A 48,180-nucleotide genomic window follows, 5' to 3' on the forward strand; every position below is an offset into this window, starting at 1 on the left:
GCGTCGATGTCGGCGCCCGTGCGGAGATCTATGCGTTGATTCGCAACCTGGCCGCGGACGGCCACGCGATCGTCGTGATCTCCAGCGAGATCGAGGAAGTCCTCGGTCTCGCCGACACCGTGCTCGTCGTCGGCGACGGACGCGTACTCACTTCTCTTCCCGCTTCCGAGATCGACGAGCACGGTGTGCTCGATCTCGTCATGAAAGGAACCGCCGCGTGAGCGAGCTGACCCAGAATCCCGCCGTCGACCAGAAATCGGCCTCGCCGCTGAAGTCGCTGTTCTCCGGCGCCGCAGGGCGCAATATCGGTCTTGTGCTGGCGCTGCTGGCCATCGTCGTCGTCGGCATGGTCACAGCATTCGACAGCTTCACCAACTTCGGCAACGCCCTGGTGATCCTGCGACAGGCCTCGATCATCGGCGTGATCAGCGTCGGCATGACCTTCGTCATCATCGGCGGTGGCATCGACCTCTCCGTCGGCGCGGTGCTCGCACTGGCATCCGTCGTCGGCTCGCTCGCCGCCATCCAGGACATCGCCAAATCGTCGCACTGGATAGTCACGATCATCGTCGCGCTGCTCGTGGGAACGGGAGCGGGCCTCATCAACGGTGTCGTCATCGCCTACGGCAAGGTCGCGGCTTTCATGGCGACCCTCGCCATGCTGGTCGGAGCGCGTGGGCTCGCAGAGGTACTCGCCAATAACCGCACGCTTGTCGTCTCGGACCGCGACTTCCTCAAGGCGATGAACATCGACCTGCTCGGCATCGACATTCTGATCTGGATCTTCGCCATCGTCGCCGTCGCCGGCTGGCTACTGCTGAACCGCACGACGTTCGGGCGTCGTACGGTTGCGATCGGCGGCAACCGCGAGGCCGCGAGGCTCGCCGGCATCAAGGTCAAGCAGCACACTATGCTGCTGTACGCGCTCGCAGGTTTGACCGCCGGCATCGCCGCGATCATGATCCTCGGACGCACCACCGCCGGAACCTCCACCCACGGAAACCTCTACGAGTTGGATGCCATCGCCGCAGTCGTCGTAGGCGGAACCTTGCTGATCGGTGGGCGGGGAACCATCACCGGCACTGTCTTCGGCGTGCTGATCTTCGCGACGCTGCAGAACGTCTTCGTACAGAACAACATGTCCTCGTCGCTGCAGGCGATCGCGAAGGGCGTGATCATCGTCGTCGCCGTGCTGCTGCAGCAGCGCTTCGCCGGTGGGAGCACCTCGAAGAAGACGCCGAAGGCGCTCAAGCCGATCAAGTCGCCGACGCCGCGCGCGTAGACTTTCATACCGGAGACATGCGCGGACTCTCCACTAAACGGCGCAGCTTTCAGACGCTGATCACGACATCTACAGGGGCACCATGGCAAGCAATTTGAGCGGTCCCGGCGTCGGGGAACTCTTCCAGTTGCTCCGCGATGGCGAGCCGCGCACCCGGGCCGAGCTGGCGAAGACGTCTGGTCTCGCGCGCTCGACGGTGGCCGCACGCGTGGATGAGCTCATGCGAATGGGGCTCATCACCCCGGTCGCCGACGCAGTCTCGACGGGAGGGCGTCCGCCCTCGCAGTTCGCCCTGAACCCTGCCTCGAGGGTGGTCATCGGCGCTGATATCGGCGCCTCGCACACGACCGTCGCCGTCACAGATCTTGCGGGCACCATCTTGGCCGAGCGCACCGGCGACATCGCCGTAGCGACCGGACCCGAGGCCGTGCTGAACTGGCTGGTGGACGCGGTGACCGAGCTGATGATCGAGATCGATCTCGAACGCAGCCTCATCGCTGCCATCGGCGTCGGTGTTCCGGGGCCGGTGGAGCATTCCACCGGTCGCCCGGCTCGTCCGCCGATCATGCCCGGCTGGGACGGCTTCGACGTGCCCGGTTGGGTGCAGCAGCATCTGCATGTTCCGGTTCTCGTCGACAACGACGTGAACATCTCGGCTCTCGGCGAGAGGGCAGCTGCCTGGCCGACGACAGATCACCTGATCTTCGTGAAAGTGGCGACCGGAATCGGTGCGGGCATCATCTCCGGCGGTCAGCTGCTGCGCGGAGCCCAGGGAATCGGCGGTGATCTCGGACATGTGCGCGTCGCTCGCGGTGCGGACGTGCCGTGCCACTGCGGCAACACCGGATGCTTGGAAGCGCTCGCCTCCGGACCCGCGATCGCACGCAATCTCGCCGCGCAGGGGATCGAAGCTCGCAGCGGTCACGACGTTGTCGAACTCGTCAAGGGTGGCAGTCTCGACGCGGTTCAAGCAGTGCGGCAGGCAGGACGCGACCTCGGCGAGGTGCTCACGGCATCCGTCAGCCTGCTGAATCCCTCGGTCATCGTCATCGGCGGGGCAATGGCTCGCGTCGGAGAGCATCTCATCGCCGGGGTGCGCGAGGTCGTTTACACCCGTTCGATGCCGCTGGCCACCGAGCAGCTCGCGATCGTGCAGTCGGCGACAGCCGGGCAGGCTGCCGTCCGCGGGGCGAGCATGCTCGCCGTGGAATACGCGCTTTCACCCGAGATTCTGCCGCGTAGCTTCAGCCTCACCAGGTGAGGCGCTCGGCCGCTGGGTGCTCGGCAGCCGGTGCTCGGCCGCTGGTTACTCGCTGACGCGGGCGGCGATATCGCTGCGGAAGTGCGCGCCATCCAGGTTGATGCGGTTCATCGCCTCGTAGGCCTGTGCCCGCGCGGCGGCGAAGTCTGCTCCGACCGCGACGACGTTGAGCACCCGACCGCCGGTGGCGACGAGGTCTCCGCCCGGGGCATCCGGACCCGCAGTCGCCGCATGAACGATGCGCACGCCCTCTACGCCTGAGGCATCCGCGAGCCCGGAGATCTGGCGACCGGTCTGCGGGGCCTCTGGGTAGCCTTCGCTGGCGAGGACGACGGTGATCGCGACGTCGTCGCTGAAGACGGGCTGCGGCTGGTCTTCGAGGGTTCCGGATGCTGCCGCCAGCAGCAACTCGGACAGCGCCGTGACGAGCCGGGGCAGTACGACCTGCGTCTCAGGGTCGCCGAAGCGTGCGTTGAACTCGATGACCTTGATGCCCGCGTCGGTGAGGATGAGTCCGGCGTACAGCAGGCCGATGAACGGGGTGCCTTCGGCATCCAGCTGGCGGATGACGGGGAGGGCGACTTGCTCGGTGACCAGGTCGACGAAGGCTGCTTCGCTGCCGAACTGCTCATCCAGCCACGGCAGTGGTGAGTAGGCGCCCATGCCGCCGGTGTTGGGGCCCGCGTCGCCGTCGTAGGCGCGTTTGAAGTCCTGCGCGGGGCTGAGCGCGCGCACCGTGTCGCCGTCGGAGAGGAAGAACAGTGAGACCTCGGGGCCTGCGAGGAACTCCTCGATCAGCACCGGGCCGGTCGGCAGATAGTGCTCGGCGTGCGCGAGTGCCTCGGCGCGGTCGGAGGTGACGATGACTCCCTTGCCAGCGGCGAGGCCGTCGGCCTTCACCACGTAGGGTGCGCCGAGGTCATCGAATGCGGCTTCGACTTCGACGGCGGATGCTGCACGCACGGCACGTCCGGTCGGCACGGATGCAGCATCCATGATGCGCTTCGCGAAGGCCTTCGACCCCTCCAGTTGAGCGGCGGCCTTGCCCGGTCCGAACACCGGGATGCCGCGCTCGCGCAACGCATCGGCGACGCCGGCGACGAGCGGAGCCTCGGGGCCGATGATGACGAGGTCGACAGCATTCTCGTTGGCGAAGGCGGTCACCGCTCCGCCGTCGAGCTGGTCGACGGTGACGAGCGTCGCATCCTCGGCGATGCCGGCGTTGCCGGGCGAGCAGAGCAGTTCGTGCTCCGTCTGCTCGGCCTTCAGGGCGAGGATGATCGCGTGCTCACGGGCACCGGAACCGAGGACGAGGATCTTCACCCCTCCAGACTAGCGACGCTCGCGTGCCCGGGGTGGCGAGACGGGGTCTGCGCGCCGGGACGAACGGCCCGGATCGGTCAGATGGGCCGTTCGATCGTGGCATCCCAGGGCACCGTCCACCCGGCAGCATCGAAGATGCGGTCGAGCACGATGGCGGTGAAACCCCACACGATCGTGCCGTTGATGTCGAATGCCGGGCTGCGGAATCCGACGTTTTCGCGGCTGACCACCGAGGTGTAACGGTTGGCGGGGTCGAGCAGCTGTGCAACCGGAACCCGGAACACCTCGACGGTTTCGGCATGATCGACAGCGGCCACCTTCGACGGCTTCGTCCACCAGGCGAGCACCGGAGTGACGCGGTGGTTGCTGGCGGGCAGCGGCAGCTCAGGCAGGGTCGCGAGCACTTCGACTCCGGTTGGGTCGAGTCCGGTCTCCTCTTCAGCCTCGCGCAGCGCGGTTGCGGCAGGATCGGCATCGCCGGATTCGCGCCGACCGCCGGGGAACGAGACCTGCCCGGGGTGCGATGAGAGCGTGGGCGCGCGACGTTGCAGCAGGACGTCGAGGTCGCGGGCGACAGCGGCGTCCGCGGTCGGTGCGGGGATGCTGTCGAGCACCCCGAACAGGATGAGTACCGCCGCCCGGCGCGCGGCCGAGGCATTGGCGAGTTCCGGGAACGGACCCGCCCACCCGTGTGAGAGCGCCCCGAGCAGCTGAGCGCGTGCGTTTTCCGAATGCTGACTGTCACCCACAGTCCGACCATACGCGGTGCGCACGATCAGACAATATGGAGACATGGCCAAGAAGATCGACATCTCGGATGGGCGAGCGGCACTGGATGCTGTGCGCTCTGCGCTCGCCGCGGGGGAGAAGCCTGCGCGTCCGGCGTCGGCGACGGCCGTTCGCTACCTGCTGCAGCTGCTCGATGAGAAGGCCCCGGGCAACAGCGTCGAGGTGCGGGTGCCGCCGTTCGGCGCCGTGCAGGTCGTGCAGGGACCGCGGCACACGCGCGGCACCCCGCCGAATGTGATCGAGATGGATGCGGCGACCTGGATCGCTCTGGCGACCGGGGCGGAGGATTGGGCCGATGTGTACGCTGCGGGCCGGGTCCACGCATCCGGAACTCGCGCCGATCTGCACGACCTCTTGCCGTTGCGCCCGTAGCGCCCGGTATTCGGCGTGCACCGAGGTGAACAGTGGGACAATGGAGACATGTCTGCCCCTGACTCTCACCACACCGTCGAAGCGACCGTTCGGCGGGTGCCGCGCTATGGAGTGTTCCTGGGCATCGGCATCGTGGTCGGCATCATCGCCGCAGGCATCCTGACGATGGTGGGAAACTACGAGCCGTCTCCCGTGCTCGATGTGGTGTACCCGCCAAGCCAGGTCTTCGGTTTCGCGCTGCTGTGGACGGTTCCGATCGGTGTCGGCCTCGGGGGCATCGTCGGCATGGTGCTTGAGCGCATCGCGCGTCGCCACGACCGCGTCGTCCGCGTCGATCGCGAAACCATCGTCGAGTAATTCTCGTTGCGAGTGGCCGGTTGTGGCTCGCTTTTGCGTGATTTTCGAGCCACGCGCGCCCACTCGCAGGGGTGACGGGGTGATGTCGCGGGCTACGCTAGCTCGCCGATAACGGGGCGGATGGCCTCGTCGAACGCGACCACATCGCGCCGCAGGCCGTCGGTGACGGCGACAGTGAGAGCGCCGATCCACCAGATGCCGCGCTGAGTGAACGGCAGCACCTGCACATTCAGCTCGAACGAGTGCGCGCGGCGACCGATCTCTCGTTCGAACTCGGCGATCGCACTCGCGTAGGCCCGGTACGAGTCGCCGCCGGTGGAGGTGTTCATCGAGTCCACGTAGCGGTTGTGCGCGGTCTGGGCGTACTGCTGCGCAGGCGTGGCCAGCGGAGTGATCGCCTCGCGCAGCTGCTCGGCACCGCTCGCGGGCAGTGCGACGATCGTGTCGAATCCGTCGACGAGTTCCAGCGGGCCCTCGGCAGGATGTGCCCGCGGCTCCACGGTCATATTCCAGTAGTCGCGCCACTGCTTCTCCAGCGCGAGGGTGGCATCGGCAGCATCCGGAGTCCGCACCGGCAGGTCGCGCAGTGCCGGCAGGTCTTCGGGAACTCGGATGCCGAGGTGCTGGCGCAGCGCAAGGGCGACGAGCACCGGGACTCCGGCGTCTTCGCGGATCAACCACTGCGGCTTGTCGGCCATGGCACCATCCTAGGGAGACTGCGCACGCTTTGCCGGTGCGGGTCTGACTTACTGGATGGAACACGGCGGAATCCGGGGGCCCGCGGCGGCGGTAGTCTTGTCACGTGGCTGCCTCTCCCACTAATCCCTATTCCGAAGCCGGCGTCGATACCGCTGCGGGTGATCGCGCTGTCGAGCTGATGAAGTCGTCTGTGCGCGCAACGCACGGACCTGAAGTGCTCGGAGGCGTCGGCGGGTTCGCCGGGCTCTTCGATGCCACAGCTCTTCTCGGCTACACCAAGCCGTTGCTGGCAACCAGCACGGATGGTGTCGGCACGAAGGTCGCGATCGCGCAGGCCATCGACAAGCACGACACGATCGGGCAAGACCTGGTCGGCATGGTCGTGGACGACATCGTCGTGGTGGGGGCGAAGCCCCTGTTCATGACCGATTACATCGCCTGCGGCAAGGTCATCCCCGAGCGCATCGCCGACATCGTGCGCGGTATTGCGGATGCGTGCACCGCGACCGGCACGGCGCTCGTCGGTGGCGAGACCGCTGAGCACCCGGGCCTTCTCGGCGTGGACGACTACGACGTCGCTGGCGCCGCAACCGGAATCGTCGAGGCTGGTGCCGTCCTCGGTGCCGAGCGCGTGCAGGACGGCGATATCGTTCTGGCGCTGGCATCCAGCGGTCTGCACTCCAACGGCTACTCGCTCGTGCGTCACATCATCACCGGTGCCGGTATCGGCTACGGCGACACCGCAGCCGACTTCGGCGCGACGTGGGGCGAGACGCTGCTCGAGCCGACCCGCCTCTATACGCTTCCGCTGCTGCGCCTGATCGACACCCTCGCCGATGGCAGCATCCACTCCCTCAGCCACGTCACCGGCGGCGGCATCTCGGCGAACCTCGCCCGTGTGCTCCCCGTCGGCAGCTGGGCAGAGGTCGATCGCTCCACCTGGTCGCCCAGCCCGATCTTCCGCGTGCTCAGCGACATCGCCGGGACCACGCTCGAGTCGGCCGAGGGCACCTGGAACCTCGGAATCGGCTTCCTCGCGGTGATCGACGCTTCGCAGAAGGATGCCGCGATCGCAGCGCTCGCCGAAGAGGGCATCAACGCCTGGCAGGTCGCGACCGTCGGAACCGGCGCACGTCCGGCCGGCGAGTTCGAAGAGGGCGCCAAGGGCGTCGACGGTGGTGCAGTGCGTCTGATCGGCGCGTACGCGGACGGAGCGAAGTAACACCCCATGTGTGGAATCGTCGGAGTGGTCGCAGGCGGCCCGGTCAATCAGGACATCTACGACGCGCTCCTGCTGCTGCAGCACCGCGGTCAGGATGCCACCGGTATGGCCACTGCAGAGCCCAGCGGTGTCATGCACATCATCAAGGCCGAGGGCATGGTGCGCGAGGCCTTCCGCACCCGCGACATGCGCTCCTTGCTCGGAAACGTCGGCCTCGGCCATGTTCGCTACGCCACCAAGGGCACAGCATCCAGCGAAGAAGAAGCCCAGCCGTTCTACGTGAACTCGCCCTACGGCATCATCCTGATCCACAACGGCAACCTCACCAACACCCGCGAACTCACCGCCGACATGGCCAAGCGTGATCGCCGGCACCTGAACTCCTCCAGTGACACCGAGCTGCTGCTGAACGTGCTCGCCGGTGAGCTGCAGGCGACGACCTCCGATGTTGATCTCGACTCCGAGCGCATCTTCGAGGCGGTCAGCCGCACGCATCAGCGTATTGAGGGTGCCTATGCCGTGATCGCCGTGATCGCCGGTCACGGGCTCCTCGCATTCCGTGACCCGCATGGCATCCGCCCGCTGATCCTCGGCCGTCGCGACGGCGCTGGGGCGAACGGTGAGACGCAGGACGAGTGGATTGTGGCCAGCGAGTCGCTCGTGCTCGAGAACGGCGATTACGAGGTCGTCCGCGAGGTCGCACCGGGTGAAGCAGTCTTCATCACAGACAAGGGCGAGCTGTTCACACAGCAGTGCGCCGAGCAGCCGCAGCTGTTCCCCTGCGCGTTCGAGTACGTCTACCTCGCCCGTCCAGACTCGACCATGAACGGCATCGCGGTGTACGAGTCGCGACTGCGGATGGGGGAGCGCCTGGCCGACACGATCGCGAAGCACGTGCCGCGCGAGAAGATCGACGTCGTCATGCCGATCCCGGACTCGGCCCGCCCCTCCGCGATGGAGGTGGCCCGCAAACTCGGCATCGAGTACCGCGAAGGCTTCTACAAGAACCGCTACGTCGGGCGCACCTTCATCATGCCGGGGCAGGCAGTGCGCAAGAAGAGTGTGCGGCAGAAGCTCAACGCGATGTCGACGGAGTTCCGCGGCAAGAACGTGCTGCTCATCGATGATTCCATCGTGCGCGGTACGACGAGCAAGCAGATCATTCAGATGGCGCGGGATGCCGGTGCCCTCTCGGTCACCTTCGCCTCGGCCGCCCCACCCGTGCGGTACCCGCACGTCTACGGCATCAATATGCCGTCCAAGCATGAGCTGATCGCCTACGGCCGAACGATTCCGGAGGTTGCCGCCGAGCTCGGCGCCGACCACCTGGTCTACCAGGAGGTCGAGGATCTGAAAGCGGCGATCATCGAGGGGTCGGATATCACAGATCTGGACATGAGCTGCTTCGACGGCCGGTACGTGACCGGCACGGTCACCGACGAGTACCTCGAGTGGGTCGAGAGCTCGCAATCTTCGTGACCCGGCCCCTGTGGCGCGGGCGTGCCCTCGCGGTTCTCGGCATTCTGCTGTGTGCCTTCTCGCTGCGTTCTGCGGTGGCTTCGCTCTCACCGGTAATCGACTACATCGGCGCGGACTTCCCCCTGCCCACCGCGGTCGTCGGGTTGATCGGAACGGCGCCACCGGTGTGCTTCGCGATCTTCGGGCTCTGCGCACCTCTGCTCGAGCGGCGCTTGGGGTTGGAAGCGGTGACCGTCATCGCGCTCTCCGCGATTGCAACGGGGCTGGTGCTGCGCGGGCTGTCGTTCGGATCGGTTTCTCTGCTTGCGACGACGGCACTGATCTTCGCGGGCGTGGGCATGGGGAACATTCTGGTGCCGCCGCTGGTCAAGAAGTACTTCCCCGACCGGCTCGGCCTGATGCTCACGCTTTACACAACGGCGATGGCGCTGTCGACGTTCCTGCCGCCGCTGATCTCGGTTCCGGTGGCGGACGCTGCGGGCTGGCGCGTATCGCTGGGGCTGTGGGGTGTGTTTGCTCTGGCCGGGGTGCTGCCGTGGATGGCGATCCTGGTGAGCGGTCGGGCGGCACGTCGGCCGGCGATGGATGCTGCGCCCGCTGGCGCGACGAATGCCACGGCATCCGATCCTGCTGAACTGTCGACCGGGCCGATCGCCGTCGTGCCGACGAACTCGCGGGCATTCGCTCGGCTGGTGCGACTGCCGATGGCCTGGTCGATCGCCGTCGTGTTCAGCACCTCGTCGATCGCCGCCTACGTCTCGTTCGCCTGGCTGCCGGCCATCGTCACAGATGTCGCCGGAGTCTCGGCGAGCACGGCGGGGCTGCTGCTGTCGGTTTTTGCCGTCATGGGGCTTCCGGCTTCACTGCTCGTGCCGGTTCTGGTGGTGCGATTCCAGGCCACGCGCCCGCTGTATGCGGTGGGCTCTGCCAGTGCGCTGCTTGGTGTCGCAGGTCTCCTGTTCTGGTCGAACGCGGTCACCATCTGGTTGTGGGTGACGATCTTCGGCATCGTCGGCGTGATGTTCCCGTTGGCGCTGGTGCTCATCAGCATCCGCTCGCGTACGCCGGAAAGCGCTGTGGCACTGAGCAGTTTCGTGCAGAGCGCCGGTTATGTGATTGCTGCGGGCTTCCCGTTGCTGATCGGCGTGCTGCACGACATCAGCGGCAGTTGGACTGTTCCGCTGCTGGTGCTGGGCGCTGTATTCCTCGCCTCGATCCCCTTCGGAGTCATCGCCGGTCGGCGGCGGACGGTCGAAGAAGAGTGGGAACGACGCCACGGAACCTGGTGACAGGTCACCGAACCTGGTGACAGGTCACCGAACCTGTGACAGGGTACGACGAAGGCCCCGCTACCGAAGTCGCGGGGCCGCGCACGAAAAGCGGTCAGGCCTTTTCGAGCTCGTCTTCGTCTTCATCCGCGTACTCGTCCGCCCATTTATCGACGTAGGCGTTTTCGTCCGTCGGATGAGCCAGCTCGCGCTCCAGCGCAGAGTAGTTCACCGAAGGACTGTATGCCTTGAGTTCGCGGGCGATCTTTGTGTGTTTCGCCTTTTGACGGCCACGGCCCATGCGCGAGACCCCCTCACGAGTTAAGCTGTCGGACAAGCGAGTGCCCGAAGCGTTTCACGACACCGGCGCGCAGCCGGTAAGAGTAACATTTAGGATAGCACGAGGGCCAGGTCCTCTGGCCTTCGCCGGTTGGTGAAGGGAACGATTCTCATGGCAGATGCAACCTCCTCTCCGTCCGACGAAGCGGCTCAGGATGCCGCCCTGCAAAAGGCGGTGATCGTCGGGATGCAGCCGGATCAGGCGCCGCACGTCCTGCAGGAGGCAGCCCGGTTCGCGGCCCTGCTGAACGTTCCCATCGTGGTCGCTCACGTCGACGTCACGCGATTTGTCACCTATGAAGACCCGGACGGCTACGTGCACTCGGCGCCGATCGATCTGAACATAGAAGCGGGCGTCGCTGAGTTCGAAGAGGTCCAAGATCAGGCGCGGGCCCTTCTTGAGGGCAGTGCCCTTACCTGGGCCGCACGTCAGCTCGTCGGCGATCCTGCTCTTGCCATCAAGCAGCTCGCGAACAGGCTCGATGCGCAGCTCATCGTCGTCGGAACCCGCAAGCGCGGTCTCGGCGAATCGATCCGCGAATTCTTCACCGGCTCCGTGGCTGCTCGTCTCGCCCACCGGCAGCACCGTTCGGTGCTTGTGGTTCCGTTGGAGCAAGAAGTTCCGGACGACCAGGCCGAGATCTGGACCGAGTAGCCGCATGGCCGCGGCTCTCGGCCTAGCTGCTGGATGAGTGCAGCGCACCGGTCACGGCGTGAGCTGCGGCATCCATCGCACTTTCGAGATCTTTCACCGTCGCTTCACTCAGCGTTCCACCCCGCGCGACGTGGGTGCGAAGGTCTGTGCGCACGCGTGCGCGGAAGTCGTTGATCGCAGCGTCGGCGCGGTGCAGCTGCTCACGACTGGATGTGCGCTCACTGGTTGCCGGCTTCGATGTCGACGGGCGACTCTTCGCGGCAGCTCGCTCATCGTGCGCTGCTGATGCGAGGTCGGCACGAAGGCTCTTCATGGCGTCCTGCACGCTCTGTCGCACCTCGTTGGCGATCAGTCGAACGGAATCGGCGAGGCCCGACTCGATGCCGGCCAGGTCGTTCTCGCGGCTGGCGAGCTCAGCGCGACCGGCGTCGGTGATCGCATAGATCGTGGTGCGACCATCGATGGTCTTGCTGACCAGTCCCTCTTCCTCAAGCTTCGCAAGCCGAGGATAGATGGTGCCCGCGCTCGGAGTGTAAGTGCCCCCGGTGCGATCGGTCAGAGCCTGGATGATGCCGTAGCCGTGCTGCGGCGATTCGGCCAGTAGCGACAGTAGATAGAGGCGCAGGTCGCCGTGCGAGAAGACGGCGGGGCTCATGAGTCCCACTCCTCGTCGTCGGCTGCGGTGGTCAGCGGGCGACGCAGAACTGTCGTGTCCCCGGAGACCGAGTTCGTGCGGATGTCGACGAAGGAGCCAGCCAGCTCACCGGTGGAACCAGCGAAGCTGGTGGGTCCGGAGCTGGCGCGGTCGATGCCGTCGATCGTCACGGCGCCGCTCATCGAGCGCGCCACGTAGTTGGCAGGCAGCGTCTCTTCGAGTCGAATCGTGTTGTCGCCCGAGACGGTGTTCAGCGTGATCGAATTGACGGCGCCGCCAGCATCCACCCAGATCGCACCGGAGACGCTGTCGACAGTCGCCTTGCGGATCGAACCGGTGATGGCGACGTCGCCGGAGACGCTGTTCGCGTTCACGGAACCGGTGAGACCGCGCACCTGCACGTCGCCGGAGACGGAGTTGAGTGTCAGATCTCCGGTGTGCGTGTCGACGATGAGTTCGCCGGAGACCGTGTTCAAGCGCGCGTCGTTGGTGAGCCCGGAAACCAGGGCACCAGCGCTGACGACGCCGAGGTTCAGGGCGATGCTGCGGGGGACTGCCACGCTGACTTCGGCACGCGGCCCGCCAGAGCCGAAGTTGCGGAACACCTCGAGGAAGTTGTCCCACCCCAGCTGCGGGTGATCGATCTCGATCTGGGTGCCGTCAGATTCGATGCGCAGGTCTTTGACGCTGACTCCGTGCACCTCGATGCGGATGCCGGGTTCGTCGTGTGCGATGACATCGACCTGGCCGCGGACGAGGCCGACCTTGAGCCGGGTCGCCTGGGGGATGTCGATGACACGTTCTTCGCCGGGGGCGATGAGCCATTTCTCGGTCATGTTCTCTCCTGGGGTTGATCGTGCTTCGGTTGGTCGGTCTGGGGTTGATCGCGATATATCGCGTGTTTCGACAATAACACGATATATCTCGAGTTTGTCAAGCTTTCTTCGTTCGACAAGCACAAATGGCTCGATCCGTGGTCCCAATGCAGCCTGTCGAACGCAGCCGGAAGCGAACGGCATAGGGTCAAGACATGGACCGCCGTCGGCACCCCACGAACGCAGCGCCGCTGTTCGCCGCAGCAGCGCTGAGCTATACCGCGAACTGCGCGCTGGGGACAGCTGTCGCCGCAAAACTCATTGACTCCAGTGGCTTCCGCTGGTTGCATCATGCGCTGTACATCGTGACCTGCGCAGCCAGCGCGGCCGCCGTCTCTGCGGCATGGTGGGCAACGCCGCGGAGCGCGAGTCGTCGAGCGGCGCTCGCGCTGCTTCCCGCCGCAGTGCCGCTCGCTGCGATCGCATATGTGCGAACGCACAGCCGACAGCATCCACTCATCGCTCTCGCTGCTGCCCCGTTCATCGCCAGGGGCTTCGCATTGTCGCGTCGTCCCGCAGACCGGAAGTGATCGCATGGAACTTCTCGACGCCATTCGCCGCCGTAAGACGACCAACGGTGCCTTTCTTCCCGACGCCGTCTCCGAGGAGCATCAGCGCCTGCTTCTGGAAGCCGCCGGTCGGGCACCGTCACAACTGAACAGCCAGCCGTGGCGATTCGTCGTCATCGAGAACCGCGAGACGATCGACGAGATCGCCCGTGTCTCCGGCGAGAGCATGACAGAGGCGATGTCCAACGGCACGTTCTTCGAGCGCTACAAGCCATACTTCCGCTTCAGCCAGGCCGAGATGGACTCCAAACGCAGCGGAATGCTGTTCGACAAGCTCCCTGCGGCGCTTCGACCCTTCACAAGCCAGGTGTTCACGAAGCGTGGACAGACGCTGATGAACGCCTTCGGAGTGCCGAAGACACTCGGCGCGGAGAACCGGAAGCTCGTCGCCGGCTCCCCACTGCTGCTGGGAGTGATGCTCGATCGCAGTGAGTATCGCCCGGGACAGCTGTCATCGTTCTATTCGGTGTTCAGCATGGGCACGGCGATGGAGAATATCTGGCTGACGACGGTCGAGCTCGGCATGGGCATCCAATTCATCTCCTTCCCGATGGAAGTCCCTGGCCGCTGGGATGAGATCGTCGGGCTGCTGCGCGTTCCGGATGACCTTGAGCTGATGGCCGTCTACCGGCTCGGATATCTGCCACCAGAGCAGCGCCGACCGGCGATCGACTGGTCGAGCAGCCAGCGCAAGCTCGTCTCGCAGTACGTCTATCGCGAGAACTGCGAGACACCGCAGCAAGGCTGGGATGCTGCCAGACCCGGGGCTGCGTCAACTCGGCCCTGACCTCGGGAGATTCGGCAGGTCTCGCAGTGCCGGGCCTTCGATTCGCGTCCCGTCCGGCGCGAAGCGCGACGCGTGTAGGGGGCAGTCCCACGTGCACTCCGCATCGTTCCAGTCCAGGACGCCGCCGAGGTGGGTGCATACGGCACTGACAGCGCGGGTGACGCCGTCGACAGTCGAAACGCCGACCGGGCGGCCCGCACGATTGGCCACCACACCACTGCCCTCGGCTGGCCGCGGAACCGGTACTGGCCGAGACTGGGCTCCGGACCAGCCCGAGGCGAGGGCGGCTGCGACGCGGCCGGTCTCGGCGGCTCCTCTGCCGATGTCGGCGGGCACCGTCAGACGCGTCCCGATCGTCCTCATCCATTCCGGACGGTCACGCCGTCTGGTACCGACGATCTCGGCGGCCAGTCGCATGGCGGCGGCCGGAGCGTTCGACAGCCCCCATTTGGCGTATCCGGTTGCGAAGCGGATGCGGCCGAGTCCGCGCGGCATCGCGCCGACGAAGGGGATGAGGTTGTGCGATTGGTAGTCCTGAGCCGACCAGCGGTGCGTCTCCTCGGCATCGGGAAAATGCTGCCGGGTCCAGGAGATGAGGTCGTCGATGGCCGCGGTCTCTCCGTGAGATCGTCCAACCGGGTGCCCGTTGCCGCCGACGATGAGCTGTGCGACGCCGCCCGGCCCATCCTCGTCCGAGACGGGACGGAGGGAACGCGTCGGCCCGTCCACGGAGATGAACGTGCTGTCCGGTACCTTCCCCGGCACCCGGAATGAGACGCAATATGACCTCAGCCCCCGCACCTTCGCGAAGTAGAGGCCGCGGTCGATGACCGGCGTTCCGGTCGCGAGCACGATGTGTGTGCTGAACAGCGGTCCGGCCGCGGTCTCGACGCGCGGTTTCGGAAGTGCGTGCGCTCCGGTGACGCGGATGCCGGTGTGCAGTGTGCCTCCTGCAGCGAGCAACCCCCTCGCCATTGCGCGCGTGACGAGTATCGGGTCGATTGTCACCTGATCGTCGAGAGCGACAGCGCCGGTGATCGGGAACGATGCCGCCGGCATGTCTTCGGCCGCCAGCATCCGGGCGGGAAGTCCGGCTTCGCGAGCGGCGGCGTGCTGGGCGCGCAGCGCATCGACGCCGCTCGCCGTCTGCGCGTACGAGTGATCTGTCCGACGGGCGTAGGGCACGCCGGCAGTGTCGGCGAAGTCGGTCAGCCACTGCATCCCCGCGCGGTTCGCGTCGACATACGCGCGCACGAGAGCAGCCGGGTGGTGGCGACGGATATTCGCCAGTGTCAGGCCCTGGAGGAGCGACACTTTTCCGGTGTTCCCGCCCGAGGCGAGTTCGGCGACCTCGCCAGAGTCCACGACGGCCACATCCAAACCCTCCCGCGCCAGCATCACGGCGGTCGCAAGCCCGGTCAGGCCTGCGCCGACGACGATCACGTCGTGATGCACGCCGGGTTCGAACGGAGAGCGGGGAGGGGTCGTCGGGGAGACCTTCCAGAGCGGTGTCATGGCGTCAGTCAACGCCGTTATCTGCCTCGCTCACACCGCCTTGACATCGCCGTGGCGCACTGGCAAGGGAGGGGATCGGATGCCACGACTAGAGTTGCCGACGTGACCTTTCGCCGGCTGCTCCTCGTCATCGCCGGCGGCACTGTGGGAACTGCGGCTCGGCTCGGCATCGCCCTGCTGATCGCGGATGCTGGGGGCATACCGCTCGGAACGCTCGCGATCAACGTCACCGGAGCCCTGCTCATCGGTGTGCTGGCAGCCCGGATGCCACAAACATCTGACCTGCGAGTCTTCTTCGGCACCGGCATCCTGGGCGGCTTCACGACCTACAGCGCGTTCGCGGTCGGTGCTGTCGGGCTGTGGGCGGACGCGCCTCTCGTGGCAGCGGCATACGTCGTGCTGACGCTGGCGGGTGGGATCGGCGCTGTCATCCTCGGTCTGCGCCTCGGTCGGCGCCTCGGTCGGAAGCGGGCGATCGCGTGACGCCGCTTCTGTTCGCACTCGCATCCCTCGCCGGTGGCGTCGGCGCAGGCCTGCGCTACCTCGTCGATCTCGGCGTCATGTCGGTGACGAAGGGGCGCTTCCCATGGGGGATCGTCATCGTGAACGTCACCGGATCGTTCGCGCTCGGGGTGGTCACAGCATCCATCCCAGAGTCGGCATTCATCGTCGGCGCCGGTCTTCTCGGTGGGTATACGACCTTCAGCACCGCGATGCTCGACACGCTCGCGCTGTGGAAAGACGGGCGCCGGCCCGCCTCGGTCATGCACCTGGTGGGCACACCGGTCGCATCCGTGATCGCCGCAGTCGCCGGGCTCGGAGTGGGCGCACTGCTGTGACCGCGGAATCGCTCACAGCATCCTGAATATTTGCTGTGGAATACTGACCGCGCACCTTTGTCGAGCAAATTCCTCAATCGAGAGTCTCCTGCCTTGTCGAAACTCGCTTTCTTCAGCCTGCGCAATCGCGCGCTGATCGCCCTCATCACGATCGTCGCTGCCGTGTTCGGCGGTTTGGCGTTGACCAACCTCAAGCAGGAGCTCATCCCGACGCTCGAGCTGCCGGCGCTGATCGTTATGACGACCTACCCGGGGGCGTCGCCTGAAGTTGTGGAGAACGACGTCTCGACGCCGATCGAGACCGCGATCCAGGCCGTTCCGGGCCTGGAATCCACGAGTGCCACGAGCACGACGAATGCCTCGATCATCCAGGCGATGTTCACCTATGGCGAGAACCTCGCCACGGCAGAGCAGAAGATGCAGCAGGCGATCAATCGCATCTCCTCGCAGCTGCCGGCCGATGTCGAACCGCAGGTGATGACCGTCTCGCTCGATGATCTGCCGGTGATCCAGATTGCTGTCACCGGCTTCGGCGAAGCGGATGCTGCGCAGACCGAGCTCGAGAACGTCGTGGTGCCCGAGCTCGAAGATGTCGATGGTGTGAACACCGCCGCGATCATCGGCGGCACGGGGCAGCGCGTCACGATCACCCCGGACAACGCCAAGCTCGCGGCGGCAGGTGCGAGCACCCAGGCGATCAGCAGCGCTATGGAACAGAACGGCATGCTCTTCCCCGGCGGCGACATCACCGAGAACGGTGAGACGCTCACGGTGCAGACCGGATCGAAGATCACCTCCGTCGAAGAGATTGCAGCCCTTCCTCTCATCGGCGCGGGCGTCACGATCGCCGATGTCGCCACAGTCGCACTGGAGAACGACGCGATCTCCTCGATCTCCCGCGTCAACGGCGAGGATGCCCTCTCGATCTCGATCTCCAAGCTTCCTGCCGCGAACACGGTGGAGGTGTCGGACGGGGTCATCGCCGCGCTAGACGAGCTCTCCAAGACATTCCCGGATGCCGAATTCACGATCATCTTCGATCAGGCGCCGTTCATCGTGCAGTCCATCGAGACCCTCGCCGTCGAGGGGCTGCTGGGCCTGGTGTTCGCGGTTGTCATCATCCTGGTGTTCCTGATGTCGATCCGTTCGACCCTGGTGACGGCGATCTCGATTCCCACCAGCGTGCTGATCACATTCGTCGGGCTGCAGGCCTTCGGGTACTCCCTGAACATGCTCACCCTCGGTGCGCTGACGATCGCCATCGGACGCGTGGTGGATGACTCGATCGTTGTCATCGAGAACATCAAACGTCACTACGTCGGCAGCGCCGACAAGGGCAAGTCGATTCTGCTCGCCGTGCGCGAGGTCGCCGGGGCGATCACGGCATCGACTGTCACGACGGTTGCGGTGTTCCTGCCGATCGTCTTCGTCGGCGACATGGTCGGCGAGTTGTTCCGACCGTTCGCAATGACGGTCACAATCGCGATGGTGGCATCGCTTCTGGTGTCGTTGACGATCGTGCCGGTGCTGGCGTACTGGTTCCTGCGTCCGGGTAAGGAACTCGCGGATGCGAACGGCGTCGCGATCGACCCCGAGCACCCGGATGCTCCGCCCACACGCCTGCAGCGCTCCTACCGGCCCATCCTCACCTGGACGCTGAAGCACTCCGGCGTCACGCTGGTCATGGCGCTCGTCGTTCTGGGGGGAACCCTGGCTGCGGCGCCGCTGATGAAGATCAACTTCCTCGGCGACACCGGCCAGAACACCATGACTGTCACGCAGGATCTCGGTCCGACCGCGAGCCTGGAGACCAAGGACGCCGCCGCGGCTGTCGTGGAGGAGGCGCTGCAGGGCATCGACGGAATCGAAGCCGTGCAGGTCTCGGTCGGCTCGAGCGGTTCGCCGCTGGCAGATGTGTTCTCCGGCGGCGCAGGTGTGACGTATTCGATCATGACGGCATCCGGCGCGGATCAGGAGCAGATCCGTGCGGACGTCGCTGACGCGGTCGAGCCACTCGAAGACGTCGGCGATATCGATGTGAGCGCCGCAGCCGGATTCGGATCCACCGACATCGCCGTGAACATCTCCGCACCGAACGGAGAGACCCTCACCGAGGCGACGGAGGCGGTGACTGCAGAGCTCGACGGACGCGAGGGCATCGGCGCAGTCTCGAACAACCTCGCAGCATCCCTGCCCTACATCGCCGTGGTCGTGGACCGTCAGGCGGCAGCCGACGTCGGTCTGTCCGAGGTCGCCGTCGGCTCGATCGTGTCGAGCACGATGCGTCCGCAGCAGATCGGATCGATCGAGCTGGACGACTCCGCCCTGACGGTGTATCTCGCGGCCACCGAGCCGCCAGCGAGCCTCGAAGCCCTGCAGACGCTGGTGATCCCGAGCGCTCTCGGAATGATCGAGCTGCAGGACATCGCGGTCGTCGAGCAGCGAGAAGGCCCCACCTCGATCACCACCGAGCAGGGTCGTCGCACTTCGACGGTCACTATTCCTCCGGCGTCCGACAACCTCGCCGTCGCGACAGCTTCGGTCACTGCGGCGCTGGAAGCCGTCGACCTGCCTGATGGTGCCCGCGCCGACGTCGGCGGTGTCGCTTCGCAGCAGGCTGATTCGTTCTCGCAGCTCGGCTTGGCCATGCTCGCGGCTATCCTCATCGTCTACGTCGTGATGGTGGCGACATTCAAGTCGCTGCGTCAGCCGCTGCTTCTGCTGATCTCCGTGCCGTTCGCGGCTACCGGCGCGATCCTGCTGCAGATCATCACCGGCGTGCCGCTGGGGGTGGCCTCCCTCATCGGCGTGCTCATGCTGATCGGTGTGGTGGTGACGAATGCGATCGTGCTCGTTGACCTCGTGAACCAGTACCGCGAGAAGGGGCTCTCCGCGGTCGATGCCGTCATGGCCGGCAGCGAGAAGCGCCTGCGGCCGATTCTCATGACGGCGCTCGCGACGATCTTCGCGCTCATCCCGATGGCGCTGGGCATCACCGGGCACGGCGGGTTCATCTCGCAGCCGCTCGCCATCGTGGTGATCGGCGGTCTGATCTCCTCCACCGTGATGACCCTGATCGTGCTGCCGACGCTCTACAACCTCGTGGAGGGCGCCAAGGAGCGTCGTCGTGCGCGTAAGGGCGGACCGGATGCTGCCGCCGCTGACTCTGCCGATGGCGACGAGCCGACACCCGAGGCGCCCGCAGGGCAGCTGACCCGCCGCGAACTGCGCGAGCAGCAGTCAGTCTGAGGCGTTTCGGCTCGCCCCGCTCGCGACGGTCGGGGCGAGTCGAAACGCGGCTCTAGCTGAGTTCGACGCCCCAGGACACGCTCCAGCTCTCGCCGGTTGCGAGGCGGCGGATGCCGAGACCGCTGTTGAGCGCATCGGCTGGAGCCGTCATCGGCTCGATAGCGACGGCGAGCGACTGGCCGGGGTAGCTGCTGGTGGTGTACACCTGCACGAAGTCGAAGCCCTCGCCCTGCCAGAGGGAGACCCGGCGGCCATCCGGTGCGGTCAGACTGTGGCGCACACGTCCATCGGAGTCACGGTCCAGGTCGGTGAATCCGGTGTCGAGTGTGATGTCGCCCAAGCGCACACCCGCGCGCAGTTCCTCCGGCGCGGCGGATGTTCGCGTCGGCAGCATTCGCTCGTCGGTCTCGAACTGCGTTGCGGCGGGAATCGCGAGCATGAGATCGTGCGGATCAACGTCGCCGATCGTGACGAACGGGTGGGTTCCGAGGGCGACCGGAGCTGCGGCATCCGATTGGTTCGTTAGCGTGTGCGTCACTTCGATGCCGGCATCCGTCAGCGCGTACCTGACGGACGTTTCGACCTCATAGGGGTAGCCGGTCTGTGGGTGGATCGTCGCGCTGAGAGTAGCCGTGGCATCCGTCTGCTCGATCTCATAGGCGCTGAATCGGAGGAGTCCGTGACTGGCGTTATCGAGCTTCGGCTCGGTGAGCGCCAACTGCTGCCCGGTGCCATTGTCGTCCCAGCGTCCGTCGCGCACGCGATTGGGCCAGGGTACGAGCACGACCCCGGAGCAGGAGGGGGTAGGAATGTTCTCGGGATAGCGCGCGATGAGATCGACGCCGCCGACGGTGAGGCCGCGAAGGGATGCTCCGACCTGAGCGATCTGCGCCGTGACGGCGCCGTGCTGCAGGTGGATCTGGATGCCAGTGGGAGAGAGAGATGTCACCACGCAATCGTACGGGGGTCTTTCCCAGGTCGCTCGGATAAACTTGTGGGGTCGGCTTCGGGCAGCCGCGCTACTGCGCGGGTGTTTTTGTTCCAGTGTGAGCCCAGGGGCCGATGGTTCAACAACCATCACATGAATGGCCCCGGCCGACGAACGCCCGGGTATATCCGCCGTGCGCTGATCTCTGTGCGCCGGAGCGGACGCTGTTCTCGTGTCAGAGACAGTCAGGAAATACCATGCCCAAGAACGGCAAGCCCAAGGGCGGACGCCCCGCTCGCAACTTCGAGCCGCGTTACGCCAAGAAGACTCCCTTCCACGAGCGTCACGCTGGCGGACGTCCGGCACGCGACGAGCGGTCGGATGCCGGTGAGCAGCGCTCATCGTCGACGCGCGGTGGTTACGACCGCCGTCCGGGAAGCACAAGTCCCAATCACCGCGGCTTCCGCGCCGATGAGGGCGGTGCCCCCAAGCGCCGCTGGACCGATCAGGAGCGCGCCGGACGCGATGAGGCCCGGGGCATCCGTGGCCGCGCCGAGTCCGGACGCCGCGAGACCCCTCACCACCGTGATGAGCGCCCGCGCTATGACGAGCGTCCTCGCACTGAGGGCCGTCGCTCGAACGACGACCGTCCGCGTCGCGATGATCGCGGTGGCGCCGGTGAGCGTCCTCGGTACAACAGCGAGCGTCCGCGGTTTAACAACGATCGTGGTGGCGAGCGTCCTCGTTTCAACGACGATCGTGGTGGTGACCGTCCCCGTTTCAGCGACGATCGTGGTGGTGACCGTCCGCGTTACAACAACGATCGCGGCAACGACCGTCCTCGCTTCAACGACGACCGTGGTGGTGACCGTCCCCGTTACAACAACGACCGTGGTGGCGACCGTCCCCGTTACAACAACGACCGAGGCAGCGACCGTCCCCGTTACAACAGCGATGACCGTCCCCGTCAGAGCAACGACCGCGGCGACCGTCCCCGTTACAACAACGATCGTGGAACTGAGCGCCCCCGCTTCAGCGACCGCCCGCGTTTCAACAGCGATCGCACGAACGAGCGTCCCCGCTTCAACGATGACCGCGGCGGTGACCGCCCGCGTTACAACAACGACCGTGGTGGCGACCGTCCGCAGTTCAACCGCGACGAGCGTCCGGCACGTGACACCCGTCCGGCACGTGACACCCGTCCGGCACGCGACACCCGTCCGAACCGTGACGCGGGCGACGACCGCCCCCGGTACAACGCGCGTCCCCGTGTCGAGGGGCGTCGTTTCGAAGACGACCGTCCCCGCCGTGATGACCGCCCCCGCCGCGACGACCGCCGCGAGCAGCGCCCGAGTCGCGACGACTGGAACAAGACAGCTGCGAAGCCGTTCGAGCGGACTGAAGACGTCGTGCACGAGCGTCTTGAGGCTAAGACCATTGCCGCTCCGGAGGTCGAAGGCGCGTCATTTGCTGGCCTGGGACTCGGGGCCAATATCGTCGAGACGCTGAACACCCTGGGCGCGGCGGCGCCGTTCGCGATCCAGGCTGCGACGATCCCCGCGATCCTCGCCGGCCGCGACGTGCTCGGCCGTGGCCGCACCGGCTCTGGCAAGACCATTGCCTTCGGCGCGCCTCTTGTGGAGAACGTACTGAAGTCGCAGGCCGGCAAGCGTCGTGAGTACGGGCGCAAGCCTCGGGCGATCATTCTCGCTCCGACCCGCGAGCTTGCCCTGCAGCTGGATCGCACGATCCAGCCGATCGCCCGGAGCGTCGGCCTGTTCACCACGCAGATCTACGGCGGTGTCCCCCAGGGGCGTCAGGTCGGTGCGCTGATGAAGGGCGTCGACATCGTGATCGGCACCCCCGGTCGTATCGAAGACCTCATCAAGCAGCGCAAGCTCGACCTCTCGGAGTGCCGCATCGCAGTTCTCGATGAGGCCGACCACATGTGCGAGCTCGGCTTCGTCGAGCCGGTGCAGCGGATCCTCCGCCACACCGCAGACGGCAGCCAGAAGCTGCTGTTCTCGGCGACGCTGGACCGTGAAGTTGCAGCTCTTGTCGACGAGTTCCTTGTGGACCCGGCTGTGTATGAGGTTGCTGGCGAAGACCAGGACTCCAGCACGATCGAGCACCGTGTGCTGGTGATCGAGCACCGCGACAAGGCTGACATCCTGAGCTCTTTGGTCGACCGTGAAGGCAAGACGCTTGTCTTTGCCCGCACCCGTGCGTACGCCGAGATGCTCGCCGAGCAGTTCGATGATGCCGGCATCCCGGCGGTTTCGCTGCACGGTGATCTCAACCAGGCTAAGCGCACGCGCAACCTTGAGCGACTGACCTCTGGTCGCGTCAACGTTCTCGTTGCCACGGATGTCGCAGCCCGCGGCATCCACGTCGACGACATCGATCTGGTGATCCAGGCCGATGCCCCTGACGAGTACAAGACATACATGCACCGTTCTGGTCGTACCGGTCGCGCCGGCCGTTCAGGCCGTGTGGTCACGTTGATCACGCGTCAGCGGCAGCGTCGCATGACCGAGTTGCTGGATCGCGCCGAGATCGACGCCCCCTTCGAGCCCGCTCGTATGGGTGACGACATCATCGAGGAGATCACCGGGCGTCTGCTCACGAACTCCCAGCTGACCGCATAACCCCGCAAGCGTTCACAACTCCTGAGAATTTGGCAGGATCTGGGCCCCGGAAGCGATTCCGGGGCCCTTCTGCGTCGTTCTTCAGGAGTTATGAACCGCGCGGCGCAACGCGAACCGCAGAATCCACCAACGCACGGAACGATCTTCCATTTCCCAATGGCAAACGGAATGTTCGTTCCATAGCCCCAGCGCGACACCTGCCTGTAACCGTCGATTCTTAGCGTCGTAGACATGCACACGGCGATCGAGCGGGAACGGGCTTGGGCGCGTGCCGACCCTGCGCCGATCGGCGTGCTGGAGAGTCTGCGCGCAGCGCTCCCCTCGCTGTCCGCACGCAGTCGCCAAGCGGCCGGTTTCGTGCTCTCTCATCCCGACCGCATCGTCGGGATGTCAGCCGCCCGAATCGCTGGAGCAACGAACACCTCTGTCGGCACGGTCGTGCGGCTGTGCCACGCCGTCGGACTTCCCGGCATCCAGGAGCTCAAGCTCCGGTTGATCTCTGAACTCGGACTTGGCCGCATCGCCGACTCCGTGCCGACCGACAGCCAGGGCGCAGCAACCCTGGCGCGCATCATCGAAGACCTCTGCCGCACTGCCGCCGCGCTTGATCACGATCTCATCGAGCGACTTGCCGCCGCTCTCGGGGGAACGGATCGCGCGCTCCTGGTCTCCAGCGGCACATCTCAGCCGCTCGCGATTGAGTTCGGCAACTGGCTGAGCTCACAGGGCCGCGCGGTGTCCTACCCGACCGACAGTGGCACCCAAGCGGCAGTCTCCCGTCAGCTGGGACCCAGTGATGTCTGCTTCGCCATCAGTCACTCGGGCGTCACCGAAGCCACGCTCGCTCCGATGCGCACGGCCGCTGCCAACGGCGCACGCACCGTCGCCCTGACGAGCTACTCCGGCGCGCCCCTGGCCCACCTGGCGGATATCGCGATCGTCGCTGGCGCCGCCGCTGACGGCGCGCGCAGCGAGGAGATGGCAAGCCGCATGGTGCACCACGCCGTTCTTCAGGTGCTCAGAACACTTCTCTCCGTCTCCCACCGCACCCCTCTCCCCAAGGAGTAATCGATGTCCAAGCGCATTCTCACAACAGTGGCCGCCGGTGCCCTCGTGCTCGCCACCACTCTTCTCACTGGTTGTGGCCCCAGCGCCGCAGGCGATGAGGCCACTCCCGCCGAAGACGGGGCATGGCCCGAGAAGATCGTCATCTCGCAGATCCCGACCGAAGATCAGACGGAGCTCGACATCGAGAGCTCTCTGGCTTTCGAGATCCTCGAACGTGAACTCGGCATTCCGATCGAGTTCCACATGGCAACCAGCTATGCGGCGACCATTGAGGCGCAGCGCGCGGGCAAGGTCGATATCGCACGGTATGGTGCCTTCTCGTACGTGCTCGCCAAGGACAGCGGCGTGAACATCGATATCCTCGGCGCGCAGGCATCGACGGCCGACGGCGAACTCGGCTACTACTCGGTCGCCAGTGTTGCTGCCGGCAGCGACATCACCTCGCTCGAGGATGCTGCGGGTAAGACGGTCTGCTTCGTCGACCCGGCCTCCACCTCGGGCTACCTCTTTCCTTCCGCCGGCCTGATCGAGGCGGGCATCGACCCGGAGGTCGATATCACGCCAATCTTCGCGGGCGGACATGACGCCTCGGTCCTCGCTCTCGTGGACGGCCAGTGCGACATCGCCTTCAGCACGGAGGGGATGGCCACCAAGCAGCTCATCGAGAGCGGTCAGGTCACCGGGGGGCAGCTCACCCAGATCTGGGAGTCGGAGCTCATCACCCCGACGCTCGCGACGGTCAGCAGTGAGCTGCCCGCTGACCTGGTCGAGAAGATCAAGGCCATCTACCTCGAGCAGCTGAACGTGCCGGCGCTCACGGCGAGCGGCGAATGCGACACCAGCGATCCTGACGAGAAGTGCGGCATCGGCGTGTACAGCTATGAGCCGATCGAGGACGCGGACTACGACGGCGTGCGCAAGGTGTGCGAGGTCACGAAGTCCGAGGCGTGCGACATCACAAATCAGTAAGCAGATCATCCACCGGTAAATAACGGATCACTCCGCCGAGCAGTACCAGAGGAGAACAGACATGACGCACACGCCTGGCGAAATCGCCATTCGCCTCAGCAACGTCACGAAGCAGTTCAACGAGGACGTCCGCGGCCTCGATGATGTCTCCTTCGCTGTCCCCAAGGGGCAGCGACTGGTGCTGCTCGGAAAATCCGGATCCGGCAAGTCGACGATGCTGCGCACCATGAACCGGCTGCAGCAGCCGACTTCCGGAACCGTCGAGATCAACGGACGCGATATCAACGAAGTAGGGCGTCGCGACCTGCGCCGTACGCGTCGGGAGATCGGCTTCATCTTCCAGAACTTCCATCTCGTGGGCAGTATCACCGCCCTCGAGAACGTCTGCACCGGGTTCCTCGGTGGGCTTCTCGGGCCTCGCTCCGGACTCTGGATGTACCCGAAGTCGGATCGGCGCAGGGCCCTGGAACTTCTGGATCGCGTGGGACTCGCCGATCGCGCGTTCCAACGCACCGACACGCTCTCCGGCGGACAGCAGCAGCGCGTCGCGATCGCTCGAGCACTGGCGCAGAACCCGTCGATCCTGCTCGCGGATGAGCCGGTGGCATCCCTCGACCCTGACTCGAGCGCGGCGGTGCTCGAGCTGCTCACTCGCGTCAGCGACGAAGACCGGTTAACGGTCGTCTGCAGTCTTCACCAGGTGGAATATGCGCTCGGTTTCGGCGAGCGCATCATCGGTCTCAAGGATGGACGGGTCGTGCTCGACAAGACCACCGAGGGACTGAGCCGCGAAGAGGCCATGACGATCTATCGTGAGCCGATGAGCGCTGAGGGTCTGCCCACCACTGCGCAGATCACGCAGGCGACCCAGCCCAGCGCGGCAGCCGCGGTCTGACCATGAGCATCCTCCTTGAGCGTGCTGTCTCGTCGAGTGCGCAGCCTCCGATGCCCAAGAAACCACCGATGTCGTGGAGCAAGCGCGGCCTCATCGTCGTGATGCTGGGTGTGCTGGGGCTGGGCATCTGGTCGACTGTCGAGCTGCGCATCAACATCGCCACCTTCATCGACGGCTGGGACAATGCCGTCAACTTCCTCAGTCGCACGGTGCCGCTGAAGTTCCCCGAGCCGCTACGGCTCGTAGAGATGATCGGCCAGACGATCGCCATCGTCGTACTCGCCACCGTTCTCGGGCTCGTGCTCAGCCTGCCGATCGCCTTCCTTGCGGCGAAGAACACCACGGTCAACTCGACGGTGCGCGCCGTCGCCCGCTCGCTCATCGTGCTCGAACGCGCGGTTCCTGACTTCATCATCGCCATCTTCTTCGTGCGGGTGTTCGGTCTCGGCGCCCTCCCCGGCATCCTCGCCCTCGGCATCGGGTCGATCGGCTTCATGGCGAAGCTCTTTGCGGATGCCATCGAAGAGGTCGATCCCGGTCCTCGCGAGGCACTGCGCGCTGCCGGTGCCAGTACGTTCCAGCAGATCGTTGGCGGGGTCCTGCCGGGGCTGCGCCCCACCCTCGTGGCGACGACCCTGCACGCCTTCGACATCAACCTGCGTGGGTCAGTGATCCTCGGGTTCGTCGGCGTCGCCGGCATCGGTATGTACATCTCGGCTGCGCTGGACACGATGAACTATCAACTCGGCCTCGGGCTGACGCTGGTCCTGCTGATCCTGTGTCTGATCGCGGAGCTCGTCTCCGGCCTCGTACGCAAGGCCCAACTCGGGCACGAGTCTGCGTCTTCATCGAAGTCGCGACGCTGGCTCACCGTTCTGCTTCCGCATCTGCCGGAGAAGGGCTGGGCGAAGGGTAAGACGACTCCCGCCGAGCGTCGCGCCGCGGCCGCAGGCCGCGTCTCGCCGCCGTGGAATCGCCAGCGCATCAACCGGACCTGCTGGAGCGTCTTCACCGCGCTGCTCGTGCTCGGCTCGGCGATGGCATCCGGTGTCTCTCTCAGCCAGCTCGCCGGCGGTTTCGCCAAGGCGCTGGAGACCATCGGGCTGTACTTCCCGCCGTCGGACGGTGGCATTCCGGAGAAGCTGATTTTCTCCATGCTCGAGACCGTGCAGATGGGCCTGGCTGGTACTGTCATCGGTCTCATCGTCGCGATTCCGTTCGGGCTGCTCTCGGCCCGCACGATCGCGCCGAATGACACGGTGGCCGCGATCTTCCGTGGCATCGTCGTAACCATTCGAGCGGTGCCCGGAATCATCGTCGGTATCTTCTTCGTGGTGATCACCGGCCTCGGCGCGACGGCAGGAGCGCTCGCGCTCGCGGTTGGAGCCATCGGATTCTTCAGCAAGGTGATCGCTGATTCGCTGGAGGAGGTCGATGTGCGAGTCGCGCACGCCATTCGCTCCTCCGGGGCGAGTAGTACGCAGACCTTCTTCGCGGCCACGCTGCGCCAGGTCGCCCCCGCTCTCTCGGCACACACGCTGCATCAGCTCGACTCCAACCTGCGTGCTGCCACCGGCCTCGGCATCATCGGGGCCGGCGGCATCGGCTTCTACATGATGAACGCCTCTCGAGTGCTCGAGTACGGCGTCGTCACCAGCTGCCTCATCCTCGTCGTGATCACCGTGCTGCTCTCCGAAGCGCTCGCGGTGTGGGCGCGACGCGAAGTCCAATGACCCCGTCCACGGACGGGGCCGAAGAAAGAAGGGTCACCATGACCGATTCGCTCACCAGGGCGGAGATCACCTCCGAACTGAACATGGCGGATGCCGCAGCCGTGATCGCGCTCTCGCACGCGTGCCTGGCGGATGACGCAGATGTCGTCATCACCCGCTCACCTGTCGTCGGCACCGTTGTCACCCAGGTGCGGGAGCCGGTCGCAGAGGAGCGCTTCATCCTCGGCGATGTGCTCGTCACGCAGGCAGAGGTGCGCCGTCGCGGCGTCGACGGTTGGACGATGCGCATGGGCGCCGACCGCCTTGCCGCGCTCGCCGCGGCGATCTGCGCCACCGAATACCTCGCGGACGGACCCCGCAGTGGCGAGGTCGTCGCACTCTGCGAGAGCACCCGCACCGCACGCGAGACGGCGCGCGCGGCGGAATGGAAACGGCTGTCCGCATCCATCGTCGAATTCGAGGAGATCCCGTGACTTTCATCGACGTACCCCGGGTTGCACCCGCCTGGGATCAGCTGCGTGAGCTCACCCCGACCGTCTCGCAGCAGGTCTTCCGGGCGATCATGGATGCTTTCGCTCGCCCAGGAACCGTGCAGCGCGTCTCCACCGAGGGTCTTCCCGAAGGCGTGCCTGCCGCAGCGCTGCCGCTGCTGGCGCTGGCCGACATCATGACCCCGATCGGTGCCCTGCGTTCTGCGGATGATGCACACCTCGAAGCGGATGCCGTCACCGCTGCGATCGCGGCGATCGGACGTGTCGTCGCCGCGCGCGTCGTCGATGCCGCCGACGCCCGCTACGCCTTGGCTCTCGCCGAGTCCGCCGAGTTGGGACTGCTCTCTCCTGGCATCCACTGGGCGCCCGAGAAAGGGACGACGCTCGTGCAGCGCGTCGAGGCGATTCACGTCGGCGCGGCCGCTCCGCGGTGGCGACTCACCGGCCCGGGCATCCCGCCGCATGCTCCCGTCGAACTGAGCGTCGACGGGCTCGGCGATCGCTTCGTCGACGCCCGCGACCTGCTGGTCTCCGACTACCCGGCGGGCATCGACAGCATCCTCATGGCTGATGACGGCGAGCTCATCGCGCTGTCCCGGACCACCCGAATCGAGAAGATCTGATGTACGCAGGAACCAACAAGGGCGGCACGGAGGCGATCATCGCTGCCGAGCGCCTCGTGCTCGAGCGTCGTTCCAGCCTCGACCAGGCACTCACGGTCGAGGCCGTCATCCAGAGCTTTCCGATGGCGATCGACCGGATCATGGGTGAGGGCGGTCTCTGGGATCCGGCCACGGCCGCGGCGGCTTACCTTCAGGGCAGCGGAGACATCTCCGAGGCCGTGCACCTCATCCGTGCGCACCGCTCGACGCTGCCGCGGCTTACGCACAGCGAGCCGCTGAACCCGCGCGAGATGAAGCTGCTGCGTCGCGTCGTCTCCACCCAGCGTCAGCCCGACGGGCCCATCCTGCTCGGCGAGACGGTCGACTACACCGCCCGCATCCTTCATGACGGCCCTGACCTGCCGCTGCCGATCGTCGAGCCCGTCGATGAGACGCCGCTGGAGCACCCGGCTGATGAGCCGTTCCGCCGGTTCCGCGACTATCTCGCCGACAAGGGAGTGCTGGTCGATCGTGCGTTGGAGACCGACGAGGAGCCGTTCGACATCCAGATGGTCGCCGCTCAGTTGCCTGCCCAGCGCTCAGCTGTGCTTTCGGCATCGGCCCAGGCCGACACCGGTGCGCTGATCAACATCTGGTACCAGTCGATCCTCGGCCCTGACTCTTATGCCGCAGAAGCAGTCACTCTCGGCGAGGTGCGCCACGGCCGCCTGCCACTGCGCGTCGCCGATCCCCACACCGGCGAGTTGGTGCAGATCGGCGAGTTGCGCGCATCCGAATGCGAGGCGGTAGCCTCACTCGGCGGCATGCGGGGAGAGGATCCGACGACGTTTGACGTCGGCTACGCGATGGCGTTCGGACACAACGAGCGCAAGGTGATCGCGGCAGCCAGCCTCGATATGTCGATCGTGCGTTTCAAGGACACCGAGACCGGTCGGCGCCTGGAGCAGGTGATGCTCTTCACCACCGACGGGCTCTCCGCGAGCGGATTCCTCGAGCACCTGAAGCTGCCGCACTACGTGACGTTCGAATCCAAGCTGGATGCCTCATTGGCCGCTCGCGCCGAGCAGGATGCTGAACTCGAACGGCTTCTCGCCGATCACCACCAGGAAGGGGGCATCTGATGACCATGCTGGCCGATGCCGAGACGCCCGTCGATGAGGGCGTGGATCTGCTCGCCGAGATGCTGCCGGAGGACGCCCACGAGGGGCGTCCGGTGGTCATGGACGAGCAGGCCAAACGCGAAGCCCGTCGCGCCGTGATTGCCGGGATCTGCGTGCCCGGATACATCGTTCCGTTCGGATCCCGAGAGATGCCGGTGGCTCGCGGCTGGGGCTCCGGTGGCCTGCAGGTGACGCTGGCGATCGGCGGTACCGACGACCAGGTCAAGGTCATCGATCAGGGCGATGAGGAAGGTGTGAACGCGGTGAACCTCCGTCGCCTGATTATCGGCACGCTGGGAGCTGCTGCCACCGCCGACACCGAGGTCGCCACGATCGTGCAGTCGCGTCACCGCGTGCCGGAAGAAGCGATGAGCGTTCAGCACACCCTCGTACTGCAGGTTCCGCAGTCTGAGCCGTTGCGCGCGGTAGAGAAATCCGTCTACGAATGCAAGCGTCGGCATGCCGAAGCCGACTACGCCAAGATGTGGGTGCTGCTCTACGAGCGGCTCGCGTTGACGGGCGTGATGGGAACCGGCACCGGTCACCCGGTGATGGTGCACGACCGCTACCTCATGGCGCCGAGCCCGATCCCACGGTGGGACATCCCTCGTCTGCACCAGAGCGAACATCTGACGCTGCTCAGCCACGGTCGCGATAAGAAGATCTATGCGGTGCCGCCGTACACCGATGTCGAGCCGCTGAGCTTCGATGACGTGCCATTCGAGGTCGAGTACCTCGAGGGTGTGCGCTGCGCGAAGTGCGGCACCGAGGCGTCCTTCATGGTGGAGACGAAGACGAACGAGCACATCTGCTCGGATGTGCAGTTCTGCCTCAAGGTGCGCGCCGGTGAAGCCGATCTCGATGCGCATGACGTGCTCATCCCGCACCGGTACTTCCCCGATCCGAGAAAGCGCGTGCGCGCGCGGTCGTCGGTGGAAGTCGGCCTGCCGGTTCCGCCACCGGCGGGTGTCACCGCCCCGGGTGAAGACTGGTCGCTGAAGGTTGACGGCCTCGGCAAGATCTACCGCGGCAGTCGGGGGTCGAGCGAGGTCATCGCCGCAGCCGACGTTTCGTTCGATGTCGCGCCGGGGGAAGCGCTCGGTGTGATCGGCGAGTCAGGTTCGGGCAAGTCGACGGTGATGAAATGCATCATCGGCGATGAGGCGGACGCCACCGGATCGGTGCGCATCGGCGCTGTGCAGGAGGGGATGAGTAACCTGCTCGACCTGGATGCTTCGGCGAGGCGCCGCCTGCGCACGAACACTCTCAGCGTCGTCTACCAGGACCCGGCGATGGGTCTGGACCTGAACATCTCCGCCGGTGGTAACATCGCCGACGCCCTGATCGCAGCCGGCTGGCGTTCGTACCATATGATCCGCAGGCGCGCCGCAGAGCTACTCGCCCGCGTGGACGTCCCGCTGGAACGCATGGACGACGTGGTTGGACAGTTCTCTGGTGGCATGCGTCAGCGGGTGCAGATTGCGAAGGCGCTCGCCACCGACCCGCAGGTGCTACTTCTCGATGAGCCGACCACAGGTCTGGATGCCTCGGTAGCCGCCGGCGTCCTCGACCTGCTGCGCGAGCTGCTGACCGAACGCGAGCTCGCGGTGGTCGTGGTCAGCCACGATTTTTCGGTTATCAAAGCGCTCACCGACCGCGCCGTCGTGATGCGTCAGGGCCGTGTGATCGAACAGGGCCTCACGGATCAGTTGCTCGCCGATCCGCACCACCCCTACACCCAGCGGCTCGTCGCTGCCGCGCAAAGCTGAGAGGCATCATGAATACGAGCATCCGGAAACCGATCCTTTCGGTTCGTGAGCTGAGTAAATCATTCACCCTGCATGCGATCGACCGCACGGTCGCCTCGCTGCGCGCGGTGTCGTTCGACCTGATGCCCGGTGAGCACCTTGCGCTGGCCGGTGCCAGTGGTGCGGGCAAGTCGAGCCTGCTGCGCTGCATCTACCGCAACTATCTGCCGGACTCCGGCACTGTGGTTCTGCACGACGGGGAGCGCGACGTCGAGCTGACCGCCCTCGACGACCGGGCGATGGCGCGGATCCGCGGTCGTGATTTCGGATATGTGTCGCAGTTCCTTAACGCCCCGCCGCGGCAGGGGCCGCTCAAGCTCGTCGCCGCGGCCGCGCGTCGCCGAGGGCTGGACGACGCGGTCGCCACGGAAGCGGCAGCTCTGGCCCTGCGCAGGCTCGGCATCGAAGAGCGGCTGTGGGATGTCGACTGCAGTGTGCTCTCCGGAGGCGAGCGCCAGCGTGTGAACCTGGCCGCGGGCACAGTCAGCCCGCCCCGGCTGCTGCTGCTCGATGAGCCGGTCTCCGCGCTGGACCCAGCGAACCGCGTCCTCGCGCTCGAGGTGATCGAGGATCTTCGACACCGTGACGTCAGCGTGCTGGCGGTCTATCACGACATGAAGATCATCCGCCGGGTGGCGAACCGCGTGCTCTACATGGAAGATGGCGCGATCGTCGCTGACGGCGGTGTCGATGAGGTGCTCGACGCCGGGCACCGGGTACTGGATGAGGTGTACGCATGAGCGGCGTGATCGCTGAAGAACGTACAGGCGGGCGCTGGTCGTTCGGTGCGAATCCGTCGAGCTACGTGCTCGGTGACGTGCGAGTCGTGCTGCCGCATGCCGTCACCGAGCGTGCGAGTGTGGTCGTCGAGGACGGCCGGATCGTCGAGATCATCGAGGGTTCGTCGCTGGCCTCCGATGTTGAAGGCTCCGGGATGCTGTTGATGCCCGGTCTCATCGACGTGCACAGCGATGCGCTGGAGAAGGAGCGCGTGCCGCGTCCGGCGGCTCCGCTGCCTTTGGACTTTGCGCTGCGTTCCTTCGATGCGAAGGTAGCGGCGGCAGGCATCACGACGATCTTCCACGGTGCAGGATTCCATCGGAAGATCGCCGGCGGAATCAACCGCACGCCGGTCTCGGCGTTGGAGACGTGCGAGGCGATCGACGTGTTTTTCAGCGATCGGGTCGATCACCGCGTGCTGCACCGTTTTGATGTGCGCGGCGATGAGGGGGCCCAGCTGATCCGGCAGCGTCTGGAAGCGCGCCCCGCGGATGCCGAGCCGATCCTGCTCTCGCACGAAGACCACACGCCAGGGCAGGGGCAGTACGCCGACGTCGAGCACTTCATCGATGCTCTCGTCGTCGGTGGAACAGATCGTGAGACCGCGCGATTGAACGTCGAAAATCGGATGGCGGATGCTGCGCGCACCGATCCTATCCGCGACGAGAACCTCCGCTGGGCGGGTGCTCAGGCACGGGCCGGACGGGCGCGTCTCGTCGGCCATGACCTCGACTCCGCGGATGCCGTGGATGCGCTGGTCGAACGTGGGGGCGCGGTCGCCGAGTTTCCCACCACGCTCGAAGCCGCGCGGCGCGCGCGTGAGCAGGGCCTCGTGATCGTCGCCGGTGCGCCGAACGTTCTGCGCGGCGGCTCGCACTCGGGCAACGTCGGGGCGGTCGAGCTTGTGCGTGCCGGTCTCGTCGACGCTCTAGCATCCGATTACCTGCCCAGCAGTCTGCTCGCGAGTGCCGTGTTGCTCGCTCGCGACAGGGTGCTGGCGCTTCCCGAGGCCGTCGGGCTGGTCAGTGCGGGGGCAGCGCGGGCAGCCGGGCTGAGTGATCGCGGCCGCATCGTGCCAGGGGAGCGTGCGGACTTCACCCTGGTCGATGATCGCGCGCAGTGGACGACGGTCGTGACGACCTTCAGCGCGCCGAAGGATGCCGCATGCTGACGCCGAAACGCCATCTTCTCCTCATCGGCATCGACGGACTGCGTGTTGATCGCGCATTCGGCACCGGGCTTGCGCCCGCTCTGGACGCTCTGGCCGCTCGCGGTTCGATGCAGCCCGCGACAGTCGAGGGACCGACGATCTCGGGGCCCAGCTGGCTGAGCATCCTCACCGCCAAGACGCAGGAAGAGCACGGGGTGTTCGATAACACCTTCGTCGGACGCCGCACGCCGGTAGACGAGGATCTCTTGGCCCGTGCCTGGCGTGAGGACCCCGCGGCGCGCACGATCGCGCTGTCGAGCTGGCCGGGCATCGCCCACCCGGACGGACCCGGTCCGGTCGTCTCGACCCGCACCGAGCAGATCGACGAGGGGCTCCACAAGAACATCGTGATCAATCGGGAAGATCACGATGACGATCCGGATGTTGAGGTCTGTCGGCAGGCGCTGATCGAGCTAGATGAGCACACACCCGATGTCGCGTTCGTCTACTTCTGGATGACAGATCATGTCGGTCATGCCTCGGGTGGACTGTCCGTCGAGTACGACGAAGCCATTCGCACTACGGATGCTCGCGTCTCGCAGCTGCTCGACGCTGTGGAGCGTCGTATCGCCGAGGCCGGGGAGGAATGGCTGGTCGCGGTCACCACCGATCATGGGCACCGGGACGAGGGCGGTCACGGCGGCGACTCCGAGCTTGAGCGCCGCACGTTCCTGCTCATCGCGTCCTTCGGCACCCCGGCGGTCGAAGTGCCGGCCGGCATCCGTCCGGTGGAGTTCTCGACGCTCCTGTTGAACGCCCGCTGAGTCTCAGCCCTCCGCGGTCGCGCCGCGGACGTGGAGGGCTGAGCTCAGGTTCGTCCCGTTCAGGTCAAGGTAAATCTGACGTTCGGTGACCGTCAGGGTCACGGAGTTACGGCGTTCGATCACCCGGACGGCGTCGTCGATGAACCCCGGGTCGAAACTGAAGACTTCGATCTTGTCGATGTCATGAATGCGCTTGCCTGCCCAGGGTGCGGTCACCTTCGCCGGATCACGATGGGTGTAGACAACGGTGCGGTCGGCGAGGCGGCTGCCGTAATGCATCCGTTCGGCGTCTGGTGCACCCACTTCGATCCATGCGGTGATCATGCCGGTGAGATCGCGAGCGAGCACTGCTGGTTCGTCCGTTGACGAGAGCCCCTCGCTGAATGCGATCCCCTCGCCGTACTCGAGGCAGTAGGCGAGCAGACGGGTCACCATGTACGCGTCCGTCTCTGACGGATGCCGCGCGACACGGAGCGAGAAGTCGTCGTAGACGCCGCGATCGGTGTCGGCCAACTGCACTGTGAATGTGTGGATCATTGCGCCGATTGCCATAGCTGTTGAGCCTACGCGGCCCGGTCTGTGTGTTCTCACCTGGCTGTCAGAACAGCATCGGGGCTGAGTGTGTGGGGGCAGACGAAAGTACGGATGTCGGCCGGTTCAGCTGTCGTGTCGGATGCGCATCATTGGAGTGCCGTGCATCGAGTCCGTGCATGCGGATGAGCGGACGTGCCCTCTTCGCCAGCCATTGCCGGTAGGGCTTCGGCGCTTCGGAGGTGGACCCGGGGTAGAGGCCGCGGTACGACGACATGAGTTCCGGATGCTCGCGCTCCAGCCACTGCATGAACCAGGGTTTCACTCCCGTGCGCAGGTGCAGAGCGCCGTAGATGACGTGGTCGGCTCCGGTGTCTTTGATGCGCCGCAGCGCATGATCGATGGCCTCAACAGAGTCGGTCAGATGTGGCAGGACCGGCATGAGGAAGACGCCGACGCGGAATCCGGCATCCGTCAATGCACGCACAGTGTCCAGGCGCGCCTGTGTCGACGGTGTGCCCGGCTCGATCGAATGTTGCAGTTCATCGTCATACATCGCGATCGACATCTGAATATCGATGGACACGTGTTTCGCGGCATCCACCAGCAACGGGATGTCGCGACGGATCAGCGTTCCCTTCGTGAGAATCGACATCGGCGTGCCTGATTCCGCTAGCGCGCGGATGATGTCGGGCATGAGTTTGTAGCGACCCTCGGCGCGCTGATAGGGGTCGGTGTTCGTTCCCAGTGCCACGCTGTCGTGCTGCCAGGTGCCGCGGCGCAGTTCTTTCTGCAGGACCTCGGCGACATTCGTCTTCACGACGATCTGTGAGTCGAAATCGCCGCCGCCGTCGAGGTCGAGATACTCGTGTGTTCCCCGAGCGAAGCAGTAAACACACGCATGGCTGCAGCCGCGGTAGGGGTTGATCGTCCACGAGAACGGCATCCGCGATCCGGCAGGCACACGGTTCAGCGCAGACTTGGCGAGCACCTCGTGAAAGGTCATGCCGGCGAACTCCGGTGTCGTCACCGATCGGACGATTCCCGTGCGGTTCTCCATGCCGGGCAGTGCCGCGGCATCCGCGTCGTCGATCGTTTGTCCCTGCCATCTCATAGTATGAATTCGAACAAATAAACGAGATTAAGTCAAGAGGAGGTAAGAGTTATGTTCGAGTAAATGTTAAGCGACAATGGGATGATGAGTGATGCAGCGCAGCCCCGGCATGCGTCGCGTCGACCCTCGTCGTTGAAGTTCGCACTGCCCATCGGGTTGGCAATTACCGCGCTCGGTGCGCTGTGGGCGATCGCCGACGATCCGGGTTTCAGTGCCCCTGAGCTCCCGCCCATGCCGATCGCTGCCGCGCATTTGCCGGTGATCGACGTCGCCGCGGTCACGGCCGCCGACCCGTGCTCGAGCCCGGAGGTCATCGACGCGCTTGCTGCCGGTGATGATGAGGCGGTCATCGCTGCGTTCGGCGACGGCTTGGCATTTCGGGATGCCGTCGTGGTGGGTAACGCTCCGTGTATCTCTCTCACCGATCCTGCGCGGCGATGGGTCATCGTCAACAAGTCGCTCTCGCTGAGTCCCGTCGACTATCAGCCCGCTTCGCTGGGACGGGCAGCGGTCGAAGCGACGACGCCGTCCGACCTGTTGCGTGAGGACACGATCGCGGCCGTCAATGAGATGGCCACAGCGCTGAATCAGGCCGGCGCCGGTGTTTTGGGGATGAATAACGGCTATCGCTCCTACCGGCTCCAAGTCGCGACGCACTCCGGCCATGTGAATGCCCGCGGCCAGGATGGCGCCGACCAGATCTCGGCCCGTCCGGGGTTCAGCGAGCACCAGACCGGCCTGTCGCTGGATGTCATTGCCTGCAGCAATGGCTGCGGTGAGATCGAAGCCTTCGGCGATACGGCCGAGTCGGCGTGGATTGCCGAGCACGCGTGGGAACACGGTTTCATCGTCCGTTACGAGGACGGTGTTTCAGACACCACGGGTTACGTGCCAGAGCCCTGGCATCTGCGCTACATCGGTCCGGCGCTCGCGGCCGCCTATCACGAGAGCGGATGCCACTCGCTGGAAGAGTTCTTCGGGCTGCCCGCTGCGCCCGACTATGTCCACTGACGTCTGTTCTGTGGCATCCCACAAACCCGGCACGCAGTCCCATTGATCGTGAGATGCATTCTCACAAGCCTCTGCTCAGGCATCCATCGTCCGGCATAGAATCGCGGGAGCAACGACGCCACAACCGTTCGGGAGGACGACATGGAACGCGACATCTACGAAGAAGATCACGACGCCTTTCGCGAGCTGGTCAAGGACTTCGTCAAGCGTCACGTGAGCAACGAGAGCATTGAGAAGTGGGATGCCGCGGGCGAGATCGACCGCGAGACCATGCTCGCCGCGGGCGAGGCTGGGATCATCGGCCTCTCCGTCCCGGAAGAGTTCGGCGGTGCGGGCATGCTGCAGGACTACCGCTTCCGCACGATCGTGAACGAAGAGGTCATCGGCGCAGGCGCCGGTTCGCTGGCGGGTGCCTTCGGCATTCAGGACGATCTGGCAGTTCCCTACCTCGTGCACATGGGCACGCAGGAGCAGAAGGAGAAGTGGCTGCCGCGGATGGCGACCGGCGAGATCCTCGGTGCTCTGGCGATGACCGAGCCGGGCGCCGGCAGCGACCTGCGCGGCATCAAGACCACGGCGAAGAAGACCGATGGCGGCTACATCGTCAACGGCGCAAAGACGTTCATCTCGTCCGGCAAGACTGCCGATATCGTCGTCACCTTCGTCAAGACCGGTGAGGGAAACCGACCCGACGCATTCAGCCTTGTCATCATCGAAAACGGCATGGAGGGCTTCGATCACGGCAAGAAGCTCAACAAAATGGGTTCGCACGGCCACGACACCGCTGAGCTGTCGTTCAGCGATGTGTTCGTTCCGGAGGAGAACCTCATCAGTGGGCAGGAAGGTCAGGGCTTCCTGCAGCTGATGATGAACCTGCCTTTGGAGCGCCTGTCGATCGGCATTGCCGCTGCATCTGCATCGCAGGCGGCGTTCAAGTGGACCGTCGATTACACGAAGGACCGCGAGGCTTTCGGCGAGCGGATCATCGACTTCCAGAACACGCGGTTCAAGCTCGCCGACGTCGCCACCACGGTCGATGTGATGTGGGCATACCTCGACCGCGCCCTGCTGGCGTACAAGGACAAGAAGCTCACGGGCGAAGAGGCCGCGAAGATCAAGTTCTGGACGACCGAGCGCGAGTGGGAGATTCTCGATACCTGCGTGCAGCTGCACGGTGGCTACGGGTACATCACTGAGTACCCGATCGCGAAGGCATTCCTCGACGCCCGGGTGCACCGCATCTACGGCGGCACTAACGAGATCATGCGCGAGATCGTCGGGCGTCAGATCGCCGGGAAGCGCTGATTCTCTGAGCTGCTCCGGTGGCACGGTTATCGCTACCGGAGCAGCAGATTCCCGCGAGACTTCACGAATGTCACCATTTGCGGGCGATTTAGAGACATTGGTGAAGTTTCGCGGGCTGTTAGAGCAGCATGATGAAGATCGCGGCGGATGCTGCGAGCAGCGCAACGATGAACACGACGTCGCGGGTGCGGAAGGGCACGAGGTACCGCTCCGTGCGAGTGAGGTAGGCGCCGAAGGCGCGGGCATCCATCGCCAGAGCCACGCGCTCGGCGTGACGGATCGCACCGGCCAGCAGCGGCACGATGTACCCCCAGCCGCGCGCAATGCGGGCAAAGGGTCCGCGTCCGCCCCACAGGCCGCCCGCGCTGTGACCGCGCACGCGATGCGCGGCCCGGATCACACTCAGCTCGTACCCGAATCGGGGTACGAAACGGTAGGCCGCAAGCGCCGTGTAGCCGATCCGGTACGGCACCCGCAATTGTTGGATGCTGGCACGAACGAGGTCAGGACCGGTCGTGGTGAGTCCGCCGATGAGCGCGAGCGCGAGGATCGCACCCAGGCGCAGCGCTGTGGCGAAGCCGACCTGCAGCGCGCCGCTGAACAGGGTCCAGTTGCCGATCTGCAACAGCGCGGTCGTATCGTCGACGCCGGCCGCATCCACCCAGAGCGAGAATCCGACTCCGACTGCGCTGATTCCGAGGGGCAGTACGAGAAACAGCAGAGCCGCGGAGCGCCAGGTGATGCGTGCGCCGACAAGGATCACGGCGTATGCGAGCACGAGGAAGGATGCCGGGATCGCAAGGTCGCGCACGAAGACGAGAGCGACCATCGCCGGTGCGACCGCCGCGACCTTCGACAGTGGATTGAGTCGGTGCAGAAAGCGCCACGACGGCGCGGGAACTCCCGGTGTGTACGGATCGATCGTCTTCGTGGGGGAGGTGATGGTGGTCATCGCACACCCTCGGTGAGCAGGCCGCGCATCTGCGGAGACAGCGCGCGATGCAGGACCGGCAGTCGCAGCCCGGCGGATTCGAAGAGCGACTCAGTTGCGAACAGGTCGGCGGTGGGGCCGGAGGCATGGAGGCGTCCGTCGTTGAGGATCACCGTGTGGGTGGCGTGCTCGGCGACGAGCTGCAGATCGTGAGTGACGATGATGATCGTCGTACCCTCGGCGCGCAGCTCGCTGAGCAGGTGCAGCAGTTCAGCTGCCCGGGCGCGGTCTTGTCCGAACGTGGGTTCGTCCAGTGCGAGCACGCGCGGGCGGGTGATGAGCGCCGTGCCCACCGAGAGGCGTCGCTTCTCGCCGCCGGAGAGGAGGAACGGATGCACGTCTGCCTTCTCGGTCAGGCCGAATCTCTGCAGCAGCTCGCCCACCCGATCGGCGATCTCCGCCGCGGACGGTTTCGTGGGGTGCGACCATGCTTGGCGCAGTCCGTGCGCCAACTCATCGAACACGGTGTGCGCGATGAACTGATGTTCAGGATTTTGGAACACGAAACCGATGCGAGAGACGAGATCGCCCGGCGACGCGGTGGCGGGATCGAGGCCATCGATCGAAACATGCCGCTTCGGTGGTGGAACGACGCCCGCAAGAGCCTGGATGAGTGTGGTTTTCCCGGCGCCGTTGGCTCCGACGATCGCGGTGAGGGAGCCCGCGGGGATGTCTAGGTCGATGCCGTGCAGGATTTCGTGGCGGCCGCGCTTCACTTTCAGACCGCGGGCGCGGATGACACTGGCCGAAGCAGCCTCCGGCCGGGCCGGATGCAGGGCCGAAGCAGCCTCCGGCCGGGCCGGATGCAGGGCCGATGCGCGGATGTCGGGGGAAACCTCGGCGTGTTGCCCTGCAGGTGTGATTTCTCCCTGCAAGTGTGCCGTCGGGATGCCGGAGGTCAGTGCGGCCAGCTCGTCCGGGGTCAGCGGGAGCGGGGTGTGCGGGGGCAGGATGCCGCGCTCGCGCAGTGTCCGTCCTGCCAGAGTCGCTGCAGGCAGCCAGACACCCATGTCGATGAGTTCTTCGGTGTTTCCGCGGAGGATCTCATCGACCGGACCGTCGAAGGCCAGCCGGCCCTGCTGATCGAGCACGATGGTCCGGGTGGCGAAGCGCATGGCGGCATCGAGATTGTGCTCCACGAGGATGACTGCCCGATCGCCGACCGAGACCAGATCGCTGAGGGCGTCGTACACATCGTCGATGCCCTGCGGGTCCAGGTTCGCGGTCGGTTCATCGAGCACGATCAGCGCAGACCCGGTTGCGATGGCGCAGGCGATGGCCAGGCGTTGGCGTCCGCCGCCGGACAGCCGGTCGGGGTTCTCGTTGCGTCGCTCCCAGAGGCCCACCCGGCGCAGCGCGAGTTCTGCGCGTTCGAGCACCTCGTCGACGGGAACAAGCAGGTTCTCGAGCGCGAAGGCGACTTCGTCGAACAGTGTGCCGGTGACCAACTGCGCGTCGGGGTCTTGGAAGACCATCGACACTGAGGTGCTGAGTTCTGCGACCGGGGTGTCGATCGTGCTGCGCCCCGCGACGTCGACGGTGCCGGTCACTTTTGCCGGGATTGACTGCGGGATCAGACCGTTCAAAGCGAGTGTCAGGGTGGACTTGCCGGATCCGCTCGGGCCGAGGAGGAGGATCACTTCGCCCGGATGCACGTCGAAGGTGACGTTGCTCGGGGAAGGACGCTCAGCACCAGAGTGGGTCAGCGAGAGGTTACGCACGCGAAGCAGAGGTGTGCGCACGGCAACCCTTCGGCAAGCTCAGGGACGGCAGTCCCGGTGAAACGGTACGAGTATAGGTTAGCCGACCCTTACCTGGCGCGCACCACCGGGTTGACTCAGACCCGGATGACGCCGGCGCGGCGCAGCGCGGATCCGATGCCGAGTCCGATAACCGTCCACAGCACCGGGCCGAGTATGAAGAGGACGACGAAGCCGATGTTGCCCCAGAGCGGGAAAGAGCCGACGTCGAACGCGAACCAGAGGGGGACGGCGATAACGACGCCAGTGACAGCGGCGGACAGCAGGAACCGCCATGCTTCCCAATGGCGGTAGCGCAGCAGAGCGGAGACGCCCTCCTGTACTCCGCCGAAGACGACAGCGGCCAAGATGTAGCGCCCGGCCATGGCAGGTACGAATGCGATACCGATGAGCGCTGCGATCGCGTGCGTGATCAGGGCGACCCAGGGAGCGCGGAGCACCTGCTGTGCGATCACACCGGGGAGGGCATGGAATCCGAGTACGAGTCCGTACAGTGGCACCGCACCGAGTGCGACGACAACGTGCAGACCCGCCCACGCTGCGGAGACGAGGCCGGTCGCGACGCCGATGGCCGCGCAGACGAGGAGCACTCGGGTCGACAGCACACGGGTTTTCGGCACAGGATCAGCCTACTGTCGCGCGGCTACACCCGGCTTCGCAGCATCCCGGAACAAAACATCCCTGTCCCAGCTGCCGGCATGCCCGGCGCGAGGTCCTAGATCCGTCGATGCCGTGGTTTCAACACCACACGCGGCAGTTCCGGCGCGGGGATGCGCTCGGTGCCATGGGTGACGACATGACCGAAACGCTGTGCCGACGCATCCGGATTCTCCCAGTCGGCACGCGCACTGGCGATCTCGTCGTGCGTGCGAGCGGCGAAATTCCACCACATGATGAGGTCTTCTTCGAACGGCTCACCGCCGAGCACGAAGAGCAGCGCACCATCGGTCGTCGACACATCCACGTGTTCGCGCGAGTCGCCGAGATAGAGCATCTCGTTGCGGGTCAGGGGCTGCTCGGCGACCGAGACATCACCGTCGACGAGGATGATCGCGTGCTCCCACGCAGGATTGAGCGGCAGCGTGACGCGACCGCCGGCGGGAATCGAGATCTCAGTCCCGACGATCGGCGTGTGCACGGTCGCGGGTGAGCGCATTCCGGCGAACTCGCCGAGCACGATCGTCGCTGTGGCATCCGCTCCCTCGGTGGCGGGAAGTCTCACCTCAGGCAGCGAAGTGTGCTGCTCGAAGCCTGGCGCACCATGGCGCGCTGACTCCGGCAACACAACCCAGAATTGCAACGCATCGAGGGGGAGCGCCTCTTCACCGAGCGAATACTCGGAGTGCGAGATGCCGTTGCCCGCGGTCATGAGGTTCAGCTGCCCGCGTTTGAGGGTGACGTCACTGTCCAGCGAATCGCGGTGGCGCTGCTCGCCGACCAGGGGCCAGGTCACCGTCTGCAAGCCGATATGCGGATGCGGTTCGACCCGCATGCGCACTTCGTCGGGGCCGAACCGGTCGAGGAAGCACCAGGCTCCGACCGTGGGCAGATCGCGGTTGGGAAGCGTGCGCAGCACCGTCATCGCGCGCACACCACCGAGGGGGACTTCGCGCGGCTCGAGCGAGATCACGCGTTGCCCGATGGTCATGTGCCCGCCGCATCCACGGGGTCTGTGGGAAGCTGCGGCCAGCGCACGGTTGCGCCCGCGACCTCGTTCTTCTTCAAGTAGCTCGCGATGTACGGGCAGTAGGGCACGATCGTGGCGCCTGAGGTCACAGCATCCGCCAGCGCATTCGAAGCGAGGATCGACGCCAATCCCTTGCCCTGAAAAGCCGGGTCGACTTCGGTGTGGGTGAACAGGATCTCGCCGTCCCGACGCCGGAAATCAGCGAAGCCGGCGAGAACGCCACCGAGATGGATCTCGTAGCGGGACGCCTCATCGTTGCGGGTGACGGTGGGTTCATCAGTCATGGCTGCTCCTTCGCTGTGCTCCCACCCTAGAACAGGGCGCGGACACAGCGGCCGATCTGTGGAAAGACGCCCAGCGCTGTCAGCGCGGGTGGATACGCTGGAGGGATGCAACAGATTCCCGGTGACCCGTACGAGGACCTGCCGTGGGATGACCGGGCGCCCGAGCCGTGGGACGATGAGCAGCCCCCGGAGCCGATGGACTGGGAGCCTCAGGGGGCGGGCTACGAGCCGCCTTTGGATTGGGGGCCGGGCCCCGTTACCGCGGTGGGGGCTCCTGCCGCGGCATCCGCTGTTCGAAAGGCGGCGCCGTCGCGTTACGCAACCGCTGGCGAAGCGCTGCACACGGTCTTCGGTTACGACGCGTTCCGGGGTGACCAGGCGGCGATCGTCGATCAGGTGATCGACGGTGGGGATGCTGTTGTGCTGATGCCGACCGGTGGGGGAAAGAGCATCACCTACCAGGTGCCCGCGCTCGTGCGGGAGGGCACCGGGCTGGTGATCAGTCCGCTTATTGCTCTCATGCACGATCAGGTCGATGCGCTGCGCGCCAACGGCGTGAATGCCGGGTACCTGAACTCGACGCAGTCCGCATCCGAGCGCGCGGAGATCGAGCGCGCCTACATCGCCGGTGAACTCGACCTCATCTACGTTGCTCCCGAACGGCTGTCGTCGCCGGCGACGACGCGACTGCTGCAACAGGGCGTGCTCAGCGTGATAGCCATCGACGAGGCGCACTGTGTCTCGCAGTGGGGGCATGATTTCCGCCCCGATTATCTGACGCTGGGGGATCTGGGCGAGCGGTTCCCCGGGGTTCCGCGGATGGCGCTGACGGCGACCGCAACACGCGCCACGCACAAGGAGCTCACGGAGCGTCTGCAGCTGGATTCGGCGAAGCATTTCGTCGCGAGTTTCGACCGGCCGAACATTCAGTACCGCATCGTTGCGAAGGTCGAACCGCGCAAGCAGCTGGTGGCCTTTCTGCGGTCGCAGCCCGAGGGATCTGCAGGCATCGTCTATGCGCTGAGCCGCAAATCTGTCGAGCAGACGGCGACGTATCTGGCCGCGCAGGGATTCGATGCGTTGCCGTATCACGCGGGGCTCCCCGCTGATGTGCGAATGTCGAACCAGTCGCGATTCCTGCGTGAGGACGGCGTCGTCATGGTCGCGACGATCGCCTTCGGGATGGGCATCGATAAGCCGGACGTGCGTTTCGTGGCGCATATCGATCTGCCGAAATCCGTCGAGGGCTACTACCAGGAGACCGGTCGTGCCGGGCGAGACGGTGAGCCGTCGGTGGCGTGGATGGCATACGGGCTCGGTGACGTGGTGCAGCAGCGGCGCCTGATCGATAAGAGCCCGGGCGATCGCACGTTCAAGATGCGGATGGGTCAGCACCTCGACGCGATGCTGGGGCTGTGCGAGACGGTCGAGTGCCGTCGTCAGAACCTGTTGAACTACTTCGGTCAGCGCTCCGGGGCGTGTGGGAACTGCGACACATGCCTCGAGAAGCCCGAGACGTTCGACGGGTTGGTTCCGGCGCAGAAGCTGCTGTCGACGATTGTTCGGCTCAAGCGCGAACGGAATCAGGCTTTCGGTGCCGGGCACCTCATCGACATTCTGCGTGGGACGTCAAACGATCGCATTCGCCAGCAGAAGCATGACGGCCTGGCCACGTACGGGATCGGCGCAGACCTCTCGGATCAGGACTGGCGCAGTGTTGTGCGGCAGTTGCTGGCCCGGGGCATCCTCGTGGCGCAGGGAGATTACGGAACGCTCGCGCCGGGTGGCGCGGCCGGGGGAGTGCTCAGCGGCGAGATGACTGTGCCGCTGCGTAAAGACACGATCGGACGCGTCAGCGCGAGTCGTGCGCGTAAGGCGTCGGCAGCATCGGATGCTGTGGCCGAGGGTGACCGTTCGCTCTTCGAAGCCCTGCGGGTCTGGCGTGCGGAAACCGCCAAGGAGATCGGCAAGCCCGCGTACATCGTGTTCGGCGATGCGACGCTGCGTGCGCTCGCCGAGTTGCGTCCGGCATCGCTAGCCCAGCTTGACGGGATCACCGGTATCGGTGAGAAGAAGCGCGAAGCGTACGGGGATGCCGTGCTTGCGGTGGTCGCTGCGAACTGAAACGCCGCTCCGTAACGATTTCGTTTCGGTCGAGTGGAGTGGGGGTACCCCCGTTTCCACGGAATTTCACGAAATGTTCACCAATAGGCGGCTACATAACCTGAGAATCTGCTGGACAGTCTCTTAGAAAATAGACCATACTGGCTGGACACGAGCTCTGTCGGCATGCGTCGGCGCCTGGGGAGGGTCTTGTGGCGCGTACTTAGTCCGCATCACGGGAGGGGCAGTTAGTGAATACCAAAAAGAGAGCTCTGCGTAAAAGCAGAGTGATTTCGATTGCTGCGGTTGGCGCAGTGATCGTCGGGGGCGTGATGGGGCCAACTGCGGCCCTCGCTCTCGAATCAGATAGTTCAGAAGCCGAAGGGCGTCTGATCACCGGAAGCACCGCCACATTAGATCTGAACACGGTCGCTGATCTGGCCGGTGCATACAGCGCTGATCCCAGCGCTACGGGGGCGGACAACCACCCTCTTTCGCTTGAGGTGCTGAGCGCTCTCAACATCGACCTCGGTGACGGCCTCCAGCTGTTCGGACCGAACGGCATCGTGGGTGTCGGTGCGCTCGGACAATACGCCAACACTTCCGCAGACGGAGCGCCGCTGGCGTCCGCAGGCCTGGTCAACGCCGACGGCAGCATCGCCGTAGGCAGCGGTGACCCGACCGAGAACGCGTACGTCGACCTTGGACCGATCCTCGGTTTGGCAGGTCTCGATGCTCTTCTCGACGACGCACGTCTCGAGCTCGGCGCGATCTCTGCGCTGGCTACGTACGACGCAGCAGGTGCCCCGTCCGGCGACTACCAGATCGCCAACGGCACTCTTCTTCTGACGAGCCCGACGCTCGCCGGTCTTTCGGGACAGCTCGTTGACACGCTCGGCCAGATCTCCGACCCGATCAACGCTCTTGCTGGTGCAGGCGGCATCATTGACAGCACAATCAACCCGCTGTTGGATCCGCTCGTTGAGACCCTCAACGCGCTGCTCCTCGGTCTCGGGTCGATCGATGACCTTGGCGTGACGGCAACTGTCGACCTCGATCTTGAGGCCGCAGTGCAGTCCATCCTTGCGGAGCCGCTGACGTCGGATGACAGCGTGCTGACGATCGACCTGTCGACCGGAACCGTGAGCGTCGACCTGGCTCGCCTCGTCGCAGACACCCAGGGCGGTGACTACGACGGCACACTGAACGGCCTGCCCGTGAACACCGAGCTGCTTGACCCGGACCTCGTTCAGGCTGCGCTCGATGGTGCCATCGGCAGCACGCTCGACCAGATCCCTGCTCTCCTCGTGAACACGGTGACGAATGCGCTGCACGCGGCTGACGTCAACATCGCGATCACGGGGGAAATCAACCTCCTGTTCGCGAACGTCGGCACGGTCGACGTTCAGCTGTCCGGAACGCTCGGTGACTTCATCGGCGCCGAGGGCGCGGTGGCCCCGGTCGTCGACACCTCCGGCACGACCATTGTCGGTTTGCCCGTAGGTACTCTTCTTGAGCCGATCCTCCAGACAGTCACCGGAACGATCTTGCCCGCGCTTGTCGGACCGCTTTCGTTGGCGATCACCGATGAGGGCGCACTGGACACGATCTTCCGTCCCATCGTCGAAGCAGTCAACACGGTGCTTCAGCCGGTCTTCGGACTCGTGACCAACAACCTGCTGTCTCTGACTGCGAACGTGCAGGAAGAGCCGGGCGACTTCGTCACGGACACCGCGTTTGACGAGGGCTCGTTCACGCAGCGCGCTCTGCAGCTGACGCTCCTGCCTGCAACGGCAACCCCGCTGGTTCAGCTCTCGCTTGCATCCGCAACGGTGCGCGCTGAGGCTGCTGCCGAGGTTGCGATCACGTCTCCGGCAGACGGCGATGAGTTCACCGTTCCGACGGCGGACGGCACGAGTGACGTTCCCGTCACTGGTACCGGCGAACCAGGCGCGACCGTGACAGTCACGATCCCCGGCGTCGACGGTTCGCAGACCGACGTCGTCGGCGAGGACGGCACGTGGACAGTCACCTTCCCTGCAGTACCGGTCGGCGATCACACGATCACGGCCACGCAGATCGTCGGCGATGGCACCACGACTGCCACGGTCGGCGTGACCGTCGTCTTCGATGACGCAACGGATGCTGACGCGACGGACGCTGACGCGACCGATGCTGACGCAACGGATGCAGACGCCACGGATGCTGACGCAACGGACGCAGACGCGACCGATGCTGACGCAACGGACGCAGACGCGACCGATGCTGACGCAACGGATGCAGACGCCACGGATGCTGACGCAACGGACGCTGACGCGACTGACGCTGACGCGACTGACGCTGACGCAACGGACGCAGACGCGACCGATGCTGACGCAACGGATGCAGACGCCACGGATGCTGACGCAACGGATGCAGACGCGACGGACGCTGACGCGACCGATGCTGACGCCACGGATGCTGACGCGACCGATGCTGACGCCACCGATGCTGACGCCACGGATGCTGACGCCACGGATGCTGACGCGACCGACGCTGACGCCACGGATGCTGACGCGACCGATGCTGACGCCACGGACGCTGACGCGACCGATGCTGACGCCACGGATGCTGACGCCACCGATGCTGACGCCACCGATGCAGACGCGACTGACGCTGACGCGACTGACGCTGACGCGACTGACGCTGACGCGACTGACGCTGACGCGACTGACGCTGACGCGACTGACGCTGACGCGACTGACGCTGACGCGACTGACGCTGACGCGACTGACGCTGACGC

At 65.5% G+C, this 48,180-nt stretch carries 45 protein-coding genes (1 of these 45 only partly in view); 30 read left to right on the plus strand and 15 right to left on the minus strand.

The window, feature by feature from the left end; translation table 11 throughout:
* The 3 genes from ACSS7Z_RS02485 to ACSS7Z_RS02495 all read left to right on the plus strand — a co-directional run.
* Positions 1 to 221, plus strand: partial view of a sugar ABC transporter ATP-binding protein gene (locus ACSS7Z_RS02485; protein ID WP_438252858.1) — the final stretch only. The gene continues 1,264 nt to the left of window position 1, outside the view; the window shows 221 of its 1,485 coding nt (coding positions 1,265-1,485); its start codon lies off the left edge, out of view; the stop codon is at positions 219 to 221.
* Positions 222 to 226: 5 nt separating this feature from the next.
* Positions 227 to 1,282, plus strand: coding sequence for an ABC transporter permease (locus tag ACSS7Z_RS02490; RefSeq protein WP_438253065.1), 1,056 nt, complete (start codon positions 227 to 229; stop codon positions 1,280 to 1,282).
* Between the two features lie 82 nt (positions 1,283 to 1,364).
* Positions 1,365 to 2,543, plus strand: coding sequence for an ROK family transcriptional regulator (locus ACSS7Z_RS02495; RefSeq protein ID WP_438252859.1), 1,179 nt, complete (start codon positions 1,365 to 1,367; stop codon positions 2,541 to 2,543).
* Positions 2,544 to 2,588: 45 nt separating this feature from the next.
* Here the strand turns inward: ACSS7Z_RS02495 and purD are convergent, their stop codons facing one another.
* The gene (purD, locus tag ACSS7Z_RS02500) at positions 2,589 to 3,866 is read right to left on the minus strand and encodes a phosphoribosylamine--glycine ligase (RefSeq protein WP_438252860.1); all 1,278 of its coding nucleotides are present in this window, start codon (positions 3,864 to 3,866) and stop codon (positions 2,589 to 2,591) included.
* A 77-nt stretch (positions 3,867 to 3,943) separates the two neighbouring features.
* The gene (locus ACSS7Z_RS02505; RefSeq protein ID WP_438252861.1) at positions 3,944 to 4,615 is read right to left on the minus strand and encodes an NUDIX hydrolase; all 672 of its coding nucleotides are present in this window, start codon (positions 4,613 to 4,615) and stop codon (positions 3,944 to 3,946) included.
* A gap of 43 nt (positions 4,616 to 4,658) precedes the next feature.
* Between ACSS7Z_RS02505 and ACSS7Z_RS02510 the strand changes: the two genes are divergently transcribed.
* Positions 4,659 to 5,027 carry a sterol carrier family protein gene (locus tag ACSS7Z_RS02510; RefSeq protein ID WP_438252862.1) on the plus strand — a complete coding sequence of 123 codons (369 nt, stop codon included), beginning with the start codon at positions 4,659 to 4,661 and terminating at the stop codon, positions 5,025 to 5,027.
* A gap of 48 nt (positions 5,028 to 5,075) precedes the next feature.
* On the plus strand, positions 5,076 to 5,384 hold the full coding sequence (locus ACSS7Z_RS02515) for a potassium transporter Trk (RefSeq protein ID WP_438252863.1): 309 nt from the start codon (positions 5,076 to 5,078) through the stop codon (positions 5,382 to 5,384).
* A 92-nt stretch (positions 5,385 to 5,476) separates the two neighbouring features.
* On the opposite strand, the gene ACSS7Z_RS02520 is transcribed toward ACSS7Z_RS02515, so the two are convergent.
* Positions 5,477 to 6,082 carry a zinc-binding alcohol dehydrogenase gene (locus ACSS7Z_RS02520; protein WP_438252864.1) on the minus strand — a complete coding sequence of 202 codons (606 nt, stop codon included), beginning with the start codon at positions 6,080 to 6,082 and terminating at the stop codon, positions 5,477 to 5,479.
* Between the two features lie 104 nt (positions 6,083 to 6,186).
* On the opposite strand from ACSS7Z_RS02520, the gene purM reads away from it, so the two are divergent.
* The 3 genes from purM to ACSS7Z_RS02535 are packed head-to-tail and all read left to right on the plus strand — an operon-like array spanning position 6,187 to position 10,073.
* Positions 6,187 to 7,305, plus strand: a complete 1,119-nt coding sequence (purM, locus tag ACSS7Z_RS02525; protein ID WP_438252865.1) for a phosphoribosylformylglycinamidine cyclo-ligase — start codon at positions 6,187 to 6,189, stop codon at positions 7,303 to 7,305.
* Positions 7,306 to 7,311: 6 nt separating this feature from the next.
* Positions 7,312 to 8,784, plus strand: coding sequence for an amidophosphoribosyltransferase (purF, locus tag ACSS7Z_RS02530; RefSeq protein WP_438252866.1), 1,473 nt, complete (start codon positions 7,312 to 7,314; stop codon positions 8,782 to 8,784).
* The gene (locus tag ACSS7Z_RS02535) at positions 8,781 to 10,073 is read left to right on the plus strand and encodes an MFS transporter (RefSeq protein ID WP_438252867.1); all 1,293 of its coding nucleotides are present in this window, start codon (positions 8,781 to 8,783) and stop codon (positions 10,071 to 10,073) included. The genes purF and ACSS7Z_RS02535 overlap by 4 nt, the downstream gene beginning before the upstream one ends.
* Before the next feature lie 94 nt (positions 10,074 to 10,167).
* On the opposite strand, the gene ACSS7Z_RS02540 is transcribed toward ACSS7Z_RS02535, so the two are convergent.
* Positions 10,168 to 10,353 carry a DUF3073 domain-containing protein gene (locus ACSS7Z_RS02540; RefSeq protein ID WP_438252868.1) on the minus strand — a complete coding sequence of 62 codons (186 nt, stop codon included), beginning with the start codon at positions 10,351 to 10,353 and terminating at the stop codon, positions 10,168 to 10,170.
* A 150-nt stretch (positions 10,354 to 10,503) separates the two neighbouring features.
* Here ACSS7Z_RS02540 and ACSS7Z_RS02545 point away from each other — a divergent pair, with 150 nt between their 5' ends.
* Entirely contained in the window at positions 10,504 to 11,046 is a 543-nt protein-coding gene (locus ACSS7Z_RS02545) for a universal stress protein (RefSeq protein WP_438252869.1), read from the plus strand.
* 22 nt (positions 11,047 to 11,068) lie between these two features.
* Here ACSS7Z_RS02545 and ACSS7Z_RS02550 read toward each other — a convergent pair whose 3' ends face one another.
* Together ACSS7Z_RS02550 and ACSS7Z_RS02555 are read right to left on the minus strand one after the other, a co-directional pair.
* Positions 11,069 to 11,701 carry a PadR family transcriptional regulator gene (locus ACSS7Z_RS02550; protein ID WP_438252870.1) on the minus strand — a complete coding sequence of 211 codons (633 nt, stop codon included), beginning with the start codon at positions 11,699 to 11,701 and terminating at the stop codon, positions 11,069 to 11,071.
* Positions 11,698 to 12,537 (minus strand): DUF4097 family beta strand repeat-containing protein, encoded by an 840-nt coding sequence (locus ACSS7Z_RS02555; RefSeq protein WP_438252871.1) that lies wholly within the window; start codon positions 12,535 to 12,537, stop codon positions 11,698 to 11,700. The genes ACSS7Z_RS02550 and ACSS7Z_RS02555 overlap by 4 nt, the downstream gene beginning before the upstream one ends.
* 194 nt (positions 12,538 to 12,731) lie before the next feature.
* Between ACSS7Z_RS02555 and ACSS7Z_RS02560 the strand changes: the two genes are divergently transcribed.
* Complete coding sequence (locus tag ACSS7Z_RS02560; RefSeq protein ID WP_438252872.1) at positions 12,732 to 13,106, plus strand: hypothetical protein; 375 nt, start codon at positions 12,732 to 12,734, stop codon at positions 13,104 to 13,106.
* Between the two features lie 4 nt (positions 13,107 to 13,110).
* Positions 13,111 to 13,932, plus strand: a complete 822-nt coding sequence (locus tag ACSS7Z_RS02565) for a nitroreductase family protein (RefSeq protein ID WP_438252873.1) — start codon at positions 13,111 to 13,113, stop codon at positions 13,930 to 13,932.
* Here ACSS7Z_RS02565 and ACSS7Z_RS02570 read toward each other — a convergent pair.
* Positions 13,918 to 15,447 (minus strand): FAD-dependent oxidoreductase, encoded by a 1,530-nt coding sequence (locus ACSS7Z_RS02570; protein WP_438252874.1) that lies wholly within the window; start codon positions 15,445 to 15,447, stop codon positions 13,918 to 13,920. The genes ACSS7Z_RS02565 and ACSS7Z_RS02570 overlap by 15 nt on opposite strands.
* A gap of 102 nt (positions 15,448 to 15,549) precedes the next feature.
* Between ACSS7Z_RS02570 and ACSS7Z_RS02575 the strand changes: the two genes are divergently transcribed.
* From ACSS7Z_RS02575 to ACSS7Z_RS02585, 3 genes are all read left to right on the plus strand, one after another.
* Entirely contained in the window at positions 15,550 to 15,930 is a 381-nt protein-coding gene (locus ACSS7Z_RS02575; RefSeq protein ID WP_438252875.1) for a fluoride efflux transporter FluC, read from the plus strand.
* Positions 15,927 to 16,286, plus strand: a complete 360-nt coding sequence (locus tag ACSS7Z_RS02580) for a fluoride efflux transporter FluC (protein WP_438252876.1) — start codon at positions 15,927 to 15,929, stop codon at positions 16,284 to 16,286. The genes ACSS7Z_RS02575 and ACSS7Z_RS02580 overlap by 4 nt, the downstream gene beginning before the upstream one ends.
* A 93-nt stretch (positions 16,287 to 16,379) precedes the next feature.
* Positions 16,380 to 19,535: an efflux RND transporter permease subunit gene (locus ACSS7Z_RS02585; protein ID WP_438252877.1), complete on the plus strand. Its 3,156-nt coding sequence runs from the start codon at positions 16,380 to 16,382 to the stop codon at positions 19,533 to 19,535.
* Between the two features lie 52 nt (positions 19,536 to 19,587).
* Here ACSS7Z_RS02585 and ACSS7Z_RS02590 read toward each other — a convergent pair whose 3' ends face one another.
* Positions 19,588 to 20,484 carry an aldose 1-epimerase family protein gene (locus ACSS7Z_RS02590; RefSeq protein ID WP_438252878.1) on the minus strand — a complete coding sequence of 299 codons (897 nt, stop codon included), beginning with the start codon at positions 20,482 to 20,484 and terminating at the stop codon, positions 19,588 to 19,590.
* Between the two features lie 236 nt (positions 20,485 to 20,720).
* On the opposite strand from ACSS7Z_RS02590, the gene ACSS7Z_RS02595 reads away from it, so the two are divergent.
* The 12 genes from ACSS7Z_RS02595 to ACSS7Z_RS02650 all read left to right on the plus strand — a co-directional run bounded on the left by ACSS7Z_RS02595 (position 20,721) and on the right by ACSS7Z_RS02650 (position 34,612).
* Positions 20,721 to 23,111, plus strand: a complete 2,391-nt coding sequence (locus tag ACSS7Z_RS02595; RefSeq protein ID WP_438252879.1) for a DEAD/DEAH box helicase — start codon at positions 20,721 to 20,723, stop codon at positions 23,109 to 23,111.
* Between the two features lie 231 nt (positions 23,112 to 23,342).
* A complete protein-coding gene (locus ACSS7Z_RS02600) occupies positions 23,343 to 24,179 on the plus strand; it encodes a MurR/RpiR family transcriptional regulator (protein ID WP_438252880.1) in 837 nt (278 codons plus the stop codon).
* A 3-nt stretch (positions 24,180 to 24,182) separates the two neighbouring features.
* Positions 24,183 to 25,148 carry a phosphate/phosphite/phosphonate ABC transporter substrate-binding protein gene (locus ACSS7Z_RS02605; protein WP_438252881.1) on the plus strand — a complete coding sequence of 322 codons (966 nt, stop codon included), beginning with the start codon at positions 24,183 to 24,185 and terminating at the stop codon, positions 25,146 to 25,148.
* A 61-nt stretch (positions 25,149 to 25,209) separates the two neighbouring features.
* Positions 25,210 to 26,043, plus strand: a complete 834-nt coding sequence (gene phnC, locus ACSS7Z_RS02610; protein ID WP_438252882.1) for a phosphonate ABC transporter ATP-binding protein — start codon at positions 25,210 to 25,212, stop codon at positions 26,041 to 26,043.
* A 2-nt stretch (positions 26,044 to 26,045) separates the two neighbouring features.
* The gene (gene phnE / locus ACSS7Z_RS02615; RefSeq protein WP_438252883.1) at positions 26,046 to 27,776 is read left to right on the plus strand and encodes a phosphonate ABC transporter, permease protein PhnE; all 1,731 of its coding nucleotides are present in this window, start codon (positions 26,046 to 26,048) and stop codon (positions 27,774 to 27,776) included.
* A 38-nt stretch (positions 27,777 to 27,814) separates the two neighbouring features.
* Positions 27,815 to 28,249, plus strand: a complete 435-nt coding sequence (locus ACSS7Z_RS02620; RefSeq protein WP_438252884.1) for a phosphonate C-P lyase system protein PhnG — start codon at positions 27,815 to 27,817, stop codon at positions 28,247 to 28,249.
* Positions 28,246 to 28,890 carry a phosphonate C-P lyase system protein PhnH gene (phnH, locus tag ACSS7Z_RS02625; protein WP_438252885.1) on the plus strand — a complete coding sequence of 215 codons (645 nt, stop codon included), beginning with the start codon at positions 28,246 to 28,248 and terminating at the stop codon, positions 28,888 to 28,890. Before ACSS7Z_RS02620 ends, phnH begins: the two co-directional genes overlap by 4 nt.
* Entirely contained in the window at positions 28,890 to 30,011 is a 1,122-nt protein-coding gene (locus ACSS7Z_RS02630) for a carbon-phosphorus lyase complex subunit PhnI (RefSeq protein ID WP_438252886.1), read from the plus strand. The genes phnH and ACSS7Z_RS02630 overlap by 1 nt, the downstream gene beginning before the upstream one ends.
* Positions 30,011 to 31,819 carry an alpha-D-ribose 1-methylphosphonate 5-phosphate C-P-lyase PhnJ gene (locus tag ACSS7Z_RS02635; RefSeq protein WP_438252887.1) on the plus strand — a complete coding sequence of 603 codons (1,809 nt, stop codon included), beginning with the start codon at positions 30,011 to 30,013 and terminating at the stop codon, positions 31,817 to 31,819. Before ACSS7Z_RS02630 ends, ACSS7Z_RS02635 begins: the two co-directional genes overlap by 1 nt.
* 8 nt (positions 31,820 to 31,827) lie before the next feature.
* A complete protein-coding gene (locus ACSS7Z_RS02640; protein ID WP_438252888.1) occupies positions 31,828 to 32,598 on the plus strand; it encodes an ATP-binding cassette domain-containing protein in 771 nt (256 codons plus the stop codon).
* Positions 32,595 to 33,809 carry an alpha-D-ribose 1-methylphosphonate 5-triphosphate diphosphatase gene (locus ACSS7Z_RS02645; protein ID WP_438252889.1) on the plus strand — a complete coding sequence of 405 codons (1,215 nt, stop codon included), beginning with the start codon at positions 32,595 to 32,597 and terminating at the stop codon, positions 33,807 to 33,809. The genes ACSS7Z_RS02640 and ACSS7Z_RS02645 overlap by 4 nt, the downstream gene beginning before the upstream one ends.
* Positions 33,803 to 34,612 (plus strand): alkaline phosphatase family protein, encoded by an 810-nt coding sequence (locus tag ACSS7Z_RS02650; RefSeq protein WP_438252890.1) that lies wholly within the window; start codon positions 33,803 to 33,805, stop codon positions 34,610 to 34,612. The genes ACSS7Z_RS02645 and ACSS7Z_RS02650 overlap by 7 nt, the downstream gene beginning before the upstream one ends.
* A 3-nt stretch (positions 34,613 to 34,615) precedes the next feature.
* On the opposite strand, the gene ACSS7Z_RS02655 is transcribed toward ACSS7Z_RS02650, so the two are convergent.
* On the minus strand, positions 34,616 to 35,164 hold the full coding sequence (locus ACSS7Z_RS02655; protein ID WP_438252891.1) for a YaeQ family protein: 549 nt from the start codon (positions 35,162 to 35,164) through the stop codon (positions 34,616 to 34,618).
* A 46-nt stretch (positions 35,165 to 35,210) separates the two neighbouring features.
* The gene (locus ACSS7Z_RS02660) at positions 35,211 to 36,257 is read right to left on the minus strand and encodes an Rv2578c family radical SAM protein (RefSeq protein ID WP_438252892.1); all 1,047 of its coding nucleotides are present in this window, start codon (positions 36,255 to 36,257) and stop codon (positions 35,211 to 35,213) included.
* A gap of 84 nt (positions 36,258 to 36,341) precedes the next feature.
* Here ACSS7Z_RS02660 and ACSS7Z_RS02665 point away from each other — a divergent pair, with 84 nt between their 5' ends.
* A complete protein-coding gene (locus tag ACSS7Z_RS02665) occupies positions 36,342 to 37,268 on the plus strand; it encodes a M15 family metallopeptidase (RefSeq protein ID WP_438252893.1) in 927 nt (308 codons plus the stop codon).
* A 141-nt stretch (positions 37,269 to 37,409) separates the two neighbouring features.
* A complete protein-coding gene (locus tag ACSS7Z_RS02670; RefSeq protein WP_438252894.1) occupies positions 37,410 to 38,573 on the plus strand; it encodes an acyl-CoA dehydrogenase family protein in 1,164 nt (387 codons plus the stop codon).
* A gap of 118 nt (positions 38,574 to 38,691) precedes the next feature.
* Here ACSS7Z_RS02670 and ACSS7Z_RS02675 read toward each other — a convergent pair whose 3' ends face one another.
* The 5 genes from ACSS7Z_RS02675 to ACSS7Z_RS02695 all read right to left on the minus strand — a co-directional run bounded on the left by ACSS7Z_RS02675 (position 38,692) and on the right by ACSS7Z_RS02695 (position 43,295).
* On the minus strand, positions 38,692 to 39,525 hold the full coding sequence (locus ACSS7Z_RS02675; protein ID WP_438252895.1) for an energy-coupling factor transporter transmembrane component T family protein: 834 nt from the start codon (positions 39,523 to 39,525) through the stop codon (positions 38,692 to 38,694).
* Positions 39,522 to 41,306, minus strand: coding sequence for an ABC transporter ATP-binding protein (locus ACSS7Z_RS02680; RefSeq protein WP_438252896.1), 1,785 nt, complete (start codon positions 41,304 to 41,306; stop codon positions 39,522 to 39,524). The genes ACSS7Z_RS02675 and ACSS7Z_RS02680 overlap by 4 nt, the downstream gene beginning before the upstream one ends.
* 95 nt (positions 41,307 to 41,401) lie before the next feature.
* Positions 41,402 to 41,944 carry an ECF transporter S component gene (locus tag ACSS7Z_RS02685; RefSeq protein WP_438252897.1) on the minus strand — a complete coding sequence of 181 codons (543 nt, stop codon included), beginning with the start codon at positions 41,942 to 41,944 and terminating at the stop codon, positions 41,402 to 41,404.
* A gap of 95 nt (positions 41,945 to 42,039) precedes the next feature.
* Positions 42,040 to 42,972, minus strand: a complete 933-nt coding sequence (locus ACSS7Z_RS02690; protein WP_438252898.1) for a pirin family protein — start codon at positions 42,970 to 42,972, stop codon at positions 42,040 to 42,042.
* The gene (locus ACSS7Z_RS02695; protein ID WP_438252899.1) at positions 42,969 to 43,295 is read right to left on the minus strand and encodes a GNAT family N-acetyltransferase; all 327 of its coding nucleotides are present in this window, start codon (positions 43,293 to 43,295) and stop codon (positions 42,969 to 42,971) included. The genes ACSS7Z_RS02690 and ACSS7Z_RS02695 overlap by 4 nt, the downstream gene beginning before the upstream one ends.
* Positions 43,296 to 43,400: 105 nt before the next feature.
* Here ACSS7Z_RS02695 and recQ point away from each other — a divergent pair, with 105 nt between their 5' ends.
* Positions 43,401 to 45,419, plus strand: coding sequence for a DNA helicase RecQ (gene recQ, locus ACSS7Z_RS02700; protein ID WP_438252901.1), 2,019 nt, complete (start codon positions 43,401 to 43,403; stop codon positions 45,417 to 45,419).
* 311 nt (positions 45,420 to 45,730) lie between these two features.
* The coding region (locus ACSS7Z_RS02705) for a choice-of-anchor G family protein (protein WP_438252903.1) at positions 45,731 to 48,180 on the plus strand (2,450 nt) is incomplete at its 3' end.

Origin of the sequence: Microbacterium wangyouchuni (assembly GCF_051546305.1) — a bacterium.
Lineage (GTDB): Bacteria > Actinomycetota > Actinomycetes > Actinomycetales > Microbacteriaceae > Microbacterium.

Bases quoted from the DNA above. Each gene is read 5' to 3' on its own strand.
- ACSS7Z_RS02605 (WP_438252881.1), top strand. From the start codon at position 24,183: ATGTCCAAGCGCATTCTCACAACAGTGGCCGCCGGTGCCCTCGTGCTC.
- phnE (WP_438252883.1), top strand. From the start codon at position 26,046: ATGAGCATCCTCCTTGAGCGTGCTGTCTCGTCGAGTGCGCAGCCTCCG.
- ACSS7Z_RS02515 (WP_438252863.1), top strand. From the start codon at position 5,076: ATGTCTGCCCCTGACTCTCACCACACCGTCGAAGCGACCGTTCGGCGG.
- purF (WP_438252866.1), top strand. From the start codon at position 7,312: ATGTGTGGAATCGTCGGAGTGGTCGCAGGCGGCCCGGTCAATCAGGAC.
- ACSS7Z_RS02670 (WP_438252894.1), top strand. From the start codon at position 37,410: ATGGAACGCGACATCTACGAAGAAGATCACGACGCCTTTCGCGAGCTG.
- ACSS7Z_RS02595 (WP_438252879.1), top strand. From the start codon at position 20,721: ATGCCCAAGAACGGCAAGCCCAAGGGCGGACGCCCCGCTCGCAACTTC.
- ACSS7Z_RS02650 (WP_438252890.1), top strand. From the start codon at position 33,803: ATGCTGACGCCGAAACGCCATCTTCTCCTCATCGGCATCGACGGACTG.
- ACSS7Z_RS02640 (WP_438252888.1), top strand. From the start codon at position 31,828: ATGAATACGAGCATCCGGAAACCGATCCTTTCGGTTCGTGAGCTGAGT.
- ACSS7Z_RS02665 (WP_438252893.1), top strand. From the start codon at position 36,342: ATGAGTGATGCAGCGCAGCCCCGGCATGCGTCGCGTCGACCCTCGTCG.
- ACSS7Z_RS02660 (WP_438252892.1), bottom strand. From the start codon at position 36,257: ATGAGATGGCAGGGACAAACGATCGACGACGCGGATGCCGCGGCACTG.
- ACSS7Z_RS02560 (WP_438252872.1), top strand. From the start codon at position 12,732: ATGGACCGCCGTCGGCACCCCACGAACGCAGCGCCGCTGTTCGCCGCA.
- ACSS7Z_RS02635 (WP_438252887.1), top strand. From the start codon at position 30,011: ATGACCATGCTGGCCGATGCCGAGACGCCCGTCGATGAGGGCGTGGAT.
- ACSS7Z_RS02555 (WP_438252871.1), bottom strand. From the start codon at position 12,537: ATGACCGAGAAATGGCTCATCGCCCCCGGCGAAGAACGTGTCATCGAC.
- ACSS7Z_RS02520 (WP_438252864.1), bottom strand. From the start codon at position 6,082: ATGGCCGACAAGCCGCAGTGGTTGATCCGCGAAGACGCCGGAGTCCCG.
- ACSS7Z_RS02565 (WP_438252873.1), top strand. From the start codon at position 13,111: ATGGAACTTCTCGACGCCATTCGCCGCCGTAAGACGACCAACGGTGCC.
- ACSS7Z_RS02690 (WP_438252898.1), bottom strand. From the start codon at position 42,972: ATGACCATCGGGCAACGCGTGATCTCGCTCGAGCCGCGCGAAGTCCCC.
- ACSS7Z_RS02630 (WP_438252886.1), top strand. From the start codon at position 28,890: ATGTACGCAGGAACCAACAAGGGCGGCACGGAGGCGATCATCGCTGCC.
- ACSS7Z_RS02645 (WP_438252889.1), top strand. From the start codon at position 32,595: ATGAGCGGCGTGATCGCTGAAGAACGTACAGGCGGGCGCTGGTCGTTC.
- ACSS7Z_RS02495 (WP_438252859.1), top strand. From the start codon at position 1,365: ATGGCAAGCAATTTGAGCGGTCCCGGCGTCGGGGAACTCTTCCAGTTG.
- ACSS7Z_RS02570 (WP_438252874.1), bottom strand. From the start codon at position 15,447: ATGACACCGCTCTGGAAGGTCTCCCCGACGACCCCTCCCCGCTCTCCG.
- ACSS7Z_RS02620 (WP_438252884.1), top strand. From the start codon at position 27,815: ATGACCGATTCGCTCACCAGGGCGGAGATCACCTCCGAACTGAACATG.
- ACSS7Z_RS02545 (WP_438252869.1), top strand. From the start codon at position 10,504: ATGGCAGATGCAACCTCCTCTCCGTCCGACGAAGCGGCTCAGGATGCC.
- ACSS7Z_RS02510 (WP_438252862.1), top strand. From the start codon at position 4,659: ATGGCCAAGAAGATCGACATCTCGGATGGGCGAGCGGCACTGGATGCT.
- ACSS7Z_RS02600 (WP_438252880.1), top strand. From the start codon at position 23,343: ATGCACACGGCGATCGAGCGGGAACGGGCTTGGGCGCGTGCCGACCCT.
- phnC (WP_438252882.1), top strand. From the start codon at position 25,210: ATGACGCACACGCCTGGCGAAATCGCCATTCGCCTCAGCAACGTCACG.
- ACSS7Z_RS02550 (WP_438252870.1), bottom strand. From the start codon at position 11,701: ATGAGCCCCGCCGTCTTCTCGCACGGCGACCTGCGCCTCTATCTACTG.
- ACSS7Z_RS02695 (WP_438252899.1), bottom strand. From the start codon at position 43,295: ATGACTGATGAACCCACCGTCACCCGCAACGATGAGGCGTCCCGCTAC.
- recQ (WP_438252901.1), top strand. From the start codon at position 43,401: ATGCAACAGATTCCCGGTGACCCGTACGAGGACCTGCCGTGGGATGAC.
- ACSS7Z_RS02540 (WP_438252868.1), bottom strand. From the start codon at position 10,353: ATGGGCCGTGGCCGTCAAAAGGCGAAACACACAAAGATCGCCCGCGAA.
- ACSS7Z_RS02655 (WP_438252891.1), bottom strand. From the start codon at position 35,164: ATGGCAATCGGCGCAATGATCCACACATTCACAGTGCAGTTGGCCGAC.
- ACSS7Z_RS02675 (WP_438252895.1), bottom strand. From the start codon at position 39,525: ATGACCACCATCACCTCCCCCACGAAGACGATCGATCCGTACACACCG.